General features: G+C 71.8%; 51 protein-coding genes (1 of these 51 cut by a window edge). 21 read left to right on the top strand and 30 right to left on the bottom strand.

Translation table 11 applies throughout. From position 1 onward, the window contains the following. The 4 genes from AC07EQ_RS12015 to AC07EQ_RS12000 all read right to left on the bottom strand — a co-directional run. On the bottom strand, positions 1-816 hold the beginning of the coding sequence (locus tag AC07EQ_RS12015) for an LpqB family beta-propeller domain-containing protein (protein ID WP_478388008.1). It extends 900 nt beyond the left edge of the window; 816 of the gene's 1,716 nt are visible here — the first part of the coding sequence; the start codon lies at positions 814-816; its stop codon lies beyond the left edge, outside the window. Further along, complete coding sequence (gene mtrB / locus AC07EQ_RS12010; protein ID WP_478388007.1) at positions 813-2,531, bottom strand: MtrAB system histidine kinase MtrB; 1,719 nt, start codon at positions 2,529-2,531, stop codon at positions 813-815. Before mtrB ends, AC07EQ_RS12015 begins: the two co-directional genes overlap by 4 nt. A 306-nt stretch (positions 2,532-2,837) precedes the next feature. Further along, a complete protein-coding gene (gene mtrA / locus AC07EQ_RS12005; RefSeq protein ID WP_093160527.1) occupies positions 2,838-3,515 on the bottom strand; it encodes an MtrAB system response regulator MtrA in 678 nt (225 codons plus the stop codon). Positions 3,516-3,763: 248 nt separating this feature from the next. After that, positions 3,764-4,411, bottom strand: coding sequence for a dTMP kinase (locus AC07EQ_RS12000; RefSeq protein WP_478388006.1), 648 nt, complete (start codon positions 4,409-4,411; stop codon positions 3,764-3,766). A 110-nt stretch (positions 4,412-4,521) separates the two neighbouring features. On the opposite strand from AC07EQ_RS12000, the gene AC07EQ_RS11995 reads away from it, so the two are divergent. Next, complete coding sequence (locus AC07EQ_RS11995) at positions 4,522-4,995, top strand: OsmC family protein (RefSeq protein ID WP_478388005.1); 474 nt, start codon at positions 4,522-4,524, stop codon at positions 4,993-4,995. A 105-nt stretch (positions 4,996-5,100) separates the two neighbouring features. Here AC07EQ_RS11995 and ahcY read toward each other — a convergent pair whose 3' ends face one another. Then, positions 5,101-6,564, bottom strand: a complete 1,464-nt coding sequence (ahcY, locus tag AC07EQ_RS11990; protein WP_478388004.1) for an adenosylhomocysteinase — start codon at positions 6,562-6,564, stop codon at positions 5,101-5,103. A gap of 408 nt (positions 6,565-6,972) precedes the next feature. Between ahcY and AC07EQ_RS11985 the strand changes: the two genes are divergently transcribed. Beyond that, on the top strand, positions 6,973-9,648 hold the full coding sequence (locus AC07EQ_RS11985) for an alpha/beta hydrolase family protein (RefSeq protein WP_478388003.1): 2,676 nt from the start codon (positions 6,973-6,975) through the stop codon (positions 9,646-9,648). A gap of 391 nt (positions 9,649-10,039) precedes the next feature. Here AC07EQ_RS11985 and AC07EQ_RS11980 read toward each other — a convergent pair whose 3' ends face one another. From AC07EQ_RS11980 to AC07EQ_RS11950, 7 genes are all read right to left on the bottom strand, one after another. Next, a complete protein-coding gene (locus AC07EQ_RS11980; RefSeq protein WP_478388002.1) occupies positions 10,040-11,578 on the bottom strand; it encodes an amino acid permease in 1,539 nt (512 codons plus the stop codon). 263 nt (positions 11,579-11,841) lie between these two features. Next, positions 11,842-12,765 (bottom strand): cation diffusion facilitator family transporter, encoded by a 924-nt coding sequence (locus AC07EQ_RS11975; RefSeq protein ID WP_478388001.1) that lies wholly within the window; start codon positions 12,763-12,765, stop codon positions 11,842-11,844. A gap of 109 nt (positions 12,766-12,874) precedes the next feature. Continuing rightward, positions 12,875-14,119, bottom strand: coding sequence for a mannose-6-phosphate isomerase, class I (gene manA, locus AC07EQ_RS11970; RefSeq protein WP_478388000.1), 1,245 nt, complete (start codon positions 14,117-14,119; stop codon positions 12,875-12,877). 106 nt (positions 14,120-14,225) lie between these two features. Next, the gene (locus tag AC07EQ_RS11965; protein WP_478387999.1) at positions 14,226-15,305 is read right to left on the bottom strand and encodes an SIS domain-containing protein; all 1,080 of its coding nucleotides are present in this window, start codon (positions 15,303-15,305) and stop codon (positions 14,226-14,228) included. Between the two features lie 5 nt (positions 15,306-15,310). Further along, on the bottom strand, positions 15,311-15,526 hold the full coding sequence (locus tag AC07EQ_RS11960) for a Trm112 family protein (RefSeq protein ID WP_093267122.1): 216 nt from the start codon (positions 15,524-15,526) through the stop codon (positions 15,311-15,313). Positions 15,527-15,596: 70 nt separating this feature from the next. Further along, positions 15,597-16,946, bottom strand: a complete 1,350-nt coding sequence (locus tag AC07EQ_RS11955) for a phosphomannomutase/phosphoglucomutase (RefSeq protein ID WP_478387998.1) — start codon at positions 16,944-16,946, stop codon at positions 15,597-15,599. Positions 16,947-17,053: 107 nt separating this feature from the next. Beyond that, positions 17,054-17,413: a DUF3499 domain-containing protein gene (locus AC07EQ_RS11950; RefSeq protein ID WP_478387997.1), complete on the bottom strand. Its 360-nt coding sequence runs from the start codon at positions 17,411-17,413 to the stop codon at positions 17,054-17,056. 262 nt (positions 17,414-17,675) lie between these two features. On the opposite strand from AC07EQ_RS11950, the gene AC07EQ_RS11945 reads away from it, so the two are divergent. Then, positions 17,676-18,149 carry a metallopeptidase family protein gene (locus AC07EQ_RS11945; protein ID WP_478387996.1) on the top strand — a complete coding sequence of 158 codons (474 nt, stop codon included), beginning with the start codon at positions 17,676-17,678 and terminating at the stop codon, positions 18,147-18,149. Here the strand turns inward: AC07EQ_RS11945 and pdxR are convergent. After that, complete coding sequence (pdxR, locus tag AC07EQ_RS11940) at positions 18,133-19,563, bottom strand: MocR-like pyridoxine biosynthesis transcription factor PdxR (RefSeq protein ID WP_478387995.1); 1,431 nt, start codon at positions 19,561-19,563, stop codon at positions 18,133-18,135. The genes AC07EQ_RS11945 and pdxR overlap by 17 nt on opposite strands. 47 nt (positions 19,564-19,610) lie before the next feature. Here pdxR and AC07EQ_RS11935 point away from each other — a divergent pair, with 47 nt between their 5' ends. Next, on the top strand, positions 19,611-20,081 hold the full coding sequence (locus tag AC07EQ_RS11935) for a carboxymuconolactone decarboxylase family protein (RefSeq protein WP_478387994.1): 471 nt from the start codon (positions 19,611-19,613) through the stop codon (positions 20,079-20,081). A gap of 66 nt (positions 20,082-20,147) precedes the next feature. Here AC07EQ_RS11935 and AC07EQ_RS11930 read toward each other — a convergent pair whose 3' ends face one another. Both AC07EQ_RS11930 and AC07EQ_RS11925 read right to left on the bottom strand, forming a co-directional pair. Further along, positions 20,148-23,228 (bottom strand): glycosyltransferase, encoded by a 3,081-nt coding sequence (locus tag AC07EQ_RS11930; RefSeq protein WP_478387993.1) that lies wholly within the window; start codon positions 23,226-23,228, stop codon positions 20,148-20,150. Positions 23,229-23,328: 100 nt separating this feature from the next. After that, positions 23,329-23,559 carry a WhiB family transcriptional regulator gene (locus AC07EQ_RS11925; RefSeq protein WP_165968123.1) on the bottom strand — a complete coding sequence of 77 codons (231 nt, stop codon included), beginning with the start codon at positions 23,557-23,559 and terminating at the stop codon, positions 23,329-23,331. A gap of 566 nt (positions 23,560-24,125) precedes the next feature. Between AC07EQ_RS11925 and AC07EQ_RS11920 the strand changes: the two genes are divergently transcribed. From AC07EQ_RS11920 to AC07EQ_RS11905, 4 genes are all read left to right on the top strand, one after another. Continuing rightward, positions 24,126-24,884 (top strand): site-2 protease family protein, encoded by a 759-nt coding sequence (locus AC07EQ_RS11920; protein WP_478387992.1) that lies wholly within the window; start codon positions 24,126-24,128, stop codon positions 24,882-24,884. A gap of 70 nt (positions 24,885-24,954) precedes the next feature. After that, positions 24,955-25,947 (top strand): 2-phospho-L-lactate transferase, encoded by a 993-nt coding sequence (gene cofD, locus AC07EQ_RS11915; RefSeq protein ID WP_478387991.1) that lies wholly within the window; start codon positions 24,955-24,957, stop codon positions 25,945-25,947. Beyond that, positions 25,944-27,287, top strand: a complete 1,344-nt coding sequence (locus AC07EQ_RS11910; RefSeq protein ID WP_478387990.1) for a coenzyme F420-0:L-glutamate ligase — start codon at positions 25,944-25,946, stop codon at positions 27,285-27,287. The genes cofD and AC07EQ_RS11910 overlap by 4 nt, the downstream gene beginning before the upstream one ends. Continuing rightward, the gene (locus AC07EQ_RS11905) at positions 27,284-27,838 is read left to right on the top strand and encodes an NUDIX hydrolase (protein WP_478387989.1); all 555 of its coding nucleotides are present in this window, start codon (positions 27,284-27,286) and stop codon (positions 27,836-27,838) included. The genes AC07EQ_RS11910 and AC07EQ_RS11905 overlap by 4 nt, the downstream gene beginning before the upstream one ends. Here AC07EQ_RS11905 and AC07EQ_RS11900 read toward each other — a convergent pair. From AC07EQ_RS11900 to manB, 4 genes are read right to left on the bottom strand one after another with little or no spacing between them, the layout of a single operon-like run. After that, positions 27,832-28,230, bottom strand: coding sequence for a type II toxin-antitoxin system VapC family toxin (locus tag AC07EQ_RS11900; RefSeq protein WP_478387988.1), 399 nt, complete (start codon positions 28,228-28,230; stop codon positions 27,832-27,834). The genes AC07EQ_RS11905 and AC07EQ_RS11900 overlap by 7 nt on opposite strands. Beyond that, positions 28,227-28,484, bottom strand: coding sequence for a FitA-like ribbon-helix-helix domain-containing protein (locus AC07EQ_RS11895; protein ID WP_452617884.1), 258 nt, complete (start codon positions 28,482-28,484; stop codon positions 28,227-28,229). The genes AC07EQ_RS11900 and AC07EQ_RS11895 overlap by 4 nt, the downstream gene beginning before the upstream one ends. Positions 28,485-28,524: 40 nt before the next feature. Further along, positions 28,525-29,436 carry a DNA-3-methyladenine glycosylase family protein gene (locus AC07EQ_RS11890; RefSeq protein ID WP_478387987.1) on the bottom strand — a complete coding sequence of 304 codons (912 nt, stop codon included), beginning with the start codon at positions 29,434-29,436 and terminating at the stop codon, positions 28,525-28,527. Positions 29,437-29,458: 22 nt separating this feature from the next. Then, the gene (gene manB / locus AC07EQ_RS11885; protein ID WP_478387986.1) at positions 29,459-30,556 is read right to left on the bottom strand and encodes a mannose-1-phosphate guanylyltransferase; all 1,098 of its coding nucleotides are present in this window, start codon (positions 30,554-30,556) and stop codon (positions 29,459-29,461) included. A gap of 171 nt (positions 30,557-30,727) precedes the next feature. On the opposite strand from manB, the gene AC07EQ_RS11880 reads away from it, so the two are divergent. Next, positions 30,728-31,075, top strand: a complete 348-nt coding sequence (locus tag AC07EQ_RS11880; RefSeq protein WP_478387985.1) for a hypothetical protein — start codon at positions 30,728-30,730, stop codon at positions 31,073-31,075. Positions 31,076-31,125: 50 nt separating this feature from the next. Here the strand turns inward: AC07EQ_RS11880 and AC07EQ_RS11875 are convergent, their stop codons facing one another. The 3 genes from AC07EQ_RS11875 to AC07EQ_RS11865 all read right to left on the bottom strand — a co-directional run bounded on the left by AC07EQ_RS11875 (position 31,126) and on the right by AC07EQ_RS11865 (position 34,498). Next, positions 31,126-31,986, bottom strand: coding sequence for a glycosyltransferase family 2 protein (locus tag AC07EQ_RS11875; RefSeq protein ID WP_478387984.1), 861 nt, complete (start codon positions 31,984-31,986; stop codon positions 31,126-31,128). A 156-nt stretch (positions 31,987-32,142) separates the two neighbouring features. Beyond that, on the bottom strand, positions 32,143-33,273 hold the full coding sequence (locus AC07EQ_RS11870; RefSeq protein ID WP_478388018.1) for a glycosyltransferase family 4 protein: 1,131 nt from the start codon (positions 33,271-33,273) through the stop codon (positions 32,143-32,145). A gap of 103 nt (positions 33,274-33,376) precedes the next feature. Further along, entirely contained in the window at positions 33,377-34,498 is a 1,122-nt protein-coding gene (locus tag AC07EQ_RS11865; RefSeq protein ID WP_478387983.1) for a glycosyltransferase family 4 protein, read from the bottom strand. A 220-nt stretch (positions 34,499-34,718) separates the two neighbouring features. Between AC07EQ_RS11865 and AC07EQ_RS11860 the strand changes: the two genes are divergently transcribed. The 4 genes from AC07EQ_RS11860 (at position 34,719) to AC07EQ_RS11845 (ending at position 39,952) form a co-directional block, all read left to right on the top strand. Next, positions 34,719-35,666, top strand: a complete 948-nt coding sequence (locus AC07EQ_RS11860) for a glycosyltransferase family 2 protein (protein ID WP_478387982.1) — start codon at positions 34,719-34,721, stop codon at positions 35,664-35,666. A 301-nt stretch (positions 35,667-35,967) separates the two neighbouring features. Continuing rightward, on the top strand, positions 35,968-38,475 hold the full coding sequence (locus AC07EQ_RS11855) for a glycosyltransferase (protein WP_478387981.1): 2,508 nt from the start codon (positions 35,968-35,970) through the stop codon (positions 38,473-38,475). Beyond that, positions 38,465-39,514 carry a glycosyltransferase family 4 protein gene (locus AC07EQ_RS11850; protein WP_478387980.1) on the top strand — a complete coding sequence of 350 codons (1,050 nt, stop codon included), beginning with the start codon at positions 38,465-38,467 and terminating at the stop codon, positions 39,512-39,514. Before AC07EQ_RS11855 ends, AC07EQ_RS11850 begins: the two co-directional genes overlap by 11 nt. A gap of 138 nt (positions 39,515-39,652) precedes the next feature. Then, on the top strand, positions 39,653-39,952 hold the full coding sequence (locus tag AC07EQ_RS11845; protein WP_478387979.1) for a hypothetical protein: 300 nt from the start codon (positions 39,653-39,655) through the stop codon (positions 39,950-39,952). 174 nt (positions 39,953-40,126) lie between these two features. On the opposite strand, the gene rfbD is transcribed toward AC07EQ_RS11845, so the two are convergent. Both rfbD and rfbB read right to left on the bottom strand, forming a co-directional pair. Further along, positions 40,127-41,044, bottom strand: a complete 918-nt coding sequence (rfbD, locus tag AC07EQ_RS11840; protein WP_478387978.1) for a dTDP-4-dehydrorhamnose reductase — start codon at positions 41,042-41,044, stop codon at positions 40,127-40,129. Further along, on the bottom strand, positions 41,041-42,030 hold the full coding sequence (gene rfbB / locus AC07EQ_RS11835) for a dTDP-glucose 4,6-dehydratase (RefSeq protein ID WP_478387977.1): 990 nt from the start codon (positions 42,028-42,030) through the stop codon (positions 41,041-41,043). Before rfbB ends, rfbD begins: the two co-directional genes overlap by 4 nt. A 308-nt stretch (positions 42,031-42,338) precedes the next feature. On the opposite strand from rfbB, the gene AC07EQ_RS11830 reads away from it, so the two are divergent. The 4 genes from AC07EQ_RS11830 (at position 42,339) to AC07EQ_RS11815 (ending at position 46,862) form a co-directional block, all read left to right on the top strand. Next, entirely contained in the window at positions 42,339-44,003 is a 1,665-nt protein-coding gene (locus AC07EQ_RS11830) for an LCP family protein (RefSeq protein ID WP_478387976.1), read from the top strand. A gap of 120 nt (positions 44,004-44,123) precedes the next feature. After that, positions 44,124-45,299, top strand: coding sequence for an LCP family protein (locus tag AC07EQ_RS11825; protein WP_478387975.1), 1,176 nt, complete (start codon positions 44,124-44,126; stop codon positions 45,297-45,299). A 132-nt stretch (positions 45,300-45,431) separates the two neighbouring features. Further along, positions 45,432-46,142, top strand: a complete 711-nt coding sequence (locus tag AC07EQ_RS11820; protein WP_478387974.1) for an SDR family NAD(P)-dependent oxidoreductase — start codon at positions 45,432-45,434, stop codon at positions 46,140-46,142. A 9-nt stretch (positions 46,143-46,151) separates the two neighbouring features. Continuing rightward, positions 46,152-46,862 (top strand): TIGR03089 family protein, encoded by a 711-nt coding sequence (locus AC07EQ_RS11815; RefSeq protein WP_478387973.1) that lies wholly within the window; start codon positions 46,152-46,154, stop codon positions 46,860-46,862. 126 nt (positions 46,863-46,988) lie between these two features. On the opposite strand, the gene AC07EQ_RS11810 is transcribed toward AC07EQ_RS11815, so the two are convergent. Further along, the gene (locus tag AC07EQ_RS11810; protein ID WP_478387972.1) at positions 46,989-47,393 is read right to left on the bottom strand and encodes a DoxX family protein; all 405 of its coding nucleotides are present in this window, start codon (positions 47,391-47,393) and stop codon (positions 46,989-46,991) included. 207 nt (positions 47,394-47,600) lie between these two features. Here AC07EQ_RS11810 and AC07EQ_RS11805 point away from each other — a divergent pair, with 207 nt between their 5' ends. Next, positions 47,601-48,383, top strand: a complete 783-nt coding sequence (locus AC07EQ_RS11805) for a thioesterase family protein (protein ID WP_478387971.1) — start codon at positions 47,601-47,603, stop codon at positions 48,381-48,383. A gap of 223 nt (positions 48,384-48,606) precedes the next feature. Here the strand turns inward: AC07EQ_RS11805 and purE are convergent, their stop codons facing one another. From purE to AC07EQ_RS11790, 3 genes are all read right to left on the bottom strand, one after another. Beyond that, on the bottom strand, positions 48,607-49,092 hold the full coding sequence (gene purE / locus AC07EQ_RS11800) for a 5-(carboxyamino)imidazole ribonucleotide mutase (RefSeq protein ID WP_478388017.1): 486 nt from the start codon (positions 49,090-49,092) through the stop codon (positions 48,607-48,609). Positions 49,093-49,165: 73 nt separating this feature from the next. Beyond that, positions 49,166-50,350 carry a 5-(carboxyamino)imidazole ribonucleotide synthase gene (locus AC07EQ_RS11795; protein WP_478387970.1) on the bottom strand — a complete coding sequence of 395 codons (1,185 nt, stop codon included), beginning with the start codon at positions 50,348-50,350 and terminating at the stop codon, positions 49,166-49,168. Positions 50,351-50,572: 222 nt separating this feature from the next. Continuing rightward, positions 50,573-51,376, bottom strand: a complete 804-nt coding sequence (locus AC07EQ_RS11790) for a hypothetical protein (protein WP_478387969.1) — start codon at positions 51,374-51,376, stop codon at positions 50,573-50,575. Between the two features lie 195 nt (positions 51,377-51,571). On the opposite strand from AC07EQ_RS11790, the gene AC07EQ_RS11785 reads away from it, so the two are divergent. Both AC07EQ_RS11785 and AC07EQ_RS11780 read left to right on the top strand, forming a co-directional pair. Next, complete coding sequence (locus tag AC07EQ_RS11785) at positions 51,572-54,013, top strand: sigma-70 family RNA polymerase sigma factor (RefSeq protein ID WP_478387968.1); 2,442 nt, start codon at positions 51,572-51,574, stop codon at positions 54,011-54,013. Positions 54,014-54,062: 49 nt separating this feature from the next. Continuing rightward, a complete protein-coding gene (locus tag AC07EQ_RS11780; protein WP_478387967.1) occupies positions 54,063-54,590 on the top strand; it encodes a GtrA family protein in 528 nt (175 codons plus the stop codon). 109 nt (positions 54,591-54,699) lie between these two features. Here AC07EQ_RS11780 and AC07EQ_RS11775 read toward each other — a convergent pair whose 3' ends face one another. Beyond that, positions 54,700-55,974, bottom strand: a complete 1,275-nt coding sequence (locus AC07EQ_RS11775) for an ATP-binding protein (RefSeq protein WP_478387966.1) — start codon at positions 55,972-55,974, stop codon at positions 54,700-54,702. A 6-nt stretch (positions 55,975-55,980) separates the two neighbouring features. Continuing rightward, positions 55,981-56,655 (bottom strand): response regulator transcription factor, encoded by a 675-nt coding sequence (locus AC07EQ_RS11770; protein WP_132485343.1) that lies wholly within the window; start codon positions 56,653-56,655, stop codon positions 55,981-55,983. Positions 56,656-56,771: 116 nt separating this feature from the next. On the opposite strand from AC07EQ_RS11770, the gene hisN reads away from it, so the two are divergent. Continuing rightward, complete coding sequence (gene hisN / locus AC07EQ_RS11765; protein WP_478387965.1) at positions 56,772-57,545, top strand: histidinol-phosphatase; 774 nt, start codon at positions 56,772-56,774, stop codon at positions 57,543-57,545. The last annotated feature ends 126 nt before the right edge of the window (positions 57,546-57,671 follow it).

The following is a 57,671-nucleotide window of genomic DNA, read 5'->3' as shown; positions in this document are numbered from 1 at the left end:
CTGCAAGGTGAACACCACCTGTGCGGCGATCAGCTGGCGCTCCTCCCGCGGGATGGCGCCGAGATCGCTGAGGTTCACCTCCAGCGCGCCGTCCCCGGGGTCGGCCGGGTTGGTCTTCGGGTGCACGCCGGGCGGGATGGCGGTGCGCATGGCCGACTCCAGCCCCGCGGACGGGCCGCTGGTCAGCAGGTCGATGACCTGCCTGGGCAGGGTGCTCGCCGGTTGCGACACCACGTACCGCACATCCGGGACGATGCCGGCCGAGTCGTGGTCCAGGAAGTAGATCGGGACCGGCTGGTAGACGGTGCTGAACGAGCCCTTGCTGGCGACGATCTCGGGCAGCGGCGTCGCGATGCGCCACTCGCCGTCCGCCTGCAGCTCCACCCGCACCTGGGCCTGGTACTCGCCGACTTCGGGGACGAATGACGAGTCCGGCAGCAGCCGCCCCACTTTGTCGGCCTGCACGGTGACCATCTGCACGCCGTCGGGCAGCGGCGTGGGCTGCGTCGCCGGGATCGTGTCGACGTTGTCCACGATGAGCAGGCCCGGCGCCGGGGTCCAGCTCCGGCGCGCCGCCGGGGTGAGGTGCTGCCGCGCGGACTCGTGGTTGCTCTCCGGGGCGGCGGACGCGTTGACGAAACTGCGCACCAGTGCGAGCGGGTCGGCGCCGTCCGGTGGCGGGGGCACGGGCGCAGTCGCGTTGCTCTCGTCGACCGCCCGGATCGCCCTCGCGTCCGAACTCTCCGGGATCGATGCGCACGCCGACACCGACAGCAGCACCGCCAGCAGCACCGCCACCCGACGCACGCCCATCATTCGTCCTCCCAGGTGTGTTCGGACAACCGAGCCGGCCCGCGGTCGCGGAAGTCCGGATCGCCGGCCTCGCCGTCCTTCGGCGGGTCGACGCTGGCCGCGAGCAGCGCTTCCGGTGCAGCGATCCGGCGGATGCCCGGCATCGGCAGCGGGCTGGTGTCGAACGACTCGCCCGGCCGCCGGGGCAGGGTGAGGCGGAAGCACGAGCCCTCGCCGGGTTCGCCCCACGCGTCCAGCCCGCCGCCGTGCAGCCGGGCGTCCTCGAGGCTGATCGACAGCCCGAGGCCGGTGCCGCCGGTGCGCCGGTTCCGGGACGGGTCGGCCCGCCAGAACCGGGTGAACACCAGCTCGGCCTCGCCCGAGCGCAGGCCGACGCCGTAGTCCCGGACGGTCACCGCGACGGCCTGCTCGTTGCCGCCGAAGCGGATCTCGACCGGCCCGCCCTCGGCGTGGTCGATGGCGTTGGCCACCAGGTTCCGCATGATCCGCTCCACCCGGCGGACGTCGGCGACGATGGTGAGCTCGCCCCCGGACGGGGCGATCACCCGCAGCTCCACGCCGCTCGTGTCGGCGATGGGGCGCAGCGCCTCCACGGAGCGGTCCACGATCTCGGCGAGGTCCAGCTGCTCGGCCGCCAGATCGGCGACGCCGGCGTCCAGCCGGGAGATCTCCAGCAGGTCGGCCAGCAGCAGCTCGAACCGGTCGAGCTCGTCGACGAGCAGCTCGGTCGACCGGGACAGGCCGGGCGGGAACTGCTCCCGGGAGGCGTGCAGCACGTCGGCGGCCATCCGCACGGTGGTCAGCGGGGTGCGCAGCTCGTGGGATACGTCCGAGGTGAACCGGCGCTGCAGCTGGCCGAACTCCTCCAGCTGCGTGATCTGCTGCTTGAGGCTGTCGGCCATCTCGTTGAACGACTCCGCCAGGCGGGCCACGTCGTCCTCGCCGATCACCCGCATCCGCTTGTCCAGGTCGCCTTCCGCCAGCTGCTCGGCGATCTGCGCGGCCTGCCGCACCGGGCGCACCACCTGGCGGGTCACCAGGTTCGTGATGGCACCCACCATCACCAGCAGCACCAGCCCGCCGAGCAGCAGGGTCTGCTGCAGGACCTCGAGGGTGCTCTGCTCGGCGGTCAGCGGGAACAGCAGGTAGACCTGGAGCTGCCGGGTCGCGGTGCTCACCGGCGTCCCCACCGCCAGCATCGTGACGGAGGTGCCCTTCTCCCGGTGCGCGGTGGTGATCTGGGTGGCCAGCTGGCCGCGTTCGACGAATTGGCGCAGGTCTGACGGCACGTCGTCGATCGGGCCGGCGGCCGGCTGCTGCGACCGTTCGCCCGGCGCGCGCCCGTCGACCAGCACCGGCTCGAACGCGCCGGCCACCGTCTCGGTGGTGGACTGCCCGGAGGACGTCGTCGTCAGCCGGTTCAGCGCGGCCTGCAGCTGTTCGGTGACGTTGTCCGCGTTCGGGTCGACCGCGGTCAGCTCGCGCTCCAGGATCGGCAGGCTGACCTCGACCTGCGAAATCGCGGCGGTCTCCTTCGTGGACAGCAGCTGCGACGTGATCTGCCACTGCAGCATCATGCCCAGCGCGAAGACCACGGCCATCGACAGCGCGAGGGTGCTGACCACGACGCGCAGCTGCATCGACCGCCGCCACAGCGCTTCGAAGCGGCGCCAACGGCTGCGGACCTCCTCGCGGACACGACTGATCAGCCGCTGCACCGAGCGGCCTCGACGCGTCCACACCCTCACTGCAACCGTCCCCCGGGCCACTCCGCCACTACGACCCGGCTAGCAACTGTGTCAAAGGCTCGGCCGACCGCCCACACCGGTGCCCCACCGGTGCGCAGTTCCGGATCACCGCGCCCACCCGCAGTCCGGTGCCGGCGGCGCAGTCATTTCCTCTTGTTCCACACCCGCAACTCGCGCCGCACGCAGCCGCGAATCGCGATCCCGGTCCGGACCCGAAGTGCCGGACCGGACGAATGGGCGCCCGCTCGCGAGCGGGCGCCCATTTCGATCAGGACATCACGGGGGGCCGGCCTTGTAACCGACGCCGCGGACCGTCAGCACCACCTCGGGGCGCTCCGGGTCGCGCTCCACCTTGGACCGCAGGCGCTGGACGTGCACGTTGACCAGGCGGGTGTCGGCGGCGTGCCGGTAGCCCCACACCTGCTCCAGCAGGACCTCGCGGGTGAAGACCTGGCGCGGCTTGCGGGCCAGCGCCACCAGCAGGTCGAACTCCAGCGGCGTCAACGCGATCGGCTGGCCGTCGCGGGTCACCTCGTGGCCGGGCACGTCGATGGTCACGTCGCCGATGGTGAGCACCTCGGCCGGCTCGGCGTCGGTCCGGCGCAGCCGGGCCCGCAGCCGGGCGACCAGCTCCTTCGGCTTGAACGGCTTGACCACGTAGTCGTCGGCGCCGGACTCCAGGCCCAGCACCACGTCGACCGTGTCGCTCTTGGCGGTCAGCATCACGATCGGCACGACGGACTCGGTGCGGATGGCCTTGCAGACGTCGATGCCGTTCATCCCGGGCAGCATCAGGTCCAGCAGGACCAGGTCGGGCTTGAGCTCGCGCAAGGCAGGCAGCGCCTTGGTGCCGTCGCTGACGACGGCCGTCTCGAAGCCCTCACCTCGGAGCACGATGGTCAGCATTTCGGCCAGGGCCGGATCGTCGTCCACCACGAGCACGCGTGCCTTCATGGCCAACATGGTTGCACTTGTCACCCCGCCGCCGTGCATCCACCCGCTGATCGTCGCCGCAGGTCGCGGCGCGACAACCGAATCGGCCCAGCGAGTACCGCCGAATGGAGCATCCAGTCCGGTGGTTTCGCGCACCGACCCGGTTCGACGCCGCGTGCCGATCGACTCACGTTGCGTAGCAACGGCTTGGGCCACCTGGACGAGTGTGCACTTCGGACAGTGCGGGCCCTCACCGCGCCGCCGGACGCTTACCGCGCGAGGACGTGCTGGTCGACGAGCGCGCCGAAGTCCACGTGGTTCACGCCGTCCACCACGACCCACGGCGACCACCAGTCCGCCGCCGCGAGCTGCTGGTAGACCTTGCCGCAACGCTGCTGCAGCGCGGCATCGGACTCGAAGTTGTCCCGCTGGCGGTCCACTTCGGTCCGCTCCCGGTGCTCGGCTCGGGCGGCCGCCACCTCCGACGGCACCTGCAGCAGGATCTGCAGATCCGGCTTCGGCAGCGCGAAGCGCGTCACCTCCAGCTCGTGGACCCAGGCGACGAAGTCGCCGTGGCTGTCCTGGTGGAGCCGGGCGGCGCCGTAGGCGGCGTTCGAGGCGACGTAGCGGTCGAGGAGGACGACGTCGTGCGCGCGGAGGTCCGCGCGCAGCGCGTCCGCCGCGGCGCGGCGGTCGAGCGCGTAGAGGACGGCCATGCCGTGGACGGAGTCGCCGAGGTCGCCGTGGCGACCGCGGAGCGCTTCCGCGACGAGCTCGGCGTGGACGTCGTCGGCGTAGCGCGGGAACGCCGAACGGGCCACGGAGTGGCCGCGGGCGGTCAGTTCCGCCGCGATGCCGTTGGCGAGCGTGCGCTTGCCCGCGCCGTCCAGTCCCTCGATGACGATTAGTCGACCCACGCCGTCGACGGTAGTCCAGTCGCCGCACCCCCCATCCGGACACCCTCGTCCGATCGTCCCGGCGCGTGAATTCGCTTTCGCCGCAACCCGTTCTGCTGTATACAGCCGGTATGCCAAAGACTCACTCGTACCGCGCGACCGTGACCTGGACCGGCAACACCGGCGGCGGCACCACCTCGTACCGCGACTACAGCCGTGAGCACGTCGTGGACATCGATGGCAAGCCGCAGCTGACCGCGTCGGCCGATCCCGCCTTCCGCGGCGATCCCGGCCTCCACAACCCCGAAGACCTCCTGGTCGTATCGCTGTCCGAGTGCCACATGCTGTGGTACCTCGCGCTGTGCAGCACCTCCGGCATCGTCGTCACCGCCTACCGCGACGACGCGAGCGGCGCCATGGCGGAAGACCCCGACACCGGCGGGCACTTCACCGAGGTCGTGCTCCGCCCGCAGGTGACGATCACCGACCCGGCCAAGCTGCCGACCGCCGAGAAGCTGCACGAAGAGGCGCACCGCAAGTGCTTCATCGCCAACTCGGTCAACTTCCCGGTCCGCCACGAACCGGAGATCCACATCGCGCAGTGACGAGCCGGCCGGCGTCGGCGCAGGACCTCGGGCCGGGCGGGCTGCGGGTCGGCGATCCGCAGCCCGCCCGGACACCTGAGGTTCTGCCGCCCGGCACGCAGGGCTTCAGTACCGGTAGTGGTCCGGCTTGTAGGGACCTTCCACGTCGACGCCGATGTACTCGGCCTGCTCCTGGGAGAGCTTCGTCAGCTCGCCGCCGAGGGCCGCCACGTGAATGCGGGCGACCTTCTCGTCGAGGATCTTGGGCAACCGGTAGACCTCGTTGTCGTACTCCTCATGCTTGGTGAACAGCTCGATCTGGGCGATCGTCTGGTTGGCGAACGACGCCGACATCACGAAGCTCGGATGCCCGGTGGCGTTGCCCAGGTTCAGCAGGCGCCCCTCGGACAGCACGATGATCGACCGGCCGCTGCCGAACACCCACTCGTCGACCTGCGGCTTGATCCGCACCCGGCGCGCATCGGCGGCGCGGCGCAGGCCGGCCATGTCGATCTCGTCGTCGAAGTGGCCGACGTTGCCGAGGATCGCCTGGTGCTTCATCCGCCGCATGTGGTCGACGGTGACGATGTCCTTGTTCCCCGTCGTGGTAATCACGATGTCGGCCTGGTCGATGACGCTCTCCAGCCGGGCCACCTGATATCCGTCCAGCATCGCCTGCAGCGCGTTGATCGGATCGATCTCGGTGATGATCACACGGGCCCGCTGGCCGCGCAGCGACTCCGCCGCACCCTTGCCGACGTCGCCGTAGCCGCACACCACCGCGACCTTGCCGCCCACGAGCACATCGGTGCCCCGGTTGATGCCGTCGATCAGCGAGTGCCGGATGCCGTACTTGTTGTCGAACTTCGACTTGGTCACCGAGTCGTTGACGTTGATCGCCGGGAACAGCAGCGCGCCGCGAGCCGCGAGCCGGTAGAGGCGGTTGACGCCGGTCGTGGTCTCCTCGGTGACGCCCCGGACGCCTGCCGCCGCGCGAGTCCACTTGGTGGGGTCGGCGGCCAGCGACGCGCGCAACGCGTCCAAGATCACCTTGAGCTCGTCCGGGTCGTCGTCCGCCGGATTCGGCACCACCCCGGCCGCCTCGCACCGCGCGCCCTCGTGGACCAGCAGGGTCGCGTCACCGCCGTCGTCCAGGATCATGTTCGGCCCCCGGTCACCTGGCCAGGTCAGCATCCGCTCGGTGCACCACCAGTACTCCGCCGGGGTCTCGCCCTTCCACGCGAACACGGGGACACCCCCGGGTTCGTCCGGAGTCCCGCGCGGGCCGACCACCACAGCGGCGGCCGCCGCGTCGTCGGTGGAGAAGATGTTGCAGGAAGCCCAGCGCACCTCGGCACCCAGCGACACCAGGGTCTCGATCAGCACGGCGGTCTGCACCGTCATGTGCAGGGAACCCGAGATGCGCGCGCCCTTCAGCGGACGCACCTCGGCGTACTCCCGGCGCAGCGCCATCAGCCCGGGCATCTCGTGCTCGGCCAACCGGATCTGGTTCCGGCCGTCGGCGGCCGGCGCCAGATCCGCGACGGCGAATTCGACACCGCCGCGGGTCTGCAGCTTCTCGACACTCATCCTTCGCCCCCTCGGGAAGATGCGTGCTGGTCAGGGCACGGATTCGGCAGCCGACCCCGCATCGAGACTACCGTCGGTATTCGAACGATCACTCATGGCGATAACATCTGGCCGGTGCCGCGCTAGCGCCGCTCCGCGCCGGCCCAGCGCGGCCCAGCCGCTGGTCCGTGCTGCACGCCCGGCTTCGCCGCTCGCCGACCACGCCGGCCGCGGGCGCCGCGCTGTGCAGCTCCCCGTCGGCCACGAGAGGCACCACTGCCGGAAAAGCACCGGGAAACCTGCGAGGAATGCGGGACATGGGGCGCCCCGGACGATCACAATCGGAGGGGCAGAGCTCGCCAGATGTCGATCAGCAGTGGAGAATCGCCACCGGCGATTCGACGATCAACGACCGCACGGGAGGATCCAGTGCAAATACCCGGGCCCGACACCCGCGTCGTCGAGCTGCGGGTACACGGCATCCTCGGCACCACCGGCGACGAGCTGACCGATTCGGTCGCCTCGGTGGACGTCGCCGGCGACGGCATCGGACGCATCATGCGCCCGGCCGACCGACTTCGCCGACCGGTCCCCGGACCGATGCTGTCGGCCGGGGACCGCTCGGTGCCCCGCATCGTCGAAGGCTACGTCTGGGGCGGCATGACCTCCGGCGGCCTGGCCAAGGCGACCTGGGCCCTGCTGTTCCCGTTCGCGCTGGCCAACATGGCGCACTGGATGCTGCCGCCGGCCCGGACCGGCAACCCGATCAGCACCGCGCTCTCGTCCGTGCTGCGCGCGCTGCTCCGGATTTCGGCCCTGCTGCTGACGATGCTGCTCGTCGCGCAGCTGGCCGTGGTCACCCTCGACCTGGTCGCCGCGCAATGCCTCCGACCTGGCGTGCCGTGCATGGAATTCGTCCCGGGCGCCATCCGGAGCATCGACATCCTGCGCGCCTCGGCCGCGCTGCTGCCCGTTGCTCTCGTGATCCTCCTCATGCATCGCTTGTCCACTGTGTCCTGGCAGGTCTCCGCGCCGAAGACCGACAAACCGCAGCACTCGGCGCGGGCACCGATGCTGCCCGGCGCGAACGTCGTCGCGGACCCGGACACGCCGGTGCTGCGCACCATGCACGTCATCGCGGCACTGTCCACTGTGGCGCTTCTCGCGCTCGGCGGACCGTTCGCGATCAGCGCCGATCCGCGCTGGTTGATCGCCGCGGCGCTGCTCGTCTTCTCCCTGGTCGGAACCGTCGTGCTCGACGACCCGGCCGGAATGCGCCCCGACGGCAAGGAAAAGGCGCTGCGGATCACCCTCGGCCGCACACCGCGTCGCGCGCTGATGACCGTTGCCGCGTTACTGCTGTGCACGGTCGCCCTCTTCCCCGGACAGCTGACCGGCCCGCTGCCCGGCTCGGGCGACACGATCGACGCGATCACCGGCGCCTTGGTGATCGCCTGCCTCGCGGTGGCCGTCCTGCTCGCGCCCGCCGCACTGCTCGCCCGCCCCGGCTGGAAGACCTGCCCGCCCCGGCTCCGCCCCTGGATCGGCGGCTGGATGACCGCCCCCGTGCTGATGCTCGCCTGCATGCTCGGCAACGGGTTCGGCGCGGGCCTCGGCCTGAGCGTGGCCCGGGCGCTGGGCGCCTCGCAGGAGCCGGGCGCCCCGGTGCTCATGCTGCCCACCGCCTACGACGACGTGACGATCTTCTGGGGCACGACCGCCGTGCTGCTGCTCGCCGCCGGGATCATCGGCACCCCGTGGATGCTGCTGAAGCGGTGGCGTGCTGGACGCCGCGATGGCGACGGCGCGGACGGCTCCGTGGGCACCGACGACTCGATTCCCGACGAGGTCGCCTTGCTGCACGCCGGGCGGCCGGCGGACCAGCGCGCCGCGGCCAACGCCTGGAAGTGGGCGGACCTGCAGCGCCGCTACTCACATCTCGCCCTCCTCGTGATCGCTGGGGTGCTGGCCGTCAGCACCGCGTTGACCCTGGTGGCCCGGGTCGCCGAGCTGCCCGGCTTCACCTGGCTGATCGGGGTCGGGGTCGCCGCGCTCGCGACTCTCGCCGTCGGGCTGCTCCGGATGGTGTACCTGGCCGCCACCAAGCGGGACACCGCCCGCTACCTCGGCGTGCTCTGCGACCTGGCGCTGTTCTGGCCTCGCGAAGCGCACCCCGTGGTGCCGCCGTGCTACGCGCTGAAGGTGATCCCCGAGCTCGCCGCCCGCGCCACCGAGCACCTCGCCGACCCGAACACCCGCGTCGTCCTCGTCGGGCACAGCCAGGGCAGCCTGCTCGCCGCCGTCGCGACCGCCCGGCTGCTGGAATCCCTGCCGGAGGCCGACCGCGAACGGGTCGGCCTGGTCACCGCGGGCTCCCAGCTCCAGTGGGCCTACCCGCGGGCGTTCCCCGGCGTGGTGCCCCACGCCTCGCTGCGCGACCTGGCCGGTGCGCTCGGCGGCCGCTGGCGCTCGCTGTGCCGCGGCACCGACCCGATCGGCGGCGCCGTGACCACCTGGAACCGGCAGGTCTACGACGGCATGCTGATCGGGGTCGGGCTGCGCGCCGACGGCACCGAGGGCCCGCTGCCCGCCGCCACCCGCGGACCCACCGGCGCCCTGGTGCTCGGCGGCGACCACTGGCTCCCCGACCCGCAGCGCGGTCCGTTCTCGTGCCGGCGCTGGGTGCCCGGCGTGCTCGGGCACACCGACTACAGCGGCGACCCGGAGTGGGACCGCGCCGTCGCGATGGCCGCGGGCCTGGAGTCCCCGGTTCGCGGCGCCGCGCTCCCGCTGCAGCCGCAGACCCCGACCCCGGCTCAGGTCCCGGCCACGGCGAGCGCGCCGAAGACGCCTCACCTGACGGCGCAGGGCGGCGACGGCGGATCCCTCACCGAGACCATCGAGGGCCTGACCCGCCCGAAGACCGACGCCGACGAGCCCGAAACCGCCCAGAACGACGAGCCGGAGCGGACCACGGCGGCGGTGCCGCGACAGCAGCACGCGAAGCCCCGGCCGGAGCCTTCGGTTCTTCCGGAGATCACCGAGCCCCGCGGACGCAGCGCCCCGTGGGAGCGCGGCATGGCGCTGCGCGCTTCCGAGCGCTGAGCAACGGCACGTGACCACCCGCCGGGCAGCCCGGCGGCGTAACAAAGCGACATGGCGCGCTCCACGCGTGCACCGAGCGCCGACCTCCGGCGCGGTGGGGGCGCTCCGGAAGATCGCGCCTCGCCGACGAGGTCGGCGGGCACGAACACCGTAGGCAAGGGCCCGCCCTCGCCCTCGCCCTTCGCATTCCCGCCTCCGCGAGCCCTGCTGCGGCGTGCGGAGTGATGACCGTTCCTGATTTCAGCTGTTCTCCGTGTCATGCCTCCATGATCCGGAGCCGGACGCCGGAGATCATCACTCAGCCAGGTGAACATTTGTTCGAATCGCAGGCGAAAAAGCGGCGCCGCCCTCCGAGGGCGGCGCCGCTTCGATCGGTCAGCCAGTCACCCGGCTATTCCTTGGAGTCCCCGTTCTGGGGCACCGCACCCCCTGCGGCCACCTCGCCGGCCTGGCGCTGGGCCAGCCGCGAGTGCTTGCGGCCGTACAGGAAGTAGATCACCACACCGGCGGCCATCCAGACCGCGAACCGGACCCAGGTCAGGGCGGTCAGGTTCAGCATCAGCCAGAAGCAGGCCAGGATCGCCAGGATCGGCACCAGCGGCACCAGCGGGGCCCGGAAGCCGCGCGGCAGATCGGGCCGGGTCCTGCGGAGCACGATCACGCCGAGCGAGACGAGCACGAAGGCGAACAGCGTGCCGACGTTGACCATCTCTTCCAGCTTGTCCGCCGGGAAGAAACCGGACGCGACGACCACGACCGCGCCGACCAGGATGGTGGCCCGGACCGGGGTGCCGTGCTTCGGGTCGGTCTTGGCCAGGCCGCGCGGCACCAGGCCGTCGCGGGACATCGCGAACAGCACGCGGGTCTGCCCCAGCAGCAGCACCATGACGACCGTGGTCAGACCGGCTAGGGCGCCGACCGAGATGATCGCCGCCGCCCAGTTCACACCGTGCTGGGCGAAGGCCGTGGCCAGCGTGGAACGGCTGCCGTCCTCGGCGGTCGCGAGGTCGGTATAGGGCACCATGCCGGTGACGACCAGCGCGACCGCGACGTAGAGCACGGTGACGATCGCGAGGCTGCCGAGGATGCCGCGGGGCGCCATCTTCTGCGGGTTCTTGGTCTCCTCCGCCGTGGTGGCCACGATGTCGAAGCCGATGAAGGCGAAGAACACCAGCGACGCCGCGGCCAGCAGGCCGAAGACGCCGTAGGTGCTGGTCTCACCGCCGAGGATCAGCGACAGCAGCGACTGCTCCAGCTTCGGGCTTTCCTCGGTGGCGGTCTGCGCCGGCGGGATGAACGGGGCGTAGTTGGCCGTGTTGATGTAGGCCAGGCCGACCACGATGACCAGCAGCACCACGGCCACCTTGATCAGCGTGATCACCAGGCTGACGCGGGCCGACAGCTTCGTGCCGAGGGCCAGCAGGCTGCACAGCACCACCGTGAGCAGCACGGCGCCCCAGTCGAACTGCAGCGGGCCCAGCGGCAGGACCGTGGGCACCTCCAGGCCGATCAGCTTGAGCACCTGCTCCAGGTAGATCGACCAGCCCTTGGCCACCGCCGCCGCCGCGACGGCGAACTCCAGGATCAGGTCCCAGCCGATGATCCAGGCGATGAACTCGCCGAACGTCGCGTACGAGTAGGTGTACGCGCTGCCCGCGACCGGAACGGTGGAGGCGAACTCGGCGTAGCACAGCGCCGCCAACCCGCAGGCGATCGCGGCGAGCACGAACGCCAGCGACACCGAGGGGCCGGTGACATCACCGGCGGTCCGCGCGGCGAGCGTGAAGATGCCCGCGCCGATGACCACGGAAACCCCGAAGACGATCAGGTCCCAGGTACCGAGGTTCTTTCGCAGCTTGGTGTCCGGTTCGTCGGTATCCAAGATGGATTGTTCGACCGATTTGGTTCGCCACAGCCCAGTGCCTGGCACTGTCGCCTCCCTCATTAAGCCCAAATGGTGGGTCCGCACCCTAACGCGGCAGTATCTCGATCGGAACTCGCAAACTTGAGTCCGCCGCCCGTTTCGTTAACTCCTTGTAATGCAGGTCGCCACAGGTCTTACCACCAGAAGCAGGACATCTGCCTTCTTTCACCTACGTACGGTGACCGTTTGGGCATCCTCCGACGCCGTCCAGGCACATGATGTCGAGGATCTCGGCCCGGGGCAGCGCCTGGGACTCCGGGGCGGAGCGGTCACGGGGTCGCGGCGCGGCCCCGCTCCAGGTCCGGTTCGAGGTAGATCAGCCGGGCCGCGGGCACCTTCGCCCGGACCCGCGCCTCGGCGCCGTCGATCTCGGCCGCCACCTCGGCCACCGACAGCGACGGGGCGAGACCGATCTTGGCGGCGATCAGCAGCTCGTCCGGGCCGAGGTACTGGGTCCGGATGTGGATCACCTTCTCCACCCGCTCGGACTCCAGCTGGCCCACGATCTCGTCGAGCACGTCGCGGGTCGCGCCCTCGCCGATGAGCAGGCTCTTGGTCTCGACGATCAGCACGATCGCGATCGCCCCCAGCAGCACGCCGATGCACGCGGTGCCGATGCCGTCCCAGACCGGGTCGCCGGTCAGCGCGGTGAGGCCGACGCCGCCGAGCGCGAGCACCAGGCCGATCAGCGCGCCGAGGTCCTCCAGCAGCACCACCGGCAACTCCGGGGTCTTGGCCTGCCGGATGAACTGCCACCAGGTCAGCTCGCCCTTGATCGCCTTCGATTCCCGGATCGCGGTGATGAAGCTGAAGGTCTCCAGGCCGATCGCGATCAGCAGGATGACCACCGCCACCCACGCCGAGTGCAGCGGCTCGGGGTGCTGGATCTTGTGGATGCCCTCGTAGAGCGCGAACACCGAGCCCAGGCTGAACAGCAGCAGCGCGACGACGAACGAGTAGAAGTAGCGGTCCCGGCCGTACCCGAAGGGATGTTCCGGGGTGGGCTTGCGCTGCGAGGTCTTCTGCCCGAGCAGCAGCAGGCCCTGGTTCGAGGTGTCGGCTACCGAGTGCACCGCTTCCGCCAGCATCGACGAGGAACCGGTGAACAGGAACCCGCCGAACTTGGCCACGGCGATGCCCGCGTTCGCGGCCAGCGCGGCCAGGATGGCCTTGGTTCCGCCTCCTGCTGACACGATGTATCTCCCGATTCGGTGTGCGGGGAGGCCGGTGCCCGGCCCGATGACGGGAGAAATCTACCCGCTGGCCCCGCGCCGGGGGATCAGGTCCGCAGAACCGGCGACCTCAGAACGTGCCCGCGGCGGCGCGGAAGACCTGCGCACCGCCGTCGGCGTCGAGCTCGACCGGGTGCACCTCCACCGCCGGGTCGGATGCCGCCAGCCACACCGAGTGGCCGCGGTCCAGCACCAGCTCGCGCGGCAGCGACCCGTTTCCACTGGTCAGCCGGACACGCCCCCTGGTGCACAGGAGTATCTGCGGCCCGGGCGAGTCCAGCCGGACCGCGCCGCCCTCGGCCGGCGTCCAGTCCAGTCTGGACAGCTCGAACTCGTCGGCCGGCGTCCGGTAGGCGGTCAGGTTGGCGTCCAGCGACTCGCCCTTGAGCACCCGCATGTCGCCGCAGGCGAAGTCGAGGACCCGCAGCAGCTCGGGCACGTCGACGTGCTTGGGCGTCAGGCCGCAGCGCAGGATGTTGTCGGAGTTGGCCAGGATCTCGATGCCGGTGCCGTGCAGGTAGGCGTGCAGGTTCCCGGCGGGCAGGAAGATCGCTTCGCCGGGCTGGAGCACGATCCGGTTCAGCAGCAGACTGGCCAGCACTCCGGCGTCGTTCGGGTACGCCTCGCCGAGTTCGAGCACCGTCCGGCACTCCAGCCCGAACTCGCCGTGCTCCCGCACGTGGGCCACGCAGGCTTCCAGCAGGTCCGGCAGCACCTCGCGCAGGTAGTGCTCGGGGAGGGTGATCCAGGTGGTGAACAGAGCGCGCAGGCCGTCGGCATCGGGTTGCGCGGCCAGCAGTTCGCGGTGGGCGCGCAGGCTGGGAACGGCGAGCTCGTCGAGCAGGCGCACGGTCCGCTGCGCATCGCGGAACCCGGCCAGCGCGTGGAACTCGGTCAGCGCGCAGATCAGCTCGGGTTTCGCGGTGGGGTCCGGATAGTTGCGGTTGGGGGCGTTGCGGGCGATGCCCGCTCGCTCCTCCTGCAGGAAGCCCTCGGCCGCCTGCGCCGCGGACGGATGCGCCTGCAGGCTCAGCGGCTCGTCGGCCGCGAGCACCTTGAGCAGGAACGGCAACCGGCCGCCCCAGCGGTCCACGCACGCCGGGCCGAGGTGGTGCGCCGGATCGCTGTCCAGCAGGGACAGCAGCGACACCTCTTCCCCGCTGGACCGGACCACCCGCGACGGGTCACCCGGGTGGGCGCCCATCCACAGCTCGGCTTCGGGGTGCGGCGTGGGGACGGGCCGACCGAGCAGATCAGCAATAGCGGTACGCGAGCCCCACGCATAGGGGCGCACCGCGTTCCGCAGTAGCTCCACAGTCGATTCTCGCTTCCTCGTCCTAGCGCCTGCTCGTGCCCGACGCCCAGCACAGCACACCGCGCCGGACCGGCGGGTGACATCGGGGCATCCCCTGAACTTTCCCTCAGTGAACCGCCATCGCCGGCCAGCCGGGCCCGTTCAAGGTTCCGGCGGCCAGCCCCAGGTACACGGCGGCCAGGTCGAACCGGGCGGCCAGCGCCGCGGACCGCAGCACGGCGTCGTCGCCCACCGACTCGCCGGGCGTGACCAGGTCCGCGCTGGGCAGATCCCGCGTCGCGGCTCGTTCGAACGCCTCCCCCCGCGCGTCGTACCGCGCGCTGACCAGGAACACGCGCAGCAGCGCGCCCGGGTTGTCCTCGGGGTCGGCGAACAGGTCCGCCTCGGAGCCGACCGTGGCGGCGGCGCGGTGCAGCGCCCGCTCAGTGGCCGCCTGCGGGTAGTCGGCGACGCCGCAGGCCACGCCCGCGTGGCAGCCGAGCGCGAACGCGCCGTGCGCCGCCACTGCCGTCGACACCGGGTCGAGGCCCCAGAGCAGCGGGGCGCGGTCGGCCAGCCGCAGGGCCAGCGACTTCGCGGGGTTGACCAGGGATTCGTGGCTCGGGTGCGCGCGTTCGGCTTCCCGGTCGAGCACGCCGGCCAGGCTCTCGGCGTCGAAGTGGAGCAGGCCGAGAGTGCCGAGCATGCTGAGCCCGGCCGCGAAGACGTGCGCGAACGACAGCGCCGGTGGCACCGGGATGCGCGGCGGGAGCAGCTTGGCGCGGCCCGCACCGGCGGCCGCGACCGGGCCGTCGGCCGGGGCGGCGAGCACGACCGACGCACCGCGACGGCAGGCCACCGAGACCGACTCGGCCAGCACCGCGTCGCCGACGTCGTCGGTGTGCGCGAAGACGACGTCCAGCGCGCCGACCCACGCCGGGACCGATTCGGCGATCACCAGCGGGACCGGGCACCGCGGCCCGGCCAGGGCCGCCAGCAGGCTGCAGACACCCGGGCCGACGCCGGGGCGCGCCAGCAGCACCACGGCGCGCGGGCGCCCGTCGGCGAGTTCGGCCAGGTCCGCTTCGCCCGCGCTCTCCACCGCGGCCCGGACCTGCGCCCCGGAGAGCGCGGCGAGCCGCAGCAGGCCGCTGGAATCCACATCGGCCAGCCTGGCCGGGTCGTCGAAGAGACTGTCGTCCAGCACGAACGTCACCCCTCCCCGGCCGCGCCGGGGGCCGGCCCTCCGACCGCCTCGTCCAGCAGGAGCACCGGAATTCCGTCCCGGACCGGGAAACCACGGCCGCAGGAGGTGCAGGTCAGGTAGTCGGCCTGCGCGTCATCGCCGAGCCCCGGCCGCAACGGCGCGTGCTCCGGGCACGGGCATGCCAGGATTTCCAACAGCTGTGGTTGCAGGTCAACGGCCACTTTTCCTCCCAAACTCACCCGCGCCGACCTCGCGGGCACGCACTCCTGCCATCGCGGCGACGCCGGGTCGTCATCCTCGGACGACTGCCAGCACCTCATCGCGCAGCGCGGCCATCGCGTCAGTGTCCCTTGCCTCCACGTTGAGCCGGAGCAGCGGTTCGGTGTTGGACGGGCGAAGGTTGAACCAGGAGCCGTCCGCCAGCTCCACGGTAAGCCCGTCGAGCTCGTCCACACGAGCGCCATTGCGGTCACCGAAGGCCTCGGCCACGGCGCGCATCCGGGCCTGCTGGTCGTCGACCGTGGAGTTGATCTCGCCGGAGGCGGCGTACCGCGAGTAGTCGGCCATCAGCTCCGACAGCGGCTGGTCCTGGCCGCCGAGCGCGGCGAGGACGTGCAGCGCGGCGAGCATGCCGGAGTCGGCGCGCCAGAAGTCGCGGAAGTAGTAGTGCGCGGAGTGCTCGCCGCCGAAGATCGCCCCGGTCTCGGCCATCGTCTGCTTGATGAACGAATGCCCGACGCGGGTGCGCACCGGCTTGCCGCCGTGCCCGGCGACGATCTCGGGCACGGCCTTGGAGGTGATCAGGTTGTGGATGATCGTCCCGCCGGGCTCCTTGGCCAGCTCGCGCACCGCGACCAGCGCGGTGATCGCGCTCGGCGAGACCGGTTCGGCGCGCTCGTCGACCACGAAGCAGCGGTCGGCGTCGCCGTCGAAGGCCAGCCCGGCGTCCGCGCCGACCTCGCGGACCTTGGCCTGCAGGTCGACCAGGTTCGCCGGGTCGAGCGGGTTGGCCTCGTGGTTGGGGAAGGTGCCGTCCAGCTCGAAGTACATCGGCACCAGTTCGATCGGCAGGCCGTCGAAGACGGTCGGCACCGTGTGCCCGCCCATCCCGTTGCCGGCGTCGACCACGATCTTCAGCGGGCGGATGCCGCTGATGTCGACCAGTTCGCGCAGGAAGGCGGCGTAGTCGTCGACGAGGTCGCGCTGGGTGGTGACGCCCTTGGCGCCCAGGAACTCCGGCACGCCGTGCGCGACCAGCTCCTGGATCTCGGACAGGCCGCTGTCCTGGCCGACCGGGGCGGCCCCGGCGCGGCACAGCTTGATGCCGTTGTAGCGGGCCGGGTTGTGGCTGGCGGTGAACATCGCGCCGGGCAGGTCGAGCCGCCCCGAGGCGAAGTACAGCATGTCGGTGCTGGCCAGCCCGATGTTGATCACATCGACACCCTGGCCGGTGACGCCTTCGGCGAACGCCGCGGCCAGTCCCGGCGAGGATTCCCGCATGTCGTGTCCGATGACCACCGCCGGGCCACCCACGAGCCGGGTGAAGGCGGCGCCGATCTCCCGCACCACGTCGGCGTCCAAGCCGTCACCGACCACCCCGCGGATGTCGTAGGCCTTGACGATCCCCGACAGGTCCCGCACGCTGCACCCTCCCCGTTTCGCGTCCGACGACGTGGCTCGAAGCCTACCGGCGATCGAGGACGCGGTGGCGCCAGCTCGACACACGCGAGCTGTTCGTCACGATCTATTCACTCGTCGATCGGATCGGGCAGGGCGCGCAGGTGTCCGCGCCGGCTGCCGCCCGGGGTGAAGCCCTGGGCCTCGACCGGGCGGTCCGGCCGACCTGCTTCCCGCACGGCCTCCGCTAACGCGGTCAGGTCATCGTCGGAAGGTTCCGGTGGCGCGAATTCGCCTTCGTGCCGCACGACCTCCCAGCCCTTCGGCACGGTGAGCCGCAGCGCGTGCGCTTCGCACAGGTCGTAGCTGTGCGGTTCGGCGTAGGTGGCGAGCGGGCCGACGACCGCGGTGGAGTCCGCGTAGGCATAAGTGAGCGTGGCGACGGCCGGGTTGGTACACCCGGTCCGCGAGCAACGCCTCACGCTCCGCACGACACGCACGATAGCGCCCTCGCTCCGGCGCGCGGCGCAGGCACGCGGAAACCGCTCGCGACAGCCCGCGCGAGCACGGGTTTCCAGCAGTCAGCTCTGCGCGAACAGCCAGTGGCACGGCGGTCGATTTGCGTGGGTTGTCCCGTCTTCGAAGCCCGGCGACGGTCGACGTCGTGCGCGGTCCGGGGCCTGGCGGGTGGCGGAACGCGAATCCTCCCGACGCTTGTCCCGACCTTGACCGCCGAAGGCGTACCCTCGGCCCGTGGTGACCGCACGTGGATCTCGGCGTCGAAGCCGCTTCCGCCGGGACCGGCGGGGCCGTGGCCTGCGCGGACCGCTGTACCCGTCCTCGGTTCCGGTATCGCGCAGCCGTTCGCAGCGGTTCGACGCGCTGGTGCTGGAGGCGCTCGAACCGATCGAACAGCGCTGGCACGCCGAGCTGACCCAGCTCGACGTGGCCGTCGACGAGGTGCCCGAGATCACCAGCACCACCCCGGAGAAGCAGGTCTGGGACGACGACGTGGTGGTGGACGCCAACGTGCCGCTGGCCCGGCTCGTCCCGGCGGGCGTGGACCGGCGCGGCCTGCCGACCCGGGCCCGCATCGTGCTGTACCGGCGGCCGCTGGAAGCGCGGGCCCGCGACGGCACGGACATGGCGGACCTGCTGCACGACGTGCTCGTCGAGCAGGTCGCGACGTACCTCGGGCTGGACCCCGACGTCATCGAAGGCCAGTGACCTCCGCCGCGCTCAACGCATCCACCAGCGCGTCCAGCGCCGATGCGTACGCGTGTTCGGGCGGCGTGGCGTAGCCGACGACCAGCCCGTCCATCGCGGGCATCGTGGCATCCGGGTGGCGGAAGCCGGCGAGCCCGTCCAGGGCGAGGCCCCGCCGGGCCGCGGCCGCGACAGCGGAGCGCTCGGAGCCCGGGGGCAGGCGGAGCACGGCGTGCAAGCCTGCGGCGACGCCGGTCGCGGTGACGTGCGGAGCACGTTCGAGGAGCCTCGCGACGAGCTGGTCGCGGCGGCGGCGGTAGCGCTGGCGCATGCGGCGGACGTGGCGGTCGTAGTGCCCGGAGTCGACGAAGTCGGCGAGGGTGAGCTGGTCGAGGACGCTGGCCCAGGCCTCCCGATCGCCCTTGACCGCCAGCACGTCGTCGACCAGGTGCTCGGGCAGCACCATCCAGCCGAGCCGAACCGCCGGCGACAGGCTCTTGCTGACCGAGCCGATGTACAGCACGCGGTCCGGGTCCAGGCCTTGCACCGCGCCCACCGGTTCGCGGTCGTAGCGGAACTCGCCGTCGTAGTCGTCCTCCAGGACCAGCCCGTCACGGGCCCTGGCCCAGTCGACGACGGCGGCGCGTCTGGCCGGATGCAGCGGGCCGCCGGTCGGGAACTGGTGCGCGGGCGTCAGCAGCACCGCGCGCACTCCCTTGCGGGACGGCAGTTCGCCGACACGGGGCCCGTGCTCGTCGAGTTCGAGCGGCATGGTCTTGATCGACGCCTGGTGCAGCAGTTCGCGGTGGAAGGCGAGGCCGTAGGACTCCACGGCGAGCGGTCCGCGAAGGACGCCGGGGAACAGCAGGCGCAGCGCGTGCGCGAAGCCGGAACAGATCACGATCTGGTCCGGTCGGGCCCGCACGCCGCGAACCCGCGAGAGGTAGTCGGCGAGCGCTCGCCGCAGCTCGAGCCGGCCTTGCGGGTCGCCGGGGCCGAAGGCCTCGTTCGGCGCGGCGTTGATCGCTCGCCGGGCCGAAGCAAGCCAGGCGGTGCGCGGGAACGATGCGGCGTCCGGCTGGCCCTGCCGCAGGTTGTGGACCGGCGCTGTGACGCTTCGCGCCTCTTTCGGCGCACGGGTTGGTTTGCGCGGCTCGGCGCGCTGCGCGACGCGGGTGCCGGAGCCCTGGCGGGCGGTCAGCCAGCCCTCCGCGATGAGCTCGGCGTAGGCGGCGGCGACGGTGTTGCGGGCGAGGCCCAGGTCCGCGGCCAGCGAGCGGTACGGCGGCAGCCGGGTGCCCGGCGCCAGCCGCCCGGATCGGATCGCGTCCCGCAAGGCACCCATGAGCACCGACCGGCGACTGCCCGGACCCGACAGGTCGAGGTGCAGGTCGCTGCCCGTCCGCTCGGCCGAATTGACCCAAGAATCTGACACGTGAATGCACTCTACGGCCGGTCGATTCGCGCCATAGCGTGGAACACATGACGAACAACGAAACGAAGCGGCTCGACTTCGCGAAGTCCGCACCGAAGGCGTTCAAGGCCCTGATCGGGTTCGACACCGCGGCGCGGGAGGGCCTCGACCCCGTGCTGATCGAGCTCGTCCAGATCCGCGCCTCCCAGCTCAACGGCTGCGCGTACTGCCTGCACATGCACACCACGGACGCCCGCAAGGCCGGGGAGAGCGAAGAGCGGCTGCACATGGTGCAGGTGTGGCGGGAGGCGCGCGGCTTCTTCACCGAGGCGGAGCTGGCCGCGCTGGAGCTGACCGAGGCCGTCACGCTGGTGTCCCATGGCGGCGTGCCGGCCGACGTCTACACCCGCGCCGCGGAGCACTTCGCGGAGCCGGAGCTGGCCCGGCTGCTCGCGCTGATCTTCACCATCAACACCTGGAACCGCATCGCGCTCAGCACGGCGAAGGTCCCAGGCACCGACGAGCGCACCGCCGCCTGACGATCCGGACCGGATTTTCCCCAGTTTTAGGCAAAATTGGGAAACCCCACCTGGCGGCACTGCGGCTCAGGTGCTCCTGGGCTTCGCACGGCGGCGTTCGGGGAAGGCCGCGACGAGGGCGAACAGGACGAACGCCAGCTGCAGGCCGAGGAACGCGGTGCGTGGCACCTCCGTGTAGCCGACCTGGACCTCGGCGGCGTTCTCCGGCAGCGGGATCGCCACCTGATGGCCCCAGGCCGTGGCCAGCGGGAACGTCCGGCCGTCGATCCGGGCGTACCAGCCGGGCTCGTTCTCCGCGCCGAGGACCAGCGCCCGGCCGGCACCGCCCTCGGACATCCGGACCGTGAACCGGGGCAGCCCGGCGGCCACCTGCAACGGCCTCGCCTCCGGTGTCGGCGCGGGCTCGGTGCGCGCCTGCCGCGCGAGGTCCGGCCCGAGCAGCTCCACCGGGCTGTTCGGCAGCAGCAGCCGCAGGGCGCGATGCCCGTCGGGCAGCCGCTCGTGCTCGGCGACCAGCCCCGCAGCGACTGCCGGCAGCCGGGAATCGTCCGGTACCGCGATGAAACCGACGCCGCGTGCCGCCGACGCCGCGAGCGCGGCGCGCGTCCGCGCGGGATCGCCGGACTGCAGGTCGTCGTCGACCCGGCGGAGCCAGTCGACGGCCGTGCCGACCGGCGCGAGGTCGTCGTCGCCGAAGCGGGGCGCGGTGCCGTCCACGAGCCGCGCGGGTTGCGGCCCGGGGTCGAGGACCAGCAGCGAACCGGGCAGATCGGCCGCGATGGTCGGCTGGGCTCGCAGCGGCCCGCCGACCGTGGCGAACGCGGCACCGGTCGTCAGCCCCAGCAGGCCGACCACCAGCACTGGCAGCAGGATCTTGCCTGGCACGCGCGGTTTCCGCGCCACCAGCACGATCCACCCGCACCCGGCCGCGGCGATCACCAGCGGCCCGCCGGTCCAGCCGGTCGTGCTCGGGCCGCCGGTGATCGGCTCGACGGCGAGGTTGTCCACCATCGCCGCCAGCGCCCAGCCGAAGACCGCGACGGCCGCGCCCGGCAACATCCGCGGAGACCAAGCGGTGACCAGCGCGGCGACCGCAGCGAACGCGAACAGCGCGCCGACCAGGCTCGCCGGCGACCCATCAGGGCTCAGCGCCAGCAGCCAGGCACCCGCCGGGGTCTCGGTGATCCGCGCACCAAGCCCGTGCAACAACATCTGCGGGTGGTGCAGGAGCACCGCGGGCCACGGCAGCAGGCACGCGACGGACAGCAGCGCCACCGCGACCAGCCCGGCCACCCGGCGCCGATCGCGCGAACCCGCGCTCGGCAGCACGACGAAGGCGATCAGGGTCAGCACGATGAACGCGATGTGCAGCAGCGGCGCGAAGGCGCCCAGCACCGCGAGGCCCAGCGCGGTCAGGCACGCCGTTCCCAACCACTTCCCGCCGGACCGCCCGAGCACCGAGACGATCCCGGCCAGCAGCAGCGGAACCAGGATGTGCGCGACCACGACGTCCAACCGGCCCTGCCCGGCGGAAAGCGAAGCCGCCGGTAGCAAGGCGTAAGCACCGGCCGCGACGGCTCGCCGCGGACGCGACACCGGGAGCGCGCGCGTCGCGAGGTAACCGCTGAGACCCGCCAGCGGAGCGCTGAACAGCAGCAGCACCGACGCCACCGCCGACGGTCCACCTAGGACGGTTCCGAGCAGCGCCAGCACCAGCAGCGACGGGGATGCCGGCGCGCCGGTGCCGCCGTTGACCGGGTGCCAGGCCGCCAGGTAGTCGCGCCACGTCGTCGCCAGATCGGCCAGCGGCAGCATCCGGCCGCCTTGCAGACCGGCCCCGAAGCGGTCGGCGATCAGTCCATTGGTGACGAGGGCGAACAGCACCAGCAACGCCGTCAGCACCACGGGCGGCGTCAGCACCAGTTCGCGCAGCACCCGCCAGCGGTCGACCGGCACGAGCAGCAGGTCCCGCCGGATCGCGTCCCGCTTCAACGGCGACGGCTTCGGCGCCCCGATGTCCGGCACCGGCACCACGACCAGCCCCGACCGGCCCGGCTTCTCGGGCCGCGGCGCTTCGGGATCGGCCTTGACGAGCCAGCCCGCCGGCTCCCGCCCCAAGGCAAGATCGCGCCGCACCCGCTCCCGGACCAGGCCGTCGAACGAGGTGCGCGCCCAGTCCCGCAACCGCGCCGGCCGGCTCGTGAACAGCCCTCGGACGCCGTGCCGGACCGGGATCGTCGCGGCGCGCGAAGCCCGGCCGGCCAGCAGTTTCAACCGCCCGCCGAGCAAACCGCGCAGCACCGCGAACTCGGCGCCCGCCTCGCTCCACCGCCGCAGCGCAGCAAAGCCGCACATCCGCAGCAATGCCAGGCAGAACAGCCGCGGCAGGCCCAGCAGGAACGCCCACACCGGCGCGTTCACCAAGAACGTGCGAACCTGATCGGCTCGCTCCCCCGTCTGGGGGCCGCGCTTCGCGGCCGCATGCCGCATCCGCGCCCCGGGAACCCACCGGACGCCGTGCCCGTCCAGGTTGATCCGCCAGCCCAGGTCGACGTCCGCGCTGCCGCCGAGATCCACGTCGAAACCGCCGAGCTGCTCGAAGACATCACGCCGCACCAAGGCACCTGCCGCGGTCACCGCCAGCACGCCGGACGGCGGGGGCGTTTCGCCGACGAGTTCTGGGTCCAGTTCGGACGGTCCGATGCCGGTCCGCCGGTGCCCGGCGGCATCGGTGCTCAGTCCCGCGTCCACCACCAGCCGGGGATCCGCCCAGTCCAACCCGAGCGGGCCGAGCAGCGCCGCGGCCGAATCTTCCTCGGCGGCGCGCAGCAAGCGCTCCAGGCATTCCGGCTCGGGTGTGGAATCGTCGTGCAGCAGCCACAACCAGCGCCCCGGATCGGCCCACTGCTTGGTCGCGTGCGCCAGGGCTTCCGCGACGGCGGCGCCGAACAGGGTGTCGCGCGGCATCGTGAGCACGTCGTCGACGACTCGGTCCGCTCGCGCCCGCGCCAGGAGTTCCGCGGTGCGGTCGGTCGAACCGGTGTCGACGGCCACCACGTGCCGCGGCTTCTCCGTCAGGTCGCCCAGCGCTGCGAGAACCTCCGGCAGCCACGAATCGCCGTCGTGACAGACCAACACCGCCAGCACCGGCGCGACCAAAATGCCCTCCCGCTAACCTGATCCACTACCGCTGAACGGTAATGCACCAGGAGCGGAAGAAAACCCCCTCGAAACGAACTGCGGCCGATCAGACCGCGCGGCGCTTGAGCTTGCGGCGCTCCCGTTCGGACAGACCGCCCCAGATGCCGAAGCGCTCGTCGTGCTGCAACGCGTACTCCAGGCATTCGGAGCGCACCTCGCAGCCCGCGCAGATGCGCTTCGCCTCCCGCGTCGAGCCGCCCTTCTCCGGGAAGAACGCCTCCGGATCGGTCTGGGCGCACAGCGCGCGCTCCTGCCATTCCTGTTCGTCGTCGCCCATCTCGAACAGCTCGGCCAGGACGTCGAGTTCCGCCGCGGTGGCGTCCCCACGCTCCGCGAGGCGGCTATCTCCTGATTCCCACATCGTTTGATTTCCCCCGATTTCTCCCGTTCCCGCCGGCCCTCCCCAGGGCCGGAACAGGACGCACTCCTGATCGCAGGTCGCCCGGCCCCCGTCGGCCGGGAGCCCGCGCTTCGACGGCGGCGGCGCCGTCGCCGATCGACCGCACCGCCCGCCTCTCACCGCCGGCGGCACTTCGATCGACCCGTGCCCGACCGGGTCTCCCGTACCCGATCGGCCGCCGCCTGCGACCATCCAACCGGTTTCCACCCGGGGAACGATCATTTCAGCGACGAATGACACTGCTGTGATTACACCCGTGTAGCTCCTTGCGGTCAAGCGGAGACCTTCCGTAGGGGGACAACCCCCGCAGGCCGCCCGATGGGCGCGTTCGGCGCATCGCCGGTACTCCGCGTGCAGCATCGGCAGGCCCCATGATCATGGATACCACCGAGCGGCCGCCCATGCCGGGGACGGCCCGGGAATCGTTCATGGACACTGGAGGCGTGAGCAACTCCGCGGTTCGAGTGAGTCCCCTGTTCCTCGGCCTGGTCGGGCTGACCGTGCTGGGCGGCGTGCTCGCCACGCTCGAGAACAACGCCGCCCGGGTCGGCGGCGTGGTGCTGATCGTGCTCGGCGGCTGGGCCACTTCGTTGTGCCTGCACGAGTTCGGGCACGCGATCACCGCGTTCCGCGGCGGCGACAGGTCGGTGCGCGCCAAGGGCTACCTGACGCTGGATCCCCGGCACTACACCGACCCCGTCCTGAGCATCGTGCTGCCGCTGATCTTCGTGGCGCTCGGTGGCATCCCGCTGCCGGGCGGCGCGGTGTGGATCAACCACCACGCGTTGCGGTCCCGGCGCACCGAGTCGATGGTGTCGCTGGCCGGGCCGCTGATGAACCTGGTGCTGGGCCTGCTGATCAGCGCCGCCGTCGCGATCGTGCCGATGCCGACCGGGCTGGCGGCCGGGCTGTCCTACCTGGCCTTCCTGCAGGTGATCGCGTTCGTGCTGAACATCCTCCCGATCCCCGGTCTGGACGGGTACGGCGCGATCGAGCCGTGGCTGTCCGCCCCGGCGCGGCGGTTCGGCGAGAAGGCGCGGCCGTGGGCGCCGCTGGTGCTGTTCCTGCTGCTGATCGGGGTGCCGTTCGTCGGCCAGGCGTTCTTCGGGCTCGCCTACTTCGTCTTCGACCTCGTCGGCGGCGACACGCTGCACACCTACCTGGGGCAGAGCATGTTCCGCAGCATCTTCGGTTTCCTGTGATGCGTCCGCCTGCTGGACCGTCATCAGGTTCACGCCCGGGTGCGCGGGCGGGCGTGCGAGGATCGGGGCCGTGAAGGTCGTAGTTCTGGTCGGCGGAGTCGGCGGCGCGCGTTTCCTGCTCGGGGTCAAAGCGGCGTTGGGACTGCCCGCGATCGGCGAACCGCAGCAGCAGTCCGAGCACGAGATCACCGCGGTGGTCAACGTGGGTGACGACTTGTGGATGCACGGGTTGCGGGTCTGCCCCGACCTCGACACCTGCATGTACACCCTCGGCGACGGCATCGACACCGAGAAGGGGTGGGGCCGGGTCGACGAGACCTGGTCGGTCAAGGCGGAGCTGGCGGCCTACGGCGCCGAACCGACCTGGTTCGGGCTCGGCGACCGCGACATCGCCACCCACCTGGTTCGGTCCCGGATGCTGCGCGCGGGCTACTCGCTGTCGGCGGTGACCGAGGCGCTGTGCGATCGGTGGCGCCCGGGCGTGCGGCTGCTGCCGGTCACCGACGAACGGGTCGAGACGCACGTCGCGATCGACGATCCGGAGCACGGCGACCAGCGGGCGGTGCACTTCCAGGAGTGGTGGGTGCGGTACCGCGCGGAGCCGAAGGCGCACGCGATCGTGCCGGTGGGCGCGGACGAGGCGAAGCCGACGCCGGCCGTGCTGGACGCGATCGAGCAGGCCGACGTGGTGCTGCTGGCGCCGTCGAACCCGGTGGTCAGCATCGGGACGCTGCTCGCGGTGCCGGGCTTCCGCGCCGCGCTGCGGAAGACGTCCGCGCCCGTGGTGGGGCTGTCGCCGATCGTCGGCGGCCGGCCGCTGCGCGGCATGGCGGACGCCTGCCTGACCGCGATCGGGGTGGACAGCACCGCCGAGGCGGTCGGCCGGCACTACGGCTCGCGGCAGGACGCCGAGGGCATCCTGGACGGCTGGTTGGTGCACACCGGCGACAGCGCCGACGTGCCCGGGGTGCGGGTTCGCGCCGTGCCGCTGCTGATGTCCGATGTGGACGCCACCGCCGCGATGGCGCAGGCGGCCTTCGACCTGGCCCGGGAGGGGCGATGAAGGATCACGCGGCCGCGGGCGGGTTGCAGCTGTTCGCGGTGGGCGGGCTGCCCGAGTTCGGCCCGGGCGACGACCTGGCCGCGTCGATCGCGGCGGCCGCGCCCTGGCTCAGCGACGGCGACGTCGTGGTCGTCACCAGCAAGGTGGTGTCGAAGGTCGAGGGCCGCATGGTGACCACGCCGCGCGACCCGGAGCTGCGCGAGAAGCTGCGCCGCGAGCTGGTGCTGGCCGAGGCCACCCACGTGCTGGCGCGCCGCGAGCGGTTCATGATCACCCAGAACAAGCTGGGCATCGTGCAGGCGGCCTCGGGCGTCGACGCCTCGAACGTGGCGCTGGACCAGATCGCGCTGCTGCCGGACGACCCGGACGCTTCCGCGCGCAAGCTGCGGGCCGGGCTCGCCGAGCGGCTCGGTGTGCAGGTCGCCGTGGTGGTGACCGACACGATGGGCCGCGCCTGGCGGGTCGGCCAGACCGACGTGGCGATCGGCTCTGCCGGCCTGCGGGTGCTGCACCGCTACGCGGGCACCACCGATTCGCAGGGCAACGAGCTGGCGGTGACCGAGGTCGCGGTGGCCGACGAGATCGCCGGGGCGGCCGACCTGGTCAAGGGCAAGCTGGGCTCGGTTCCGGTCGCCGTGGTGCGCGGGCTGGCGACCACCGACGACGGGTCGACCGCGCGCGACCTGACGCGGCCCGTCGAGGAAGACCTGTTCCGGATGGGCACCGCCGAGGCGCTGGCGCAGGGCCGCCGCGAGGCGGTGCTGATGCGCCGCTCGGTGCGGGCGTTCGCGGACGGCCCGGTCGACGCCGACGCGGTGCGCCGCGCGGTCGGCGCCGCGCTGACCGCTCCCGCGCCGCACCACACCCGGCCGGTCCGGTTCGTCTGGCTGCGCGATCGTCCACTTCGGACGAAGCTGCTGGACGCGATGCGCTCCGCCTGGCTGACCGACCTGCGCGCCGACGGGCTCTCCGAGGAGGCCGCGCAGCGCCGGGTCGGCCGCGGCGACCTGCTCTACGCCGCGCCGGAACTGGTGCTGCCGTTCCTGGTCCGCGAGGGCGCGCACGACTATCCCGACGAGCTGCGCGCCGACGCGGAGCGGCAGATGTTCACCGTCGCGGGCGGCGCTGCGGTGCAGGGCCTGCTGGTGGCGTTGGCGGCCGAGGAGCTCGGCTCGTGCTGGGTGTCCTCGACGATGTTCTGCCCGGAGGTCGTCCGGGCGGCGCTGGACCTGCCCGACTCGTGGGAGCCGCTGGGCGCGGTGGCGGTCGGCCATCCCGCGGAAGCGGTCGGCGGGCCGCGGGAGCCGCGGGAGCTCGACGGCGGATTGGTGGAGCTGTGAGCGGGCCGCACGCGGACGCGCTGCGCGTCCTCGGCGATTGGCGACCGGCCGATCCGCAGCAGGACGCATTGCGCCACGCCTTCCTGACCTTGCTGGACGCCCGCGCGGACGCCTGTCTGCGGGCGTGCGAGCCGGGCCACGTGACCGCGTCGGCCGTGCTACTCGACGCTGCGGGCGAGAACGTGCTGCTCACGCTGCACCCCCGGGTGGGGATGTGGTTGCAGCTCGGCGGCCACTGCGAGCCGGCGGACACGTCGCTGGCGGGGGCCGCGCTGCGCGAGGCGACCGAGGAGTCCGGTGTGGACGGTCTGGTCGTGGAGCCGGAGCCGGTGCACCTGGACGTGCACCCGATCACCTGCTCGCTGGGCAAGCCGACCCGCCACTTCGACGTGCGCTTCATCGTGCGAGCCCCGGAAGGGGCCGAGCCGGCCCGCAGCGACGAGTCCCTGGACCTGCGCTGGTGGCCGCTGAACGCCCTCCCCGAAGGCTCCGACATCGGCCCACTGATGGCCGCCGCCCGCGCCCGCGAGCTCACTTCCGGTGATCACTGAACGAGCCTGATTTCACAGCGAATCCCAGGAGCCCTGGCCAAACGCTTGTCACCAGTGACCAGCGGAAGTTCATGCAGCTCAGCGACCGCGACATATGCGGCATCGTAGGCCGACAGGTTGTGCCGCAGTTCCCAGATCCGGTTCCGCACCGCAGCAGTGAACTTCAGCTCCTGCACGTATGCGACGTTCCAGCGCTCAAGGACATCGGCGGCATGAGTCTGATCAATCTTGCCGCCGACGACCAAACCTCTGAGAACATTGAGCATTTCAGCTGGCTGATGCGGCGGCGCCGCCCAGCTTGTGTGCACCCCGAGCAGCTTCCTGACCTGAGGGCCGCTGTGATCGGCCCCCAGGAAGAAGGAGACGAGTGTCGAGGTGTCGACAACGATCATGCAACACCCGCCTGATCGCCTGAGCCAGGCGCCTCGCCACGCGCAGCACTGACGGCCGTCACGATCTCATCCATGCTGAGCAGGCCGCCGCCCACTGGCTCCATCTCAGCCAGCTCCGCGTTGCGCGAGAATCGCGCCTCTCTTTCCAGCACCGACAGCAAGAAACCCTGTAAGGACTGACCACTCCGTTTAGCGGCACGAGCAAGCAGGTCTCGGACATCTTCGGGCACATTGCGAATCGTCAGAACAGTCATGCATGCATAATAGCTGCGTTTTGCAGTCACGGCCAGCGCGTCACATGGTGCGGTAGTTGCGGACCGGCATTCTCGGGGCGTAGCGGGGACGTTGGACGCCCGCCGCGCCCAGGTAGCGGACCGCTCGGTGGCGGTGGCCCTCGTACGGGGCCAGGGCTTCGAGCATTCCCTCGTCGTCCAGGGGCCGGCCGACGAGCGCCGTGCCGACGATCGTCGGCAGGTGGAAGTCGCCGACGCTGACCGCGTCCGGGTCGCCCCAGGCGCGCTGCGCGACCTCGGCCGCCGTCCACGGGCCGATGCCGGGCACCTTCTGCAGCAGTTCCCGTCCCGCGACGCCGCGCAGCTCGACCGCCCGTTCCAGCCTTCCGGCCACCGATGCGGCGGCGAGCAGCGTGCGGCGACGGGCTCCGTCGATGCCCGCCCGATGCCACTCCCAGTCCCGGATCTGGCGCAACTGCAACGGATCCGGTGCCGCCCAGAGCCCGTCGACCGGCCCCGGGGCGCGGCTGCCGAAGCGCCGGCAGAGCTCCCGCCAGGACCGCCACGCCTCCCGGTTGGTGACCTTCTGCTCCAGCACCGCGGCGACCAGGACGTCCCAGACCCGGCCCGATGCGCACAACCGCACGCCGCGCGATGCGCGCCGCCCGCGCTCCACGACGTCGTGCACCGCGACGAAACCGCTGTCGTCGTCGGAAGCGCCGAGCAGGTCCGGCACGTTGTCCAGCACGAAGCTCCCGCCCTGCCCCCACGCCGTCGCGGTCACGGTTCCGGCGTGGTCCTTCTGCAACCGCAGCGTCGTCGGGCCGACCGGGGTCGTGGTGGCCCACCACACCTCGCCCGACGCGTCCACGCGCGTGGCCGGATCGCCGCTCCCCCGGCGCAGCGGAGCCAGCACCCGCGGCAGGTCCAGCGGATGCGGCGGGCGCCAGGTCCGGGTCAGGGCATCGCTCATGTTCCCCCGACGGTACGCCGGCTCAGTCCGCGGAGAAGCGGACGCCGCCGGCCGGCAACTCGACGCCGGGCCAGACCCGCGCCCCGCCCAGCAGCTCGCAGTCGGCGCCGATCCGCGCGCCGTCACCGATGATCGCGTCGCGCAGCACGGCACCCGCGCCGATCGTCGCGTCGTTGCCGATCACGCACCGCTCGACCACCGCGTTCCGCTCGATGCGCACGCCTTCGAAGAGCACCGATTCCGCAACGCGCGCACCGGATTCCACCGTGCTGCCCGCGCCGATCGCGCTGCCCCCGCAGACTTCCGCGCCGGCGGCGACCTCCGCGCCGTCCAGCACCAGCGCTTCGCCGCGCTCGCCGGGCAGCGCGTTCGACGGCGCCACGCCGAGGACCAGGTCCGCGGAAGCCCGGACGAACGCCGCCGGGGTTCCCATGTCCAGCCAGTACGAGGTGTCGACGTGTCCCTGCACGCGCGCGCCGGCGGCGAGCAGTTCCGGGAACGTCTCGCGCTCCACCGACACCGGCCGACCCGCCGGGATCGTGTCGATCACCTCACGGCGGAACACGTAGCAACCCGCGTTGATCTGGTCGACCGGAGGATTCTCCGTCTTCTCCAGGAACGCCGTGACCCGCCCGTCCCCGTCGGTGGGCACGCAGCCGAAACGGCGCGGATCCGCGACCTTCACCAGGTGCAATGTCACATCCGCCGCGGCGCTGCGGTGCGTTGCCAGCAGATCCGTGAGGTCCACGCCGGAGAGGATGTCGCCGTTGAACACCAGCACGTCGTCGGCGCTGAGCCGGTCCGCGACGTTGCGGATCGCGCCCGCGGTGTCCAGCGGCTCCGGCTCGACGACGTACTCCAGCCGCAGGCCGAGTTCGGATCCGTCGCCGAAGTGCTCGGCGAACACCTCCGCCTTGTAGGACGTGCCGAGCACCACGTGCTCGATGCCGGCAGCCCGGATCCGGGACAGCAGGTGGCTCAGGAACGGGACCCCGGCGGTCGGCAGCATCGGCTTGGGTGCCGACAAGGTCAACGGCCGCAGCCGCACGCCCCGACCACCTACCAGCACGACCGCTTCCGCCGTCGGCGACGCGGCCGGGTCCTGCACATCCGCGGACATCGGCGTTGATCCTCCTCTACCTGATGCACTTCAGTGACGAAAACCCATTGGGGGGAATACTCTGGCAGGGGCAACGGCATAATGAGCACTGGGCTCGCCCGCAGCGGCCGCGCCCAGTCCGACGTCCGCCAACGCGGACCACCGACTGCGAACGACTGAGAGGGCATCCCCATGGACCCGCGCCTCCGAGCCGACGAAGCACTTGCTCGCGCGCGGGCACGCGGCGCGTTCGTCGTCACCCCCGACAATGCCACCTCGCCGATGGATGCCGCGAGCACCGTGCGCATCCCGCGCGAGGTCGTCAGCCAGGCCGACCCGGCGGACACCACGCAGGTGCTGCCCGGCGGTCACCCCCGGCAGCAGCCGCATCGGCAGGATCCCCAGCACGGCGGCTGGCCGACCGAGGATTACGAGCAGGGCCAGCAGAATCTGCCGCCGAACCCGTACCACGCGCAGCGCGCCCCGCACGAGTTCGGGCCGCTCGGTTCGCAGGCCGGCCAGTACTACAACCAGCACTAGGGCTGTTCTACAAGCGGCGTCCGCCGCTTGAAGTGCGGGACTCACAGTCGTCAGCGGGTCGCGATGCGGGCGCGGGCGGTCAGCGCCACGCGCAAGGCGAGACGCAGCGGCGCCCAGGCCGGCCCCGGATAGCGGTCGGCGAGGTAGCGGTAGGCGCTGCGGTGGTGCTCGACGAGCATCCGCTTGGAGGCGCCCGCCGTGGAGTGCCCCCCGATGTGCATGATCTCCGCGCTCGGCACGTAGACGTTCAGCCAGCCCTTCTTCCCGAGCCGGTCGCCGAGGTCGACGTCTTCGAAGTACATGAAGTAGCGCGGGTCGAAGCCGTCGATGGAGTCGAACGCCTCGCGGCGCAGCAGCAGGCAGGAGCCGGACAGCCAGCCGGCGGGCCGCTCGGTGATCGTTGTCTCGGACTGGTGGTAGGCGCGGGACCACGGGTTCTTCGGCCAGATCTTGGCGAACACCGCGTGCCCGGCGCCACGGCCGATCGACGGCAGCAGCCGCGCCGACGGGTACACCTCGCCGGTGGGCTCCTTGATCAGCGGGCCGAACGATCCGCCGCGCGGCCAGCGCTTGGCCGCGCCCAGCAGTTCGTCGAGCGAGCCCGGCTGCCACTCCAGGTCCGGGTTGGCGATCACGACCCAGCCGAATTCGTCGCCGAGCTCGGCGACGCCGCGGTTGGCCGCGCCGCCGTAGCCGAGGTTGCCACCGGTCGGCACGAAGTCGACGTTCGCTCGCTCCGCGGCTGCCCGTTCGGGCACGCCGTCGGTGGAGGTGTTGTCGGCGAGGATCACCCGGACCGAGCGCTCCGTCGCCTTGGCCAAGGTGTCGAGGAACTGCTCCAGGGTCTCGCCCGGGGAGTAGGTCACGGTGACAACGGCGACTTCATCGCCGTAGGTGCGCGCGTCGGTCACACCGGTACATTCTGCCGAACGGCGCAGACCGGGCGGCCACCCGACCGCAGTTCCCCGCGAGCACGCCGGCGGAGGCTCCGTTTCCACTGGTCAGACCCGTGTGCAGGTTGTGTCGCGATAGCCGCACAAAACACTCACGGCCCTGAGCAGCCTGTTCTAACGGGTCTTGGTGTGGATGTGGTGGGCCCTGGCGAAGGCCTCTCGGTGCTGGGTCGCGCAGGCCGCCCAGGTGAACTCCTTCGCCCGGCGCTGGGCCGCCGCGGCGAGCGCGGCACGGCGGGCCGGGTCGTCCAGCAGTTCGGTCAGGCCGTTGGCGATCTCGCCCGCTCCCACTCCGCAGTAGGCGACGGCGTCGCCGCCGACCTCCGGGAGGCTCAGCCGCCGCGTGGTGAGCACCGCGGCGCCGCAGGCCATCGCCTCCAGCACGGGTAAGCCGAAGCCCTCGCCGATGCTCGGGTAGGCGACCAGGTGCGCGCCGCCGAGGAAGCCGGCCAGCTGGTCGAACGGCAGGTAGCCGGCCCGGATCACCCGGATCCGGTGCGGCACGGCCTCCAGCGCCCGTTCCACGCGGGTGTCCCAGCCCGGCTGGCCGGCCAGCACCAGCGCGGGCGAGTCGGCGCGGCCCTGGCAGGCGATCGTGAAGCCGCGGATCAGCGCGGGCACGTTCTTGCGCGGCTCCAGCGCGCCGAGGAAGGCGACGTAGGGCTGGTCGTGCAGGCTCAGCCGGTCGCGCACCTCCTGGATCTCCTCCGGGGTCGGCGGGTGGAACCGGTCCGGGTCGACGCCGTGGTACATGACCGGCATCCGGGCGCGGTCGGCGCCGACGGAGCGGGCCAGCTCGGCCGCAGTCGCCTTGCTCGGCACGATGCACAGCGTCGCGCGGCGCAGCGCGGTGCGCGTCCACGCGCGGAAGAACCTGGCCTTGACCGGCGAGTGCACCGCGGGATTGGTGAAGAACGTCGCATCGTGCAGCGTGACCACCGATGCGGCCGGGTTGGCCAGCGGCGTCGTGTAGTGCGGCGAGTGCAGCACGTCGACCCCGAGCCGGCGCGCCAGCAGCGGCAGGGTCGTCTGCTCCCAGGTCAGGCGGGCCGTGCGGGTGGCGACGGCCTCGGTGGCGGGCACCACGTCGGTGCGCGGGGCGATGGCCGCGTACAGCTCCGCGTCGCGGGGCTGGCAGGCGACCGTGAGCCGGGCACCGTCCGCGTCCAGGGCAGCCAGCAAGGAGTCGACGTATCGGCCGACGCCGCCTCGATCCGCTGGTACTGCGGTGGCGTCGATGAGGATGTGCGGCTCGCCTCTGTGCACCAGAGCAGATTACGGTGCGGATGGGTGAACCTGCGTCGAGTCGGCGAAAATGTGTTCTGTCCTGCTTCGCCCGGTGAAGGTCCTAGCCGGCGCCGCCGGGATGCCCGGATCGGGTGACGATGTCGAGGTGCTGACGCCAGACCTGTCGCGCCGCTTGTGACCAGGTGAAATCCGCGACCCGCCGAGAACCCGCGGCGATCAGCCCGGCCCGGCGCTCGGAGTCATCGACGACCGCGCGCAGGGCTGCGGCGAGCGCGGCCGGGTCGGCCCGCGGCACCGTCACGCCCGCCCCGCCCGCGACCTCCACGAGCGCAGGTGCGTCGGAGTGCACGATCGGCACGCCGAGCGCCATCGCCTCGACGAGCGGGAGGCCGAAGCCTTCCGCGAGGCTCGGCGCGGCCAGCGCCGTCGCGTTCCGCAGCAGCGCCGCGAGTTCGGCGTCGGAGACCGACTCCAGAACCCGCACGTCCTCCGCACCGCAGTCAGCGGCGATCCGCGGCACGTCGACATCGCCCCAGCCGCGGCGTCCGACGATCAGCAGCGGCACATCCGGGGCCGCAGGCTCGGCCATCGCCCGCACCAGGTGTTCGTAGCCCTTGCGCGGCTCGATCGTGCCTATCGCCAGCACGTACCGCTCTGGCAGCGCCAGCCGTGCGGCGATGGCCGGGTCGGGTTCGGCCAGCAACGACGGCGTGACGCCTTCGCCGATGACCGCCAGCCTCGCGTTGACCGGGACGCGCTTCGCGAGGTCCGCCGCTACGACGGCGGTCGGCACTACCAGCGCGTCGGCGTGCCGCGCGGCCCGGGCGATCGCCCGCCGGTGCCAGGAAACACCGCGCGGCGTCAGGGTTTCCGGATGCGTCCACGGAACCGTGTCGTGCACCGTCACCACCAGGCCCCGCCCGCGCTTCGCGGGCGGCGCGAGCGGCGTCATGGCGTGCACCGAGTCACCGCCCGGCCAGAACGGGATGCCGCGTTCCCAGGCCGCGATCAGCGCGCGCCGCGGCAGCGGCAGCGCCCGAGGCCCGAGCACGCCGGGAACCCGCGCGGCCTCGGGATCACCGCCACGGCTGATCACGCTGCTCAGCTCCCATCCGCTCGGCGCGGTTTCGGCCATCGCGCGCAGCAGTTCCCGCGTGTAGCGGCCGGTTCCGCCGGGAACCGGCGCGAGCAGCTGCTCGGCGATCGTGACTAGCTCGGGCACCCGCCCAGCTTCCCACGCCGCCTCGCCACCGGAGCCTCATCGCGGGAGGGGCGCGATTTCGCGAGAAGTCGCACCGGTCCGTGGGCGATGAGACCCGCAACGCTCCGTATCTTCTGCGCACCACTCCGTGAGCGCCGGACGGTTTCGCGAGAATTCGACCACCGCGAGATTGCGCCACCAGCGGCGGGCGCCGGATCGCTGGTGCGTAACGTCTTCGGGCGTGACGGCGTCGGAACGGGTGCACAGCACCGTTGTCGTGGTGACCTGGCGGGGGCGGGACCACATCGAGGCGTGCCTGGACGCACTGGCGGCTCAGGATCGTCCACATCGGACACTGGTGGTCGACAACGCCTCCGACGACGGCACGGCCGACCTGATCGCCGCCCACCCGTCGGCGCCGGAGGTGCTGCGGCTACGCCGCAACACCGGCTACGCCGGCGGGATCGCCGCTGCGCTCGGCCGAATCCACACTCCTTACGTCGCGTGGCTCAACGACGATGCTGCGCCAGCCTCCGGCTGGCTCGCGGCGCTCGAAGCCGCGCTCGACGCGGACGGCTCCGCCGCCGCAGCGTCCTCCGTGCTCCGCACGCCGGACGGCCGGGTGCAGTCCGCCGGCGTGCGCCTCACGGCCGACGGCCACGGCGCTGACGCGCCTGATGCCTCCGGCGGCGTGTTCGGCTTCTGCGGCGGGGCGGCGCTGCTGCGCACCGCGCACCTCCGTTCCGTCGGCGGTGTTCCGGCTCACTTCTTCTGCTACTACGAGGACACCGACACGGCGTGGCGCCTGCGCCTCGCAGGGCACCGGATCGTCCCGGCGGCCGACGCCACCGCCTCGCACCTGCACGGTGCGACGACGCTGCCGGGTTCGGCGCTGTTCCACCGCTGGAACGAGCGGAACCGCCTGCTCACCCTGCTTCGCTGCGCTCCCGCGTCGGTCGCGGCACGGGAGCTCGCCCGCTTCGCGGCGATCACCCTCGCCCTGCCGTTGCGCCGGGCGATCGGGGCGCGTTCCGTTCCCGACGCGGCGAACTTCCACGTCACCTTGCGGCTCCGCGTGCTGGCCGAGGTCGCGGCCGGCCTAGCAGCCGCACTCCGAGCCAGGCGGCGGATCGGCCGAACGGCGCGGATTCCGCGGCGCGAGGTCTGGAACACCTGGGCAGGAGCCTGAACCCGGCGGACGAGCGAACGGCCGGTTCACATCGCTAGACGGAGTCAACAGGCCGTTCGCCCCACCCAACACGCCGACCGCCACCGGCACACCCCGGCGCGTCCTGAACTCACCGAGCACCGGAACAGCTCCGATCCAACCCGTCCGGCAAGCACCGCGTGTGACCCAAACGGTCCGTTCACCTCACTAGACGAAGTCAACAGGCCACTCACCTCGCCCCAGGCGGCTCCAGGTGTCGGGATGGCCGCGTTTTCGCGAACACCCCGCAGGCTGCGCCGGGGGATGGTGCACGCTTTAGGGCGTGGCTGAATTGTCCGACAGCACCCTGCCCGTCGTGTCGGTGATCGTGGTCAACTACCGCGGCGCGGACGACACCATCACCTGCCTGCGCGCGCTCCGCGACGAGCTCGACTACCCGGCCGACCGGCTGGAGGTGATCTGCGTCGACAACGCCTCCGGCGACGGCAGCGCCGAGCGGATCCGCGCCGCCGCTCCGGAGGTGCGGCTGATCGAGTCGGACACCAACCTCGGTTTCGCCGGCGGGTGCAACCTCGCCGCCCGCAGCGCCACCGGCCAGGTGCTGGCCTTCCTCAACAACGACGCCAAACCGGATCGCGCCTGGGTGCGCGCGGCCGTCGCGGTGTTGCGGTCGGAGCCGACGGTGGGCGCGGTCGCCAGCAAGGTCCTGGACTGGGAGGGCCGCCACATCGACTTCGTCGACGGCGGGCTGACCTGGTTCGGGATGGGCTACAAGCGCCACGCGGGCGAGGTCGACGACGGCTCGCACGACGCGGCCCGGGACGTGCTGTTCGGCACCGGTTCGGCGCTGTTCGTGCGGGCCGAGCTGTTCGCCGCGCTCGACGGCTTCGACGAGCGCTTCTTCATGTTCTACGAGGACGTCGACCTCGGCTGGCGGCTGAACCTGCGCGGCTGGCGGGTCCGCTACGAACCGGGTTCGCTGACGTTCCACCGCCACCACGCCTCGATGGCCGAGGTCTCCTCGGCCCGCGAGCACTACCTGCTGGAGCGCAACGCGCTCGCCGCGCTGTACAAGAACGTCTCCGACGAGACGCTGGCGAAGGCGCTGCCCGCCGCGATGGCGCTGGCCGTGCGGCGAGCCACCGCGCGCGGCGAGATCGACCCGACCCAGCTGGAGATCACCCGGCGCGGCGACAGCGAGGACGACAGCCCGGTGCCGATCGACCGGTCCGCGCTGGCCGGGATGCTGGCGATCGACCAGTTCGTCGAGCTGCTGCCGTCGCTGAAGGAGTCCCGCGAGGAGGAACAGCGGGCGCGGGTGCGCACCGACGCCGACCTGGTGCCGTTGATGCGCAAGGCGATGGAGCCCGCCTACCCGCTGCCGCGCTACCTCGCCGCACACGACGCGCTGGTCGAGGCGTTCGGGCTGGACGAGCTCTTCGGCCGGCCCCGGAAGGTCGTGGTGATCACCGGCGACGCGGTCACCGAGCGGATGGCCGGCCCGGCGATCCGCGCCTGGCACATGGCCGAGGTGCTCTCCGCGGAGCACGAGGTGCGGCTGGTCAGCGTCAACGCGCTCGTCAGCCCGCCGGAGTCCCGCTTCGCCGTGGTCGCGGCGAAGCCGCGCGAGCTCGGCGCCCACGTCGACTGGGCGGACGTCGTGGTGCTGCAGGGCCACGTGCTGGAGATGGTGCCGGCGCTCAAGAACGTCGAGTCCACCAAGATCGTGGTCTGCGACGTCTACGACCCGATGCACCTGGAACTGCTGGAGCAGGGTCGCGACACCGACGACGAGCGCCGCGCGAAGGACCTGGCCGGGGTCACCAAGGTGCTCAACACCCAGCTGCAGCGTGGCGACTTCTTCCTCTGCGCCTCGGAGCGGCAGCGGCACTTCTGGCTGGGCCACCTCGCATCGCTGGGCCGGTTGACCCCCGGCCTGTACGACAACGACCCGACCGTCCGCTCGCTGCTGTCGGTCGTGCCGTTCGGCCTGCCGTCGGTGGCGCCGCGCCGCACCGGCCCGGCGATCAAGGGCAACCGGTCCGGCATCGCCGCCGAGGACAAGGTCGTGCTGTGGGCGGGCGGCGTCTACAGCTGGTTCGACCCGCTGACGCTGCTGCACGCGGTGCACCGGCTTTCCCACCAGCACAACGACGTCCGGCTGTTCTTCCTCGGCATGAAGCACCCGAACCCGGACGTGCCGGAGATGGGCATGGCCGGGCAGACCCGCGGCCTGGCCCGCCGGCTCGGGCTGACCGACAAGTTCGTGTTCTTCAACGAAACGTGGGTGCCCTACGGCGAGCGGCAGAACTACCTGCTCGACGCGGATTGCGGCGTCACCACGCACTTCGAGCACGTGGAGACGACGTTCGCGTTCCGCACCCGCGTGCTGGACTACCTGTGGTCCGGGCTGCCGGTGGTGACCACCGACGGCGACTCGTTCGCCGACCTGGTGCGCGAGGAGGGCATCGGCGTCGTGGTCCCGGCCGAAGATCCGGACGCGCTGGCCGCGGCGCTGGAGAAGGTGCTCTACGACGAGGAGTTCGCCGCCGAGTGCCGCCGCCGCATCGCCCCGGTCCGCGAGCGGTTCACCTGGGAATCCGTGCTGGCGCCGCTGACGGAGTTCTGCCGCGACCCGCGCCCGGCCGCCGACCGGCTGAAGGCGAGCGCGCCGCTCGTGCGCAGCCCGCAGCTGAACCGCGTCGAGACGGCGCGCCGCGACATCGCGCTGCTGCGCGAGTACCTCGACGCGGGCGGCCCGCTGGAGGTCGCGAAGCGGGCGACCGGGCGGCTCCGGCGGATCGCCGGCGAGCGGTTCCGTGGGCGCTGACCTGCGCGTCCTGCTGGACGGCACGCCGCTGCTCGGCCGGCGCACCGGAATCGGGCGCTACACCGCGTCCCTGGTCGGCGAGCTCGCGGCCATGGTGGACGTCCGGCTGATCGGGTTCACCATCCGGGGCTGGCGGGAGCTGCGTGCGCTGGCGCCGAACGGAACGCGCGCGGTGGGGCCGCCGATTCCGGCTCGGGTGCTGCGGAAGCTCTGGCAGCGGGGCGCTTTCCCGCCCGTCGAACTGCTCGCCGGGCCGGCGCAGGTGGTGCACGGCACGAACTTCGTGCTGCCGCCGTCGATCCGGGCGGGCGGCGTGGTGACGGTGCACGACCTGGCGTTCCTGGACGATCCGTCGCTGGCCGAACCCGACTTGCCCGATCTCGTGCGGAGTTCCGCGCGGCGAGCGCGGGTGGTGTGCACGCCGACGGCCGCGGTGGCCGACGCCGTCAGCGCGCGGCTCGACGTGCCGCGGGAGAAGGTCCTGGTGACTCCGCTCGGCGTCGATCCCGAGTGGTTCTCCGCGGCACCCATGGATTCCGCACTACGAGTCCACTATGGACTACCGTCGGAGTACCTGCTGTTCGTCGGCGCCGAAGGCCCGCGCAAGGGACTGCCGACGCTGCTCGAATCCCACGGCCCCGACCTGCCCCCGCTGGTCATCGCGGGTCCTGGCGAGCCGGGCAGCCGGGACGGTGTGATCCGCACCGGCTACCTCCCCGACGAGCACCTGCGCCGCCTGGTCGCCGACGCCACCGCGCTCGTATTGCCTTCGCGCGACGAGGGATTCGGCCTACCGGCACTGGAAGCCATGGCATGCGGAACCCCGGTGGTGTGCTCGGACATCCCGGCCCTCCGAGAGGTCACGGCGAGCCAAGCGATCCTCGCGCCCCACGGCGACCCGACGGCCCTCAACGAGGCCCTGCACCGAGCCCTGACCAATCCGCCGAACGCGGAAAACGCCCGCACCCGGGCCAAATCCTTCACCTGGCGGGCCTGCGCGGAAGCCACGATCACGGCATACCAACGCGCAATGACCTGAACACACCTCTGGAAAGACGTCAGGCCAGGCTCCCGGTAATGCCCCGGGCCACCTGGCCTTCCTTCCGTCTCCCCGCGGGATCAGGCACCACCATCATGCCCGCGCCGCAGCGAGCAGGGCTACCAATTTTGCCTAAAATTGGGGAAACCACCGCGTCAGGCGATCATCAATGGGTTCGGCGTCGACCACCTGGTGCTTGAAGCGCGCTCAGCGGAACTCAACCGCCGCGATGTGTTGACCGCCTCCGCGGCGCGCCGGAGCTTTCTCCCCAAAAGGGCGCGATTCCGGATTGATCACTGCCCTGGTCCCGTTGAGCCAATGCTATGGGCCGCCGACGTGATTGCAGGCGCTTGCAGAGCGGCCTACCTCGGCCGTTCCGAGTATCGCGACATCCTGGCCGACCGCGTGTACGACATCGAAATCGACACCGGCTGCTAGCCCTGAACAAACGTCAGGCCAGGCTCCCAGTCATGCCCCGGGTCGCCTGGCCTTCCTTCCTCGCCCCCGCGGGGCTCGGCAACACCCACTATGCACAGGCTCCTAGCCCCGCACCAGTCGATAAGCCCCTGGCACGGCCCTTCAAGGTCGGCTTCACCGGGGCAGGCGACTTCGTCACCTTCCCCTGAGGGCTTCGCCGTCCGCTTCGAAGGCCGCCGCCAGGGCTTCCCGCCAGGGGCGCATCGGGGTCAGGCCCGCTTCGCGCCAGGCCGCGTCGGAAAGGACCGAGTAAGCCGGCCGGGGCGCCGGGAGCGGGTAGTCCGCCGTCGTGCACGGGTTCACCCGGTTCTCGTCCGCGCCCAGTTCCGCGAAGATCGCCCGGGCGAACTCGAACCAGCTCGCCTGGCCCGAATTGGTGCAGTGCAACACCTTCTGCTTCGGGTCCCGGCGCTCGGCGACCTGCCCCGCCAGTTCCAGCAGGCCGTGCGCCAGGTCCGCCGCCCAGGTCGGCGAGCCGATCTGATCGTCCACAACGGACAGCGAATCCCGCTCGCCGGACAGGCGGATCATCGTCTTCACGAAGTTCCCGCCGCGCGCGCCGTACACCCACGCCGTGCGCACCACCCAGGCCCGCGCGCCGGATTCCAGCACCGCCTGCTCGCCTTCGAGCTTCGTGCGCCCGTACACCGAGCGCGGGCCGGTCGGGTCCGCCGGCTCGTACGGCCGGGTCCCGTCGCCCGGGAACACGTAATCCGTCGACACGTGCAGCAGCGGCAGGCCGCTGGCCCGGCATGCCTTCGCCAGGTCCGCGGCGCCTCCGGCGTTGATCCGGGCCGCGCGATCCGGGTCGGACTCCGCCGCGTCCACTCCCGTGTAGGCCGCGGCGTTGATCACCACCGGCTCCAGCTCGGCGTCCTTCGCCGTCTCCGCGAACGAACCGACCGCGTCGGCGATCTCCTCCGCGTCGGTGATGTCCAGCTCCTTGGAACCGGGCGCGTGCACCAGCGCGCCGGACCGCGCGGCGAGGATGCGGGCCAGCTCCGAGCCGAGCTGGCCGCGGCCGCCCGGGACCAGCACGGCGAGGCGGCTCACTTCGCCGCCTCCGCGCGGGCCTTCAGCGGCTCCCACCAGTCGCGGTTCTCCTGGTACCAGCGGACCGTCTCGCGCAGCCCGGTCTCGAAGTCGACCTGCGGCCGGTACCCCAGTTCCTGGACGATCTTGCCGTGGTCCACCGAGTAGCGGCGGTCGTGGCCCTTGCGGTCCGCCACCTGCCGCACCATCGACCAGTCCACGTCGAGTTCGGCCAGCAGCCGCTCGGTCAGCTCCTTGTTGGTCAGCTCGGTGCCGCCGCCGATGTTGTAGATCTCGCCCGGCCGCCCGGATTCGGCCACCAGCTGGATTCCCCGGCAGTGGTCGCCGACGTGCAGCCAGTCGCGCACGTTGAGCCCGTCGCCGTAGAGCGGCACCTGGGCGCCGTCCATCAGGTTCGTGATGAACAGCGGCAGCACCTTCTCCGGGAACTGGTAGGGCCCGTAGTTGTTGGAGCAGCGGGTGATGCACACCGGCAGGCCGTGCGTGCGGTGGTAGGCGCGGGCCAGCAGATCCGAGCCCGCCTTCGCCGCCGAGTACGGCGAATTCGGCTCCAGCGCGTGGTCCTCGGGCCAGGAGCCTTCGTCGATGGAGCCGTAGACCTCGTCGGTGGACACGTGCACGAACTTGCCGACACCGGCGTCGAGCGCGGCCTGCAGCAACACGTTCGTGCCGACGACGTTGGTGAGCACGAAGGCGTCCGAGCCGGTGATCGACCGGTCCACGTGGGTTTCGGCGGCGAAGTGCACGACCACGTCGACGTCGGTGATCAGGCCACCGACCAGCTCGCGATCGCAGATGTCGCCGCGGACGAACTTCAGCCGCGGGTTGTCCGCGACCGGCGCCAGGTTCGCCTCGTTGCCCGCGTAGGTGAGTTTGTCGAGCACGATCACGTCGGCATCGGAGAACGCGGGATACGCGCCGCTGAGGAGCTGCCGAACGTAGTGCGAGCCGATGAAGCCGGCCCCACCGGTGACCAGAATCCGCATTGCGCCCTTCCTCGCCGGGTTTACCGCGGCCCGCAGCGGGCCCGCGTCCGCAGTCTGGCATGACACGGCGCGCTACGAGGCAGGTTCCCGCGTTACTCAGCGTCACAAAGATGCCTAACTCTTATGAGTGATGTCACCCCTGTTACTGGGACCTGCCCACCCGCCCCAGGTTCACCGCTAGCCTGCAACCGGAACACGAGCAAAATCACTTCGCCAACATGTAACGCTCGCCGACAGGCCAAGGAGGATTCGGCGTGGAGGACCGGCCGAGGTGGCCAGGTGGCCCGCAGGGCCAGCCCGGTAGATCCGTGCCGCCCCGCGGCCCTGGCGGACAGGGCCGGCCGGCGTCCGGCGGCACCCCGTCGGGCGGGCGGCGCGGTGGCGCTGCCCCGCCGCCCGGCGGCCCGGGCCGCAGGCCAGCGCAGAGTGACGCCCGGCGCCGTTCGGCCCCCCGTTCGGGTAACGCGGAGGTCCCCCCGGAAGGCGACGTCTGGCAGCGGCGGCGCAACCACCGGGGCGCGCGGAACTTCGGCCGGGCGCTGTTCGCGCTGCTGTCCGTGCTGGTGCTGAGCACCACCGGGTTCGGCTGGGCCATGTTCCGGCCCGGGGCCGGCGGCACCTCCACCGCCGACGTCATCGGCAAGGGCTTGAGCGCCCCGGACGGCGCCACCGACATCCTGCTGATCGGCAACGACAGCCGCAACGACGCATTCGGCAATCCGCTGCCCGACAACGTGCTTCGCGAGCTGCGCACCAGCTACGACGGCGGTGACCTCACCGACGCGATGATCCTGGTCCGCATCCCCAACGGCGGGCAGAGCGCCAGCGCGATCTCCTTCCCCCGCGACACCCTCGTCGACGTCGGTCTCGGGGAGGGCAAGACCAAGCTCACCGAGACGATGAACCGCGGCAAGCACGCCGAGATGGCGAAGCTGAAGGAGGACGGCGTCACCGACCCGAAGCAGCTGGAGGAAAAGTCCCGGCTGGCCGGCAAGCAGCTGCTGCTGAAGACCATCGAGGACGTCACCGGCGTCAGCATCGACCACTACGCCGAGGTCAACCTGCTCGGCTTCTACGACGTCACCAACGCCATCGGCGGCGTCGAGGTCTGCCTGCTCGACGACACCAAGGACAAGGACTCCGGCGCGAACTTCCACAAGGGCCTGCAAACGATCCAGGGCGCCGACGCGCTGGCCTTCGTCCGCCAGCGGAAGGGCCTGATCAACGAGCTCGACCGCGGCAGGCGCCAGCAGGTCTTCGTGTCCGCGCTCGCCCGCAAGGTCATGTCCACCGGCACGCTGACCAACCCGGCGAAGCTGACCGAACTGGTCAACGCCATCCAGAAGTCGGTCATCCTCGACCCCGCGCTGGCCAACGACGTGCTCGGCTTCGCCCAGCAGATACAGGGCATCGCGGGCGGGAACGTGCAGTTCTTCACCGCCCCGGTGCACCTCGTCGGCTCGTCCGGCTCGGAAGACGTCACGATCAAGATCCCGGAGGTCCGGCAGTTCGCCGCGGATCTGCTGTTGTCGCCGACCGAACGGCAGCAGAAGCAGGTCGCGATGCAGTCCCGGGCCGCGACTTCGGTCAGCGTCTACAACGCCTCCGGGGCCAGCGGATTGGCCGCGCGGGTGCTCGAAGAGATCTCCGGGCAGGGCTTCAAGGCCGGCGGCAGCTCCAACGCCGACACCATGGACCGCTCGGTCATCTACTACGCGACCGGCGAGGAAGCCGCTGCGAAGCAGGTGTCGGACGCCCTCGGCGGCGTGCCGACGGAGGTGCGCTCCAGCGTCGAGGCCGGCAGCGTCGAGGTCTACCTGGGCAAGGACTACAAGGGCCCGGGCATGCAGAACTTCGCTTCTGCCCAGACCGTCCAGCTCGACGGGCTGCGCCAGGCAGGCCCGCTCCTGGCTCAGCCGGCGACCGACGACGAGCCCGCGATCACCGCGGAAGGCGTGCCCTGCATTCGATGACCGGCGTCACACCGGCGAGGTGAGCGCGTCTCATCTACGAGGTTAATCGCCAGGCTGCCGCTCACGGGTTCCCCTGGCGGTTAACCTTGGTCGTCGGCACGCAACGGTTGGGGGAACGACGTGGGCGAACCGGAACGAGAACCGGCGGAGTCGGTCGGCCCGCAGCGGGCCGGGATCCGCATCGCCGGCCGCAGCCTCCTCGCGCTGGTCTCGGCCGTCGTGCTCGCCCTCACTGCCATCGGCTGGATCGTGGTGGACCGGCTCAGCGATGTCAGCTCCGCCAAGGTGCTCGCGGACGCGCCGCCGGGGCCGCCCGCCGACGACGGCGCGACGGACGTGCTGCTGGTCGGCAGCGACAGCCGCACCGACGCGCAGGGCAATCCGCTCCCGGAAAGCGTGCTGAAGCAGCTGCGCACCGAAGCCGTCGGCGGCCTGAACACCGACAGCCTCGTGGTGATCCGGATCCCGCACAACACCGCGCAGCCGACCGCGGTTTCCATCCCGCGCGACACCTACACCGACGTGCCGGGCGGCCGGCCCGAGAAGATCAACGCCGTCTACGGGCTGACGAAGAGCGTTACCGCGGAGAAGCTGCGGGGCGACGGCATGCCGGAGCCGGAGATCGAGCACGCCGCGCGGCTCGCCGGGCAGCGTGCGCTGGTGCAGACCGTGCAGAGCCTCACCGGGGTGCGCATCGACCACTACGCGGAGCTCAACCTGGTCGGGTTCTTCGAGCTCACCGAGGCCGTCGGCGGCGTCGACGTCTGCCTGCAGCAGGCCACCAGCGACAAGGACTCCGGCGCCGATTTCGCCGCCGGGCGGCACACCATCAGCGGCGGCGACGCGCTGGCGTTCGTCCGGCAGCGGCACGGCCTGCCGCGCGGCGACCTGGACCGGATCGTGCGCCAGCAGGTGTTCATGGCCGGGCTGGCGAACAAGGTGCTGTCCACCGGCACCCTCACCGACCCGGGAGTGATCAACGACCTGGTGCAGGCGACCCGTCGCGCGGTGGTGCTCGACGAGGGCTGGGACCCGCTGGGTTTCGTGCAGCAGATGCAGGAACTGGCCGCCGGGCGGGTCACGTTCGTGACGCTGCCGGTGTCCGACTCCGGCGCCCGCGACGACCGCGGGCAGTACATCATCAACGTGGATCCGGCGGCGGCGCAGGGATTCTTCGAGGGGCTGACCAACCCGGCCCCGCCGCGCCTGGCGCCGACGGCCCGGCTGCGCTTGGACGGCACCGCGCACGCCCAGCAGCCGATCACCTCCGACGGCGGGATCCCCTGCGTCAACTGACGCACCGACCCGGTTCGAGAGCAGTGTTCCCGCAGGCCCGGGGGGACTGGTCGTTTTGACAGATGGCGGCGGTGGGCTCCGCCGGGAAGCTGGTGGCGACATCGCTTCCCGGAAAGGTCCAGCACCGGCATCATGACGAATTCCCCTGCCTCCGAAGAGGAACCCACCACCCGGCCGGCGCGTCGGAGCCGCCGCGCGCTGCTCGGCATCGCCACCGCCGGAGCCGCGGTGGGCGCCGTCGGCACCGTGACCGGCTCGGCGCTGCCCGCCTACCTCGCCGGGCCCGCCACCCGTCCCGTTCCCGCCGCCGCGCCCAGCGGGCGGTCCGCCGGCAAGGCCGTGCTGATCACCGGCGGGACCTCCGGCATCGGGCGGGCCACCGCGCTGGCCTTCGCCGCCGAGGGTGCCCGGGTGTCGTTCTGCGGCCGGCGCACCGAGCTGGGCAGGCAGGTCGAGACGGAGATCCGCGCGGCCGGGGGCGAGGCCGTCTACCTGCCCGCCGACGTGCGGATTCCCGAGCAGTTGCAGCACTTCGTCGACGAGACCGCGCGCCGCTTCGGCGGGCTGGACATCGCCTTCAACAACGCCGGCATCACGAAAACCGCGCCGCTGCACGAGATGCGGCCGGAGCTCGGCATCGCCGGCCGGGGACAGCTCCGCGGGCTTCGACCTCGAACCGTGACGACTCAGCTCGCACCCGCCGCAGGTGTCCGCCCTCCGCTGAACTACTGGGCGAGGCCAGTCCCCGAAGCCGCGCATTGGTCATGCACGAATCGGGGACCGCAATTCCCGCAGGGGGCCGCCACCCGCACCGCCACGCGAACGAGTGCAACGACCCCTTAGGCTCGCGGCATGAGCGTTACCCAGGCACTGCTCGGTCCGCTGCTGGCCGGCGGAGCTCCGAAACCGCTGATCACGCACTACGACGACGCCACCGGGGCGCGCATCGAGCTGTCCCGCGCGACCACCGCGAACTGGGCGGCGAAGACGGCGAACTGGCTGGTCGACGAGCTCGACCTGGAGCCGGGTGCGCCGGTGCTGGTGGCGCTGCCGGCGCACTGGCAGACCGTCGGGGTGCTGCTGGGCGCCTGGTGGTGCGGGGCGCACATCACCGACGACCCGCAGGGCGCCGAGGTCGCGTTCGTCCCGGCATCCGACCTGGACAGCGGCAAGGGCGCGCACACCATCGCCGCCGTGGGCCTGGACGCGCTCGGCGCGCCGGCGCGCGGCCTGCCGGGCGGCGTCGCCGACTACGTGTCGGACATCCGCGTGCACGGCGACGACTTCAGCCCGCTCTCGCCGGTCGGCGGCGACGACCCGGCGCTGCTGGACCTGTCGGTCGAGGACCTGCTGGCCGAGGCCCGGCGGCGCGCCGAGGCCCTGCGCATCGGCCGCGACGACCGCGTTCTGTCCACATTGGAATGGCAATTGCCGGGTGGCGTCGTGGACGGCTTGCTCACCGTGCTGTCCGCGCGGGCGTCCCTGGTGCACTGCACCAATCCCGACCCGCAGAAGCTGGAGCAGCGCCGCGCCGACGAGCGCATCACCGTCGACCTGACCTAGAGACGGATTCCACTGCGACGCCGGCAGCGGAACCTCAGACGCCGCCTGGACTCCGGGATCCCCGGCTTGTGCATGACCGCGAAGGGCGCCTCCGGCCGCGATGGCCGGAGGCGCCCTTCGCCTTGATCAGGCCGCGGCCTTCTCGCGGCTGGCCGCCGACTTGCCGGTGAACAGGCCGGTGAGCGTGAAGCGCGGGCCGCTGAAGCCGAGCGCGAGGCTGGCCGCCGCGAGCACCAGCACGTACTCGAAGCCGCCGTCCGACAGGAAGAACCCGCCGCTGAGGTGCGCGGTGAACAGCGCGCCCACCATGACCGCCGCGAGCAGGGTGCCGGCGACCGGCATCAGCACGCCCAGGATCAGCCCCAGGCCGCCGAGCAGCTCGACCAGCGCGGTGAACCACGCCGCGACCGCGGGCAGGCCCATCTTGCCGAACGAAGTGACGACGTTGTCAATTCCGTAGAGCACCCACTTCTGGTAGGCGTGCGCGAGGAACGTCGCGCCCACGACGAGGCGCGCGACCAGGATCGTCACGTCACGAAGGCTGTGCTGCATGGGGGAACCTTTCAAGGTCGATATCTGGCGGCGTCACCAAGAATGTACATGAAGCTTCAAACAATCATCCCCGTCGAGAAGATGCTCACACGCATCCCGCAGCGTGGAACCATTCCGCGACAACTCGCCAGAAAACTGGCAAACGACCAGTACCACCCCGTTTCTACCGACGGGTAACATCGGGGAATGCGCGACAACCAGGCCCTTTTCCACCCCGACGGCGAGCTGTTCGTCCCGAGCGAAGCGGCGGGCAACCCGTGGGGCGAGCTGACCGGCGGCGGCCCGATCGCGGGGCTGCTCGCCCGCGCCGTCGAGCGGCACACCGACGACCCCGACCTGTTCGTCGCCCGTCTCACCGTCGACCTGATGCGGCCGGCGCCCCGCACCCCGCTCGCCGTCTCCGTCCGTCCACTTCGGACCGGAAAGCGGCTGCACGTCGTCGAGGCGACCCTCACCGCCGGCGACAAGGACGTCGCGCACGCCACCGCCCAGCTGCTGCGCCATTCCGATGTGGACGGACCGGAACCCGACGCGGCGGCACCCTTCCCCGGCCCGGACGGGATCGCCGGCGGCCACCTGCTGCCGCCGGAACTCGGCCTGCGCTGGGGCGTGCACGACGTGGTGCAGGTGCGATGGGTCGCGGACCAGAGCGCGACCGGCACCAGCCGGGCGTGGATGCGGATGCCGCTACCGCTGCTGCCCGGCGAGCCGCTGAGCCCGCTCGGTCACGTCGCGGTGCTCGTCGACTGCATCAGCGCGGCCAGCCCGGTCGGGCCGATCTTCGGGCCGTGGATCAACACCGACATCACGCTCTACCTGCACCGGCCGTTCGAAGGCGAATGGCTCGGCATGGAGATCCGGCGGGACGTGCAGCCCACCGGCATCGGCGTGGCCAGCGCCCGCCTGTACGACGAGCGCGGCCCGATCGGCAACGCCCACGAGGCGGTGATGGTCAACCAACTCGGCTGACCACCACGACTCGCCCGCCAGGGACGTGGTCCGCAATTTCCATTGAAATCGAAGGTCCGATTTCCATTGAAATTGCGGAAGTTGTCCACAGGCGTCGGCGTGTCGGGGTGCGACACGCCGACGATCTCCGGTTTCAATTGAAACTGGGGATCCGGTTCCAATGAGCGTCACGCAGGTTGGAAAACCTCAATGGAAATTGCGGAGAACCCGGGTGGGCGTGAGGTCAGCCGTGGGCCTTCTGCTGGAGGGCATCGTGCTTGCCGAGGACCATCGTCTCCAGGTCCGCCTGGAACTTGGCCATGTCCGCGCGCAGCCGGGCGCCCAGCTCGCCGGAGTCCGCCGCCAGCGTCCGGACCGCGAGCAGGCCCGCGTTGCGCGCCCCGCCCACCGACACCGTCGCCACCGGCACGCCGGCCGGCATCTGCACGATCGACAGCAGCGAGTCCATGCCGTCGAGGTACTTCAGGGGCACCGGGACGCCGATCACCGGCAGCACCGTCGCCGAGGCGACCATGCCCGGCAGGTGCGCCGCCCCGCCCGCCCCGGCGATGATCACCCGGATGCCGCGGTCGGCCGCGGTGCGGGCGTAGTCGAGCATCCGCTGCGGCGTGCGGTGCGCGGAGTAGACGCCGGCCTCGAACGGCACGCCGAACTCGGTGAGCGCGTCGGCCGCGGCCTGCATCACCGGCCAGTCGGAGTCGCTGCCCATGATCAAGCCGACCAGTGGATTCTCGCCTGCCACGCTCGGACCTCTCGCTTCGCTGCGTCGTACGGGTGCTGTGTCAGTGGATCTCGTGGCCGTCGAGCCACTCGGCGTGCGACAGCCAGTGCGCGGCCAGCCGCGCCTGTTCCCGCACCTCGTCCATCCGGTCGCCGAGCACGGTGATGTGGCCGAGCTTGCGCCCCGGGCGCTCGCTCTTGCCGTACAGGTGGACCTTCGCGTGCGGGTAGCGGGCGAACAGGTGGTGCAGCCGCTCGTCCACGCCCATCTTCGGCTCGGTCGGCGAGCCCAGCAGGTTGGCCATCACCACGGCCGGCGCGGTCGGCTCGGTGCTGCCCAGCGGGTAGTCGAGCACGGCCCGCAGGTGCTGCTCGAACTGCGAGGTGCGGGAGCCCTCGATGGTCCAGTGCCCGGAGTTGTGCGGGCGCATCGCCAGCTCGTTGATCACCAGGCCGCCGGCGGTCTCGAACAGCTCGACCGCGAGCACGCCGGTCACGCCGAGCGACTCGGCGATCTTCAGCGCGAGGTCCTGGGCCTGCTCGATCAGCTCCGCCGAGGCGTCGGGGGCCGGGGCGAGCACCTGCACGCAGATGCCGTCCTCCTGCACCGTCTCCACCAGCGGCCACGCCGCGCCCTGCCCGAACGGCGAGCGCGCGACCAGCGCGGCGAGTTCCCGGCGCAGCGGCACGCACTGCTCGACGAGCAGGTGCGAACCGCTCTCCAGCAGCTCGGTGACGGTGCGCTTGGCGCTGTCCGGGGTGTCGAGCACCCACACGCCGCGCCCGTCGTAGCCGCCGCGGGCGGTCTTCAGCACGCACGGCCAGCCGTGCTCCGCACCGAACTCCAGCGCGTCGCCGACCGAGGTGACCTCGGCGAACGGCGGCACCGGGAGGCCGAGTTCGGCGAGCTTGCGGCGCATCACGAGCTTGTCCTGCGCGTGCAGCAGGGCATCCGGCCCGGGCTGCACGGAGACACCGGACGCGGCCAGCGCGCGGAGGTGCTCGCCGGGCACGTGCTCGTGGTCGAAGGTGACCACGTCGCACCCCTGCGCGAAGTTCTTCAGCGCCTCGAGGTCGGCGTGGTGGCCGATCTCCACGTTCGGCGCAACGAGTGCCGCGGCGTCGTCCGCCGAGGTCGCCAGCACCTTCAGCGACTGCCCCAACGGGATCGCGGCCTGGTGGGTCATCCTCGCGAGCTGCCCGCCACCGATCATGCCGACAACTGGGGTTCCGGTGCGGTGGTCCACGCCGCCAGCGTAGAGCGGCGACCGGCCCGCACCAGCGCCGGGATCGCCCGACGCGACCCACCTCACAGCCCGGAGGCCCGCGAAAATCGGTCCTCCAGTTTCCATTGAGGTTTTTCCAACCTCGTTTTGCGTAGCGCCTCCTGATGTATGCCCACTGGAGGACACCGGTGTTCCGGGCGACGACGGGCCCGGAGACTTCCGCGGTTTCAATTGAAACCGCGGTCACAGGGACGCCAGCAGCTCGCAGGCCTCGTCGTGACCGTCCGGCAGGACGTCCTCGCGCAGCACCACCGGGCCGCAGCCGCGCAGGGCCGGATCCGCCGCCAGGCGGTGCTGGATCGTCCAACGCGCCTGAATGCAGCGTGCGGGCAGCAGCCGGTCGCGCTGCGCCAGCACCACCGCCGTCGCGGACCGCAGCAGCGACGTCGTCTCCCCGCCGTCGAACACGGCCCGCAGCGCGTCGGCGATCAGCACCATCGCCATCATCCGGGGGTAGTCGTCGGCGGTGGCTCCGAGCGAGACCGTGACCAGCACGTGCCCGTTCCCGGCCGGGTGCCCCTCGACGCGGGCCGCCCGGTACACCTCGTGCAGCCGGGTGCGCAGGTAACCCGCGGTGGTCAGGCCCGTGAGCGGGTCCTCCACCTCGCGCCCGACCGACATCCGGGCCACCACGTCGGACCAGCCCAGCGCCGTGGCGCGCACCATCGCGGTCGGCACCGCGTCCGGGTCGGCGGACACCAGCCCGTCGTGCGAGCCGACCGACACCGCGTGCAGCGCGGCGAGGTCCTGCAACGTCCCGGCGAGCCCTACGCCCGCCTCTGCCCGGGACGCGCCGAGATCGGCCAGCGATTCCGCCAAGCTGTCCCCCGCCACGACCGCCGCGCACACCACGTCCACCGCGTCCGATGCCCAATCGCTCGGAAACGGCCAACCTGCGGCGAGGCTGGCCGTTCGCCAGCGGGATCGCAGCGCACGCCGACGCCCGTCCACCGTCGTCGCGTCACACCTGAGCGGCCACTCCCTCATGCTCAACGCCCCTTCTTTTCAACTCCCTGTCAATGGGACGGGGCAATTCGTCGCCCATGACGGTGGAGTTGATGGCGCGGGCAATAAGATCTAGATCACAATATTCTTCGGCTTTGACACGTCATGACATCGGCCGAAGAGGACTCCCTACTACGAACGGGATCTGCGAACGCCCTGCGGGGAGGAAGGTGCGGCGTGGCGACAGTACCGGCGGAAGTGCAAGGGCCCAGTGACACCGAGCTGCTGGAAGAGGTCCGCAGCGGCTCGTCGGCGGCCTACGCGCAGCTGTACGAGCGGCACGTCGGCGCGGCGTACAACATGGCGCGGCAGGTCGCGAAGTCCCCGGCCGAGGCCGACGACCTGGTCTCCGAGGCCTTCGCGAAGGTGCTCGACACGCTGCGCGACGGGCGCGGCCCGAACACCGCGTTCCGCGCCTACCTGCTGACCGCGCTGCGGCACACCGCGTACGACCGGACCCGCCGCGAACGCAAGGTGCAGCTCGCCGACGACGTCGCGGAGGTGTCCGGCGCCGACGTGAGCGTGCCGTTCACCGACACCGCGGTCGCCGGGCTGGAGCGCACGCTCGCCGCGCAGGCGTTCACCCGGCTGCCGGAGCGCTGGCAGACCGTGCTGTGGCACATCGAGATCGAAGGCCAGACGCCGGCGCAGGTGGCGCCGCTGCTCGGCCTGACGCCCAACGGCGTCTCCGCGCTCGCCTACCGGGCCCGCGAAGGGCTCCGCCAGGCCTACCTGCAGGTGCACCTCGGGCAGGTGGACGCCGCCGAGGCGGGCGTCGAGCAGTGCCGGGCCGCCGTCGACCGGCTCGGCGCGTGGACCCGGGGCGGGCTGTCCAAGCGCGAAACCACCCAGGTCGAGACGCATCTCGACGGCTGCGACCGCTGCCGCGCGCTGGCCGCGGAGCTCGCCGACGTCAACGGTGCGCTGCGCGTCATCATCGCGCCGCTGGTGCTCGGCGGGTCGGTCACCGGCTACCTCGCCCTCTCGTCCTCCAGCGGAACGGTCGCCGGCGCGGCAGTCGCCGCGGGCAGCGCCTCCGGTGCGGCGGGCGCCGCCAGCGCCGGGCCGCGCCAGGCGGTCACCGCCGGGGCGGCCACGGCGGTGCTGGCCGCGGCCGTCGCCCTCGCCCTGGCCTCCGGCACCGATCAGTCCGTGCCGGTCGCGCAGGCTGCCCCACCACCCGCCGCCGCCCAGCCGCCACCGCAGCCCCCGGCTCCTCAGCCTCCGGCGGCTCAGCCGCCGACTCCGGCTCCGGCTCCGGCTCCCCAGCCGCCCACGCCGCAGCCGGCACCCGCGCCGCCGCCACCGGCTCCGCCTGCGGCGACGCCGGTGCTGAACGCCTCGAGGCCCGCCGAGCCGATCCAGCTGGTCGCCGACGGTGATCCGGTCGCGTTGCCGATCACGGTGAACAACAGCGGCTCCGGGCCGTCCGAGCCGGTCGTCTCCACGCTGAAGCTGCCGCCGGGCGTGTCCGCGCAGCTGCCGAACGCCATCCGGTCCGGACCCGCCTCGACGAGCCCGCAGAGCCGGGTCGCGTCGTCGATCCCGGTTCGCGCGCAGGCCCCGGACGCGCCCTCGGTGAGCTGCACGAACGGCTCCGGCTCGATCACCTGCACCACCGATCGCGGCCTGCGGCCCGGCGAATCGTTCGTCTTCGACTACCGCATCCAGGCCGACGAGTCCGCCACCGGCGGCGAGATCACCGCGAACATCAGCGCGGGCATCGAGATCCAGCTGCGGTTGCCGACGGTCCCGGTCGTGGTCCGGCCACCGGCGGTCGATGGCGTGGATGTCAGGGCCTCTTCCTGGAACCGGGGTGGCCTGCGGCTTTGCGAAGGCCACGACACCCCGGGCCACGTGCCCTGGCTGTGCAGCCGGATCGCGATCGACGTGCGCAACACCGGAACCAGCACCGGGCGCGCCGAGGCCGTGGCCGAGCTGCCGCCGGGCGTGCAGGCGACCGGGCTGTCACCGATGTGCGACTTCGAACCAGGCTGGATCCGGTGCGCCGCCGAGCTGGCGCCCGGCAAGTCCTTCCGCAGCGAGGCCTGGGTGACCGCGCTGCCGGGATTCCCGTGGCCCGAGCTCCCGCGGCCGGTGGGCCTGCTCTCGCCGGAGCCGGCCGGTCCGGTTCCGGAGAACGGCTGGCTCATCCGCGAGGTGACGATCCCGGTGGCCGCGGAGCTGGGGTCGGCCGACGACAGCGACCCGGTGACCGTGCGGCTCTGGTTCCCGTGGCTGCCGACGCCGCCCGAGCCGGAACCGCCGGCGCCGACCAGCACCGCGCCGGAGTGCCCGTGGCCGCCGCACCCGGGCTGGGGTGACCGGCCGCCGTGGGAATGGGGCCAGCGCCCGCCGCACTGCTGGTGGCCTTGGCCTCCGGCGAACTCGTCGCTGCCGGATTCGCCTGTTCCGACGACGACCGCGCCGCCGACCAGCACGACGACCACGACGCCACCGACCACCACACCGCCGGCCACGTCGACGCCGCCGAGCAGCACCACGCCACCGACCAGCACTGCACCGCCGACCAGCAGCACGACGCCGCCCACGAGCAGTTCGGCACCGCCGAGCAGTTCGACGACGGGGTCAACGTCACAGCCGCACCGACCGAGGTAATTCGGCGACTGAGCTCGCCCGGTCGGAGCAGCTCCGTAGACTCGAGGTTGTGTCCGCTGTCGATTCGGTACTCGCTCGCATCCCGCAGCCGTACCGGTCTCTCGCGATCCGGCATCGCGAGCTGTTGAAGTTCGGGGTCGTCGGCGCGATCACGTTCTTCATCGACACGGGCATCTTCTACGCGCTGAAGCTGACGATCCTGTCGCCGAAGCCGGTCACCTCGAAGGTGATCGCGGTGCTGGTCGCGACGATCGTGTCGTACGTGCTGAACCGGGAGTGGTCGTTCCGCACCCGTGGCGGCCGGCGGCGGCACCACGAGGCGACGCTGTACTTCGTGATCAGCGGCATCGCGGTCGGGATGTACTCGGCGCCGCTGTGGGTCTCGCGGTACCTGCTGCACCTGCAGACGCCCTTCACCAGCCGGTTGGTGGAGGAGATCGCCGACTTCACGTCGGGGCAGATCATCGGGTTGCTGGTGGGCATGGCGTTCCGGTGGTGGGCGTTCCGCAAGTGGGTCTTCCCCGCCGAGCAGGCCGACCGCCGGCCCGCACCCCGCGACCGCATCTCCACCCCTTGACGTTCCGCAATTTCCATTGAAATCGAAGGTTCGATTTCAATGGAAATTGCGGCGTTCGCACGCGCGAGCACCAGCACGTGGACACCTGCGCAGCGGGGAGGCCGGGAGCTCAGCGCGGGGTGGACGCGCGGTTCCAGGAGACTCCGAGGATGTCGTCGGCGCGGGCGATCGGCAGGTACACCTCGAACATCGCCGGGCGCGCCTGGCTGAGTTCCAGGCGGCCGCCGTCGGCCTCGACCAGTGCGCGGGCCAGCGCCAGGCCGACGCCGGTAGAGCCGTGTCCGGAGAAACCGCGCTCGAAGACGTACGGCACCAGCGCGTCCGGCACGCCGTGGCCGGAGTCGCCGACCTCCACGACCACGGTCCCGGCGCCCTGCCGCGCCGCCAGCGTCACGGTTCCCTCGCCGTGCCGGAGCGCGTTGTCGAGCAGCACGCCGATCGTCTCCCGCAGCCGAGTGGGCGTGGCGCGGGCGAGCACGCCTTCCGACACCTTCAACCGCAGCGTCCGGCCCTCGGCCTTCAGCGGCTCCCGCCACTCCCCCGCGACATCGGTGAGCAGGCTCGACACGTCCAGCGGTTCGGCGTCCCGGGAGCGGGCCGCGGTGGCCGCCGCGAGCAGGTCGTCGAGCACGCCGGAGAGGCGTTCGGCCTGCTCAAGGGCGGCGTTGGCCTCCTCGGTGATCTCCGGGTCGTCCGTCGCGGCGAGGGCCTCCAGCCGCAGGTGCAGCGCGGTGAGCCTGCTGCGCAACTGGTGCGAGACGTCGCCGACGAGGTCGCGTTCGCGCTGCACCAGCTGCGACAGCGCCGCGCCGGAGGCGTCCAGCGCGTCGGCGACGCGATCGAGTTCCGGGACCTGGTGCCGCTGCGGGTCGGCGCGGAAGTCGCCGGCGCCGAGCCGGGCCGCGCGGGCGGCGACGTGCTTCAACGGGTCCGAAAGCCGCCGGGCGGTGAGGGTCGCGACGATCATCCCGGTGCCCGCCGAGAGCACCACCAGCATCAGCACCAGCCCCGCCACCTGCAGCTGCTGGGTGCGCACCGGGCCGCTCGGCGCGGCGATGGTGACCGTGCCGCTCTGCACCATCGGCACGCTCTCCACCAGCGGTTTCTCCCCGGGGTCCGGCCCGTAGGTGTAGTCGTGCGCCTGCGTGCGCACGATCAGCCGGGCGCCGTCGGGCACCGCCAGCCTGGCGGCGTTGAGGTCGATCGCGCGCTGCGAGGCGATCTGCTCGTCGAGCAGCGTCGCGATCTGCTGGGCGCGGGTGGACAGGTCGCCCGCGGTGAGATCCTGGACGAGCTTCAGCGCGCTGAACCCCAGCGGCAGACCGAGGACGACCGCGGTCACCGCGACGGCGAGCAGCGTGGCCTGCAGGATTCGGCGGCGCATCGCGGATCAGTCCGAGTTGAAGCGGAACCCGACGCCGCGCACCGTGGCGATCCGGGTCTCGTCGAGCCGCCCGTTGCTGTCGCTGAGCTTCCGGCGCAGCCACGAGATGTGCATGTCCAGCGTCTTGCTGCCCTTGCGGTCGGACTCCGGCCAGACCTCTTCCAGGATCTCCTCGCGGGTCACCACCTGACCGGCGTGCTGCATCAGCACCCGCAGCAGCTCGTACTCCTTGTTCGCCAGCTGCACCTCGTGCTCGTTGACCAGCACCCGGCGGGCGGTCAGGTCGAGCCGGACGCCGGAGGCCTCCAGGGTCTCCGGGGCGCCGCGGCGCAGGAGGGCGCGGATCCGGGCCATCAGCTCGGCGAGCCGGAACGGCTTGGCGACGTAGTCGTCGGCTCCCGCGTCGAGCCCGACGACGAAGTCGACCTCGTCGGTGCGCGCGGTGAGCATCAGCACCGGGAGGCCGCGGCCCTGCGCCCGCAGCCGTCGGCACACCTCCAGGCCGTCCATCTCCGGCAGCCCGAGATCCAGCACCAGGAGATCGATCCCACCGGAAGCCGCGGCTTGCAGCGTCGATGGACCGTCCTCGATCACCTGCACCGAATAACCCTCGCGCTGCAACGCCCTGGACAGCGGCACAGCGATGGCCGGGTCGTCTTCTGCCAGCAGCACCACGCTCACGCTCTCCAGCCTAGAGGGCGCGGATGATCACGTCCGTCGTCATGGGCGATTCGCCGGACCCGGCTGGTCGCGGGCCCTTGCCGGATCGCCCGGGGAGGCGGACTAGGGTTCCTTGCGTGACCAGCGATCTCGATCTCGCACTGCACCTCGCCGACGTCGCGGACGGGATCACCGGCGCCCGGTTCCGGGCCCGGGACCTGAGCGTGGACCGCAAACCCGACCGCACGCCGGTCACCGACGCGGACCTCGCGGTGGAGGACGCGGTGCGCGAGGTGCTCGCCGCGCAGCGCCCGGACGACGTGGTGGCCGGCGAGGAGCGCGGCGGCACCGCCGGCGAAGGCCGGGCGTGGGTGCTCGACCCGATCGACGGCACAAAGAACTTCCTGCGCGGCGTCCCGGTGTGGGCGACGCTGATCGCGCTGGTCGACGACGGCCGTCCGGTGGTCGGCGTGGTCAGCGCGCCGGCGCTCGGGAAGCGCTGGTGGGCGGCGGCCGGTGCCGGCGCCTGGTGCCGCACCGGTGACGCGGAGCCGGAGCGGATCGGGGTGTCCGGGGTGCGCGACCTCGCCGACGCGTACGTGTCGACGACCCACCTCGGCACCTGGGTGGAGTACCACTCGCGGGAGTCCTACCTGCGGCTGATCGACGCCTGCTGGGAGAACCGGGCGTTCGGCGACTTCTGGCACCACTGCTTGGTCGCGGAGGGCGTGATCGACATCGCCGCCGAACCGATCGTCAACCCGTGGGACGTGGCGGCGGCCCAGATCCTGGTGGAAGAAGCGGGCGGCAAGTTCACGGACCTGTCCGGAGAACCCCGCTACGACGGCGGAAGCGCGCTCGCCACCAACGGCCACCTGCACGAGGAAGCACTGCGACTGCTGCAGAAGTAGGCTCCGGCGGCCGGCCGCGAGGACCGGGGAGGCGCGCCGATCCGGTCTGGGATCGCCAACGAAGCAGGGCGCCCCGGCTGAACTCGTGGATCATCGCGCCGCCCAGCAGAAATCCCAGTGCCGATC

The organism is Saccharopolyspora sp. NPDC045839, assembly GCF_056431645.1.
This window is presented reverse-complemented; position numbering and strand designations above follow the sequence as displayed.

Excerpts from the sequence above, each read along its gene's own strand:
- mtrA (WP_093160527.1), bottom strand. The coding sequence starts at position 3,515 with ATGAAGGCACGCGTGCTCGTGGTGGACGACGATCCGGCCCTGGCCGAA.
- AC07EQ_RS11995 (WP_478388005.1), top strand. The coding sequence starts at position 4,522 with ATGCCAAAGACTCACTCGTACCGCGCGACCGTGACCTGGACCGGCAAC.
- ahcY (WP_478388004.1), bottom strand. The coding sequence starts at position 6,564 with ATGAGTGTCGAGAAGCTGCAGACCCGCGGCGGTGTCGAATTCGCCGTC.
- AC07EQ_RS11935 (WP_478387994.1), top strand. The coding sequence starts at position 19,611 with ATGACGAACAACGAAACGAAGCGGCTCGACTTCGCGAAGTCCGCACCG.
- AC07EQ_RS11925 (WP_165968123.1), bottom strand. The coding sequence starts at position 23,559 with ATGGGCGACGACGAACAGGAATGGCAGGAGCGCGCGCTGTGCGCCCAG.
- AC07EQ_RS11910 (WP_478387990.1), top strand. The coding sequence starts at position 25,944 with ATGAAGGATCACGCGGCCGCGGGCGGGTTGCAGCTGTTCGCGGTGGGC.
- AC07EQ_RS11900 (WP_478387988.1), bottom strand. The coding sequence starts at position 28,230 with ATGATCGTTGTCGACACCTCGACACTCGTCTCCTTCTTCCTGGGGGCC.
- AC07EQ_RS11895 (WP_452617884.1), bottom strand. The coding sequence starts at position 28,484 with ATGACTGTTCTGACGATTCGCAATGTGCCCGAAGATGTCCGAGACCTG.
- AC07EQ_RS11890 (WP_478387987.1), bottom strand. The coding sequence starts at position 29,436 with ATGAGCGATGCCCTGACCCGGACCTGGCGCCCGCCGCATCCGCTGGAC.
- manB (WP_478387986.1), bottom strand. The coding sequence starts at position 30,556 with ATGTCCGCGGATGTGCAGGACCCGGCCGCGTCGCCGACGGCGGAAGCG.
- AC07EQ_RS11880 (WP_478387985.1), top strand. The coding sequence starts at position 30,728 with ATGGACCCGCGCCTCCGAGCCGACGAAGCACTTGCTCGCGCGCGGGCA.
- rfbB (WP_478387977.1), bottom strand. The coding sequence starts at position 42,030 with ATGCGGATTCTGGTCACCGGTGGGGCCGGCTTCATCGGCTCGCACTAC.
- AC07EQ_RS11820 (WP_478387974.1), top strand. The coding sequence starts at position 45,432 with ATGACGAATTCCCCTGCCTCCGAAGAGGAACCCACCACCCGGCCGGCG.
- AC07EQ_RS11815 (WP_478387973.1), top strand. The coding sequence starts at position 46,152 with ATGAGCGTTACCCAGGCACTGCTCGGTCCGCTGCTGGCCGGCGGAGCT.
- AC07EQ_RS11805 (WP_478387971.1), top strand. The coding sequence starts at position 47,601 with ATGCGCGACAACCAGGCCCTTTTCCACCCCGACGGCGAGCTGTTCGTC.
- purE (WP_478388017.1), bottom strand. The coding sequence starts at position 49,092 with ATGGGCAGCGACTCCGACTGGCCGGTGATGCAGGCCGCGGCCGACGCG.
- AC07EQ_RS11790 (WP_478387969.1), bottom strand. The coding sequence starts at position 51,376 with ATGAGGGAGTGGCCGCTCAGGTGTGACGCGACGACGGTGGACGGGCGT.
- AC07EQ_RS11775 (WP_478387966.1), bottom strand. The coding sequence starts at position 55,974 with ATGCGCCGCCGAATCCTGCAGGCCACGCTGCTCGCCGTCGCGGTGACC.